This is a genomic window from Streptomyces sp. col6, from assembly GCF_008042035.1.
Lineage (GTDB): Bacteria > Actinomycetota > Actinomycetes > Streptomycetales > Streptomycetaceae > Streptomyces.
The window spans coordinates 99,245-142,213 of sequence record NZ_RDBL01000021.1; the positions used below are offsets into that span (position 1 = coordinate 99,245).

Annotated in this window: 34 protein-coding genes and 2 pseudogenes; 15 read left to right on the forward strand and 21 right to left on the reverse strand. The window is 69.5% G+C overall.

Annotation, left to right across the window (positions count from 1 at the left end):
• Window positions 1–102 precede the first annotated feature (102 nt).
• The 3 genes from EAO73_RS26160 (at window position 103) to EAO73_RS26175 (ending at window position 3,655) form a co-directional block, all read left to right on the forward strand.
• Complete coding sequence (locus EAO73_RS26160) at window positions 103–768, forward strand: nitroreductase (RefSeq protein ID WP_147974079.1); 666 nt, start codon at window positions 103–105, stop codon at window positions 766–768.
• Between the two features lie 1,235 nt (window positions 769–2,003).
• A complete protein-coding gene (locus EAO73_RS26170) occupies window positions 2,004–2,528 on the forward strand; it encodes a hypothetical protein (protein ID WP_224756455.1) in 525 nt (174 codons plus the stop codon).
• 392 nt (window positions 2,529–2,920) lie between these two features.
• A complete protein-coding gene (locus EAO73_RS26175; protein WP_147974040.1) occupies window positions 2,921–3,655 on the forward strand; it encodes a dienelactone hydrolase family protein in 735 nt (244 codons plus the stop codon).
• Window positions 3,656–3,827: 172 nt separating this feature from the next.
• Here the strand turns inward: EAO73_RS26175 and EAO73_RS26180 are convergent, their stop codons facing one another.
• On the reverse strand, window positions 3,828–4,418 hold the full coding sequence (locus EAO73_RS26180; protein ID WP_147974041.1) for a TetR/AcrR family transcriptional regulator: 591 nt from the start codon (window positions 4,416–4,418) through the stop codon (window positions 3,828–3,830).
• A 115-nt stretch (window positions 4,419–4,533) separates the two neighbouring features.
• On the opposite strand from EAO73_RS26180, the pseudogene EAO73_RS26185 reads away from it, so the two are divergent.
• Together EAO73_RS26185 and EAO73_RS26190 are read left to right on the forward strand one after the other, a co-directional pair.
• Window positions 4,534–5,312 (forward strand): annotated as a pseudogene (locus tag EAO73_RS26185) (FtsX-like permease family protein).
• Entirely contained in the window at window positions 5,309–5,992 is a 684-nt protein-coding gene (locus tag EAO73_RS26190; RefSeq protein ID WP_147974042.1) for an ABC transporter ATP-binding protein, read from the forward strand. The pseudogene EAO73_RS26185 and the gene EAO73_RS26190 overlap by 4 nt, the downstream one beginning before the upstream one ends.
• 195 nt (window positions 5,993–6,187) lie before the next feature.
• Here EAO73_RS26190 and EAO73_RS26195 read toward each other — a convergent pair whose 3' ends face one another.
• A complete protein-coding gene (locus EAO73_RS26195) occupies window positions 6,188–6,760 on the reverse strand; it encodes a hypothetical protein (RefSeq protein WP_147974043.1) in 573 nt (190 codons plus the stop codon).
• 111 nt (window positions 6,761–6,871) lie between these two features.
• Between EAO73_RS26195 and EAO73_RS26200 the strand changes: the two genes are divergently transcribed.
• Together EAO73_RS26200 and EAO73_RS26205 are read left to right on the forward strand one after the other, a co-directional pair.
• A complete protein-coding gene (locus EAO73_RS26200; protein ID WP_147974044.1) occupies window positions 6,872–7,471 on the forward strand; it encodes a TetR/AcrR family transcriptional regulator in 600 nt (199 codons plus the stop codon).
• Between the two features lie 542 nt (window positions 7,472–8,013).
• The gene (locus EAO73_RS26205) at window positions 8,014–8,628 is read left to right on the forward strand and encodes a hypothetical protein (protein WP_224756456.1); all 615 of its coding nucleotides are present in this window, start codon (window positions 8,014–8,016) and stop codon (window positions 8,626–8,628) included.
• A 50-nt stretch (window positions 8,629–8,678) separates the two neighbouring features.
• On the opposite strand, the gene EAO73_RS26210 is transcribed toward EAO73_RS26205, so the two are convergent.
• Both EAO73_RS26210 and EAO73_RS26215 read right to left on the reverse strand, forming a co-directional pair.
• Window positions 8,679–9,215 (reverse strand): hypothetical protein, encoded by a 537-nt coding sequence (locus tag EAO73_RS26210; RefSeq protein WP_147974046.1) that lies wholly within the window; start codon window positions 9,213–9,215, stop codon window positions 8,679–8,681.
• A gap of 76 nt (window positions 9,216–9,291) precedes the next feature.
• Window positions 9,292–10,404: a PP2C family protein-serine/threonine phosphatase gene (locus tag EAO73_RS26215; RefSeq protein ID WP_147974047.1), complete on the reverse strand. Its 1,113-nt coding sequence runs from the start codon at window positions 10,402–10,404 to the stop codon at window positions 9,292–9,294.
• A gap of 320 nt (window positions 10,405–10,724) precedes the next feature.
• Here EAO73_RS26215 and EAO73_RS26220 point away from each other — a divergent pair, with 320 nt between their 5' ends.
• The gene (locus EAO73_RS26220; RefSeq protein WP_147974048.1) at window positions 10,725–11,390 is read left to right on the forward strand and encodes an HAD family hydrolase; all 666 of its coding nucleotides are present in this window, start codon (window positions 10,725–10,727) and stop codon (window positions 11,388–11,390) included.
• A 36-nt stretch (window positions 11,391–11,426) separates the two neighbouring features.
• On the opposite strand, the gene EAO73_RS26225 is transcribed toward EAO73_RS26220, so the two are convergent.
• The gene (locus tag EAO73_RS26225; RefSeq protein ID WP_147974049.1) at window positions 11,427–12,914 is read right to left on the reverse strand and encodes an FG-GAP and VCBS repeat-containing protein; all 1,488 of its coding nucleotides are present in this window, start codon (window positions 12,912–12,914) and stop codon (window positions 11,427–11,429) included.
• A 587-nt stretch (window positions 12,915–13,501) separates the two neighbouring features.
• Here EAO73_RS26225 and EAO73_RS26235 point away from each other — a divergent pair.
• Window positions 13,502–14,482, forward strand: coding sequence for a CehA/McbA family metallohydrolase (locus tag EAO73_RS26235; RefSeq protein WP_191134228.1), 981 nt, complete (start codon window positions 13,502–13,504; stop codon window positions 14,480–14,482).
• A gap of 138 nt (window positions 14,483–14,620) precedes the next feature.
• Here EAO73_RS26235 and EAO73_RS26240 read toward each other — a convergent pair whose 3' ends face one another.
• Complete coding sequence (locus tag EAO73_RS26240; RefSeq protein WP_147974050.1) at window positions 14,621–15,067, reverse strand: DUF3500 domain-containing protein; 447 nt, start codon at window positions 15,065–15,067, stop codon at window positions 14,621–14,623.
• Between EAO73_RS26240 and EAO73_RS26245 the strand changes: the two genes are divergently transcribed.
• Window positions 14,992–15,486, forward strand: a complete 495-nt coding sequence (locus EAO73_RS26245; protein ID WP_147974051.1) for an HpcH/HpaI aldolase family protein — start codon at window positions 14,992–14,994, stop codon at window positions 15,484–15,486. The two genes, EAO73_RS26240 and EAO73_RS26245, sit on opposite strands and share 76 nt — an antisense overlap.
• Before the next feature lie 160 nt (window positions 15,487–15,646).
• Here the strand turns inward: EAO73_RS26245 and EAO73_RS26250 are convergent, their stop codons facing one another.
• The gene (locus EAO73_RS26250; protein ID WP_224756458.1) at window positions 15,647–17,314 is read right to left on the reverse strand and encodes a hypothetical protein; all 1,668 of its coding nucleotides are present in this window, start codon (window positions 17,312–17,314) and stop codon (window positions 15,647–15,649) included.
• Between the two features lie 116 nt (window positions 17,315–17,430).
• On the opposite strand from EAO73_RS26250, the gene EAO73_RS26255 reads away from it, so the two are divergent.
• Together EAO73_RS26255 and EAO73_RS26260 are read left to right on the forward strand one after the other, a co-directional pair.
• Complete coding sequence (locus EAO73_RS26255; RefSeq protein ID WP_147974052.1) at window positions 17,431–17,745, forward strand: hypothetical protein; 315 nt, start codon at window positions 17,431–17,433, stop codon at window positions 17,743–17,745.
• A gap of 324 nt (window positions 17,746–18,069) precedes the next feature.
• A complete protein-coding gene (locus tag EAO73_RS26260; protein WP_224756459.1) occupies window positions 18,070–19,380 on the forward strand; it encodes an MFS transporter in 1,311 nt (436 codons plus the stop codon).
• An 88-nt stretch (window positions 19,381–19,468) separates the two neighbouring features.
• Here the strand turns inward: EAO73_RS26260 and EAO73_RS26265 are convergent, their stop codons facing one another.
• Complete coding sequence (locus EAO73_RS26265) at window positions 19,469–20,380, reverse strand: helix-turn-helix transcriptional regulator (RefSeq protein ID WP_147974053.1); 912 nt, start codon at window positions 20,378–20,380, stop codon at window positions 19,469–19,471.
• A gap of 266 nt (window positions 20,381–20,646) precedes the next feature.
• Here EAO73_RS26265 and EAO73_RS26270 point away from each other — a divergent pair, with 266 nt between their 5' ends.
• The 3 genes from EAO73_RS26270 (at window position 20,647) to EAO73_RS26280 (ending at window position 23,164) form a co-directional block, all read left to right on the forward strand.
• Window positions 20,647–21,663, forward strand: a complete 1,017-nt coding sequence (locus EAO73_RS26270) for a zinc-dependent alcohol dehydrogenase family protein (RefSeq protein WP_147974054.1) — start codon at window positions 20,647–20,649, stop codon at window positions 21,661–21,663.
• Window positions 21,664–21,875: 212 nt separating this feature from the next.
• A complete protein-coding gene (locus EAO73_RS26275) occupies window positions 21,876–22,310 on the forward strand; it encodes a cupin domain-containing protein (RefSeq protein ID WP_147974055.1) in 435 nt (144 codons plus the stop codon).
• The gene (locus EAO73_RS26280) at window positions 22,307–23,164 is read left to right on the forward strand and encodes an aldo/keto reductase (protein WP_147974056.1); all 858 of its coding nucleotides are present in this window, start codon (window positions 22,307–22,309) and stop codon (window positions 23,162–23,164) included. The genes EAO73_RS26275 and EAO73_RS26280 overlap by 4 nt, the downstream gene beginning before the upstream one ends.
• A 104-nt stretch (window positions 23,165–23,268) precedes the next feature.
• Here EAO73_RS26280 and EAO73_RS26285 read toward each other — a convergent pair.
• The 13 genes and pseudogenes from EAO73_RS26285 to EAO73_RS26355 form a co-directional block, all read right to left on the reverse strand.
• Window positions 23,269–24,164 (reverse strand): annotated as a pseudogene (locus EAO73_RS26285) (helix-turn-helix transcriptional regulator).
• A gap of 298 nt (window positions 24,165–24,462) precedes the next feature.
• Window positions 24,463–27,393, reverse strand: coding sequence for an FG-GAP repeat domain-containing protein (locus EAO73_RS26290; RefSeq protein WP_147974057.1), 2,931 nt, complete (start codon window positions 27,391–27,393; stop codon window positions 24,463–24,465).
• The gene (locus EAO73_RS26295; RefSeq protein WP_191134229.1) at window positions 27,393–29,978 is read right to left on the reverse strand and encodes a S8 family serine peptidase; all 2,586 of its coding nucleotides are present in this window, start codon (window positions 29,976–29,978) and stop codon (window positions 27,393–27,395) included. The genes EAO73_RS26290 and EAO73_RS26295 overlap by 1 nt, the downstream gene beginning before the upstream one ends.
• 750 nt (window positions 29,979–30,728) lie before the next feature.
• Window positions 30,729–31,154, reverse strand: a complete 426-nt coding sequence (locus EAO73_RS26310; protein WP_147974060.1) for an ATP-binding protein — start codon at window positions 31,152–31,154, stop codon at window positions 30,729–30,731.
• A gap of 241 nt (window positions 31,155–31,395) precedes the next feature.
• Window positions 31,396–32,193 carry an anti-sigma factor domain-containing protein gene (locus tag EAO73_RS26315; RefSeq protein WP_147974061.1) on the reverse strand — a complete coding sequence of 266 codons (798 nt, stop codon included), beginning with the start codon at window positions 32,191–32,193 and terminating at the stop codon, window positions 31,396–31,398.
• 7 nt (window positions 32,194–32,200) lie between these two features.
• A complete protein-coding gene (sigK, locus tag EAO73_RS26320) occupies window positions 32,201–32,791 on the reverse strand; it encodes an ECF RNA polymerase sigma factor SigK (protein ID WP_147974062.1) in 591 nt (196 codons plus the stop codon).
• Between the two features lie 91 nt (window positions 32,792–32,882).
• Window positions 32,883–33,875 (reverse strand): 2,3-diaminopropionate biosynthesis protein SbnA, encoded by a 993-nt coding sequence (gene sbnA / locus EAO73_RS26325; RefSeq protein ID WP_147974063.1) that lies wholly within the window; start codon window positions 33,873–33,875, stop codon window positions 32,883–32,885.
• 77 nt (window positions 33,876–33,952) lie between these two features.
• Window positions 33,953–35,017 carry a 2,3-diaminopropionate biosynthesis protein SbnB gene (sbnB, locus tag EAO73_RS26330; protein ID WP_147974064.1) on the reverse strand — a complete coding sequence of 355 codons (1,065 nt, stop codon included), beginning with the start codon at window positions 35,015–35,017 and terminating at the stop codon, window positions 33,953–33,955.
• A 6-nt stretch (window positions 35,018–35,023) separates the two neighbouring features.
• Window positions 35,024–36,022 carry a TauD/TfdA family dioxygenase gene (locus EAO73_RS26335; RefSeq protein ID WP_224756460.1) on the reverse strand — a complete coding sequence of 333 codons (999 nt, stop codon included), beginning with the start codon at window positions 36,020–36,022 and terminating at the stop codon, window positions 35,024–35,026.
• A 2-nt stretch (window positions 36,023–36,024) separates the two neighbouring features.
• A complete protein-coding gene (locus tag EAO73_RS26340) occupies window positions 36,025–38,535 on the reverse strand; it encodes a non-ribosomal peptide synthetase (protein ID WP_147974065.1) in 2,511 nt (836 codons plus the stop codon).
• Window positions 38,532–40,952, reverse strand: a complete 2,421-nt coding sequence (locus tag EAO73_RS26345) for a Pls/PosA family non-ribosomal peptide synthetase (RefSeq protein ID WP_412075291.1) — start codon at window positions 40,950–40,952, stop codon at window positions 38,532–38,534. The genes EAO73_RS26340 and EAO73_RS26345 overlap by 4 nt, the downstream gene beginning before the upstream one ends.
• A gap of 370 nt (window positions 40,953–41,322) precedes the next feature.
• Window positions 41,323–42,342, reverse strand: coding sequence for a TolB family protein (locus tag EAO73_RS26350; protein ID WP_147974067.1), 1,020 nt, complete (start codon window positions 42,340–42,342; stop codon window positions 41,323–41,325).
• Window positions 42,339–42,969: MFS transporter (locus EAO73_RS26355; protein WP_147974068.1), on the reverse strand; the 631-nt coding region annotated here is incomplete at its 5' end. The genes EAO73_RS26350 and EAO73_RS26355, both read right to left, overlap by 4 nt.

Consider the following 42,969-nt stretch of genomic DNA (forward strand, 5'->3'; position numbering starts at 1 on the left):
TGGATCACGCTCGGCCGCGTGCCTCTGTCCCGCCGATGGCCTCCTCTTGTTGAACACGGTAGAGAGGCGGTGGCTGCCGTTGATCGAGAGGAGTCCGAGGACGTGGATGTGTATGAAGCGGTGGACAGCCGTCGGGCTGTCCGGGCGTTCAGCGATGAGCCGGTTCCCAAGGAAGTACTCGAACGAGTGCTGGCGACGGCGTCACGGGCTCCTTCGAGCGGCAACCTCCAGCCGTGGCGCGTCTATGTCGTGGCAGGCGAGCCCCTGGCCGAACTGAAGAAGCGTGCGACGGCCAGGGCGCTGGCGGGAGACCCCGGTGATGAACGGGAGTATCCGATGTATCCGGCCGAACTGACTTCACCGTATCTGGACCGATTCTCCGAGGCAGCCGCCCAGCGGTACGCAGCGCTGGGCATCGAGCGCGAGGACCCCGACAGACCCGCGAAGATCGCGGCCTTGAACTCGGGGGCGTTCGGGGCGCCGGTCGTGCTGTTCTGCTACCTGGACCGGCAGATGGGGCCCGGCCAGTGGGCGGACGCGGGGATGTACGTGCAGACGGTCATGCTGTTGCTGAGGGCGGAGGGTCTGCACAGCTGTCCCCAGGTGATGTGGACGATGTATCGCAAGACCGTCAGCCAGTCGGTCGGGGCCGGCGACGCACCGGTGCTGTTCTGCGGTGTCGCGGTGGGATTCGAGAAGAAGGGCGCTCCACGCCTGCGCACCGGACGGGCGGACATGACTGAAACAGTGAGCTTCGTCGGACTGTGACCGTCAGGGCGGGCCATCCGTAAAGCCCGTGGCGGCACAACTGCGGGTCCGGCATCATCCCCGTGTGATGGTGATGCAACCCGTTCCGGAAATCTCCGCTGACGACTTCGCGCTCCGGCGGGTTGGCGAACACGAGCCCTATGGCTACCTCGTGCGGTACAGGGGGCTGCCGGCACACGCGGCCGCCGTCACCGCTGCCCCGGCACAGGCACTGAACCCGGCGCCCGCACGATGACCAGCTTCCTGACCCACCGAGCGCACGTGCACGACGCCCGCCACCCTGTCCACCGGCGGCACAGCGCGCTGCGCACCTGCCTCACGATATTTGCTCCGTACGGGCTACGGGCGACATACCACCACCTCACACTCAGCGCCGAGATCCCCCGGCGGCTGGAGGCGGACCCGGAGGCGCTGGTGCGGGCGGTGGAGGAGCTGCACGAGGCGCGGGTGCTGTGGCTCGCACGAGCGGAGGCGTACGCCGTGCAACGGCGGGCGGAGAAGCGGGCCGGGCGGCGGGCTGTGGCGAGTCCGCGACCCTGGTGGCTGCGGAGTTGGTGGGAGAGCCCGAACCGCGGCTGGTACGAGGACCCATTCCGTCATCCGTCACTGCGGCTACCGGACTACGTCCGGCGGCAGAACGCGATTCTGGACGGCGCGGACCTCTCCGGGTGCCCCGCTTGCGGGGACGAGAGACCGCTGGTGTCGCACTCCACCGGGCACGGCTGGGTGGAGCTGTGCCCCGGGTGCGCGTGGGTGTCGGCGCCATGTCCGTGCGGCCGGCGGCACCGGGTCGTCCCGGAGACGCCGTCCCCCTGGAAGGGGATCTGGAGGCGGGCGCACATGGGCAACGACGGCAAGCCGAACCCGAATTGGCCTGCGGGCTGGGCGGTTGGACGCGGCGCGGGACCGGGATGTGACTGATCAGCTGAGTGGCGCGCTCCTCACATCATTGATCCCCCACGCAGGTGATCGTCGCCCGGCGTTTCGCGTAGCGAAGAGACACGCGCTGACGGCCTCGCCGTCCTCAACACCCGGCCGAGTCCGCGAAGGGGGTGACGCTACCCACCCTGGAGTGTGCGGCGTCCGCAAGTGCAGCGGAGAGGCGAACCTGTGTCCTGGGGCATGGGCGCCTCGTGTCACACTCCTTCCCCGATGGCGCGGGGGCGTTCGTCTCGCGTGTGATGAAGGGGATGCGTGTGAAGAGGGTGGGGTGGGCTGTCGTCTGCACGGCGGCAGTGACGATCGGAGCGGCCGGCTGCGGGGGCGACGGCATCGGTCGGGATGTGGACAGGACGTTCGCGGCTCGCTCCGCCCCCGTTGCGGTGAGACCGGAAGGCTCCGGTGCAATCACCAAGGCCAAGATGCGCCTGGTGCTCGACGGCATCACCAGGGATGTCGGGGCGCCGCCGAGCGATCCGGAATGGGGTTCGACGCTGAAGTCGTCCGACAACCCGATGGCTGCGTGCTTCGTCGTTTACAAGGGGTTCGGTACGGCCGCCTCCCCACTGGACGTGGACCGGACCGACGCCCTGGCGGCCGCGTTGACCGGCCGTGGGTGGGCAGAGGACAGGAAGCGCAAGACGCGAAAGGCGCCGGACGGCACCGTCGACGTGGTGGAAGCGGTGTTCAAGAAGCTCGGCTGGACCATAGTCATGGAGTACCGCATGCTCGCCGACGACCCCGTGCTCAGTCTGAACGCTTTCGACGATGCCTGCGTGAAGAAGGCCCAGGCGGCCAAGGACTCCACGCCCGCCAACTGACGTAACCGGCAGGACCTTTGGGGGAATCGACCCTGTCCGCAGAGGATCCTCGACCGGGAACCGGCCTTCAGCGGGCGGTTTCGTGCTTCGGAAGGCGGCGTTCCGTGCCGCCAGAGGTTGCGGACGCTTGAGAAGTATGGCCCCCTCCGAGCGACAGGGGAAGGTCCGGACCCGCTGGGCCGGCATCAGCCGCGTCCGGTGAACTATATTGTGCAGCGATGACTACCGGGACGGCATCGCGCCACACACGGATGGGTGACCCGGTGCTCCACTGAGCGCCGTACGGGCCGGTTTCGGCCCGCCGCTGAGTCGAGGAACCGGCGCTGCTGCGCGGGCTCCGCCTCCTGTCGTGTTGATCGCAGCTCCACACGACAACCACGACAGGAGAATTCATGCCCATCAAGATGCTGCAGATTCCCACCGCGGACGGCCAGGCCGATGCGTTCGCTGCCTTCCCCGACGACGGCGGGCGGCACCCCGGGGTGCTGATGTACGCGGACGGCTTCGGAATCCGGCCCGTGCTGCGGGAGTTGGCCGGCGAACTGGCCGGACACGGGTACTACGTGCTCGTGCCCAACCTCTTCTACCGGAACGGCCCGGCACCGGTGATCGAACTTCCCGAGTACATCGGAGAGGAGGCCCGGCCCGCGGTCGTCGCCCGGCTGATGCCCTTGATCGAGGCGCACACCACTCGGCGCGTCCTGAGTGACGCCGACGCGTATCTCACCTTCCTCACCGCTCAGCCCGAGGTCTGCGCCGGGCCGGTCGCGGTGACCGGCTACTGCATCGGCGGACTGCTGGCGACACGCACAGCCGCGGCCCATCCCGGCCAGGTAGCCGCCCTCGCCGCATTCCACGGCCCGGTGGGCGCCGACGGACCCGACAGCCTCGCCGGTCTCACCGCCGAGATCCATTTCGGTCACGCCGAGGGCGACTTGACGCCCGAAGCACTCAGCCGGCTCAACCGGGTCCTGGACGCGGCAGGTGTCGCCTACACCTCCGAGATCTACCCCGGCACCGTGCACGGCTTCACCATGTCCGACACCGACGCCTTCAACTCCGCTGCGCTACAGCTCCACTGGGACCGCCTGCTGCCCCTTCTCGGCCGCGCCCTGACCAAGAGCTGAGGCACTTTCCGGGAATCAGGTGGAAGACACCGTCTCCGGAGCCCCGGCGGTGCTCCGGAGACGGTGGAATGCCGGCATGAGCCGTCGGCGCGGCCCGTTCGGCGGCTCGCTCTCCGTGCGTGTCCCTTGATGCCGTCGCGAGTCGAGTCGTGCCCCACCCCGCCCCGGGCTCTCACTGCCCCGGGAGTGTCCCGGTGATTGCGGCGACGGCCATGCGTACCGCCCGGTCCGTCACAGCGGCCGCGTCGTCACCGTTCTCGATCGCCGTCGTGGCCGCGTTGACGATTCCCTGGAGGAGCAGCGCGGTGCGCCGCGGGTCCTCCTCGCCCAGTTCCGTCAGCGCCCCGGTCAGTGGGGTGAGCAGTTCCCGGTGGGCGCGCACCGCGCTCTCCCGCACCACCGCCGCGTCCCGCACCCCCGCCAGTGCCTGGGCGATCCGGTGCTCCCCTCCGCGCACCAGGTCGAGCTGCGACGACACGTAGGCGGCGATCTTCTCCTCGGGCGTATGGGCCGCCGACATGCCCGCCCGGATGGCGTTTGTCCAGCGCGGCATCGTGTCTTCGACGACCGCGGCGAGTAGTTCGGGACGGCCCGGAAAGTACTTGTACACGCTGTTGCGGGCGAGGCCCGTCGCCTTGGCGACCGCGGTGAAGGTCACGGCGCCGGCGTCGCCGCTCTCCAGCAATGCGCGTGCCGCCCGCACCAGGGCCAGTCGTTGCTGGGCATGGTGCTCGGCAACCGTGGCGGCTCTGATCCTGGGCACCACCCCAGTCTAGAAGCCCCGGATCCCCGGACCGGCCCACTTGGGGACGCTGCGTCGCTATCATCTATGTTGGCGACGCACCGTCCCTAACATCGATCCATCGAAAGGAACCGCTGTGTTCCTGGCCCTGCTGGAGCTGCGCGCAGCCCGAGGACGCTTCCTGCTCATGGGATCCGTCGTGGTGCTCGTCGCCGCACTTGTCGGCATCGTCTCCGGTTTCACCGCCGGCCTGGGAGACGACACCGTCTCCGCGCTGCGCCGCCTGCCCGCCGCTCAGCTCGTCTTCTCCTCGGACGCCCGGTCCGACCAGTTCGCCCGCAGCCTCCTCGACGAGAAGACCGCCACCGCGTGGAGCGCGGACGCGGACACGCAGACGACTCCGCTGGGGGTCTCCATCACCCGCGGCACGACGGACCGCGGCATCGAGGTCGACCTTGCCGCCTTCGGCGTCGAGCCAGGCTCCTTCCTCGCCCCCTCCGTCACCACGGGCCGGGGCCTCGGCGGCAAGGCACCGGACAGCGTGGTGATGTCCGCGAAGCTCGCCGACGAGGCCTGATCGCTCCCCTCGTGGTCGGGGCCTTCTTCGCCGTGTGGACAGTGCAGCGGCAGCCCGAGCTCGCTCTGCTGCGGGCCATGGGCGCCTCGCGCAGACGGCTGCTCGCCCACACCGTCCTCCAGGCGGCCCTGGTCGTCGTCATCGGCACCGCGGTGGGCGCCGCCCTCGCAGCAGGGGTCGGACTGCTGGTCGGCGAACAGGTGCCGTTCAGTCTGCCCGCGGCCTCCCTCGCCCTCACCATGTGCACCGTGGCGGCCGTGGGCCTCGCGGGCACCGCCCTGACCCTGCGCCGGGTCACCCGAGCCGACCCGCTGACCATGCTGGGAGCCAACCGATGAGCCTCGAACTGTCCGGCGTCACCGTCGCGTTCGGCCGCGCCGACGCCCGTACCGCCGTCCTTGACGCGCTCGACGTGACCTTCGAGCCCGGCCGGATGACCGCTCTGGTCGGCCCGTCCGGCTCCGGCAAGTCCACCATGCTTGCCGTCGCGGGTGCGCTGCTGCGGCCCACCTCGGGGCAGGTGCTCCTGGAGGGCGAGGACCTCGCCGGGTTCTCCGACTCCCAGCGCGCCAGGGTCCGCCGCGAACGGATCGGCTACATGTTCCAGAGCGGCAACCTGCTCTCGGGCCTCACCGCCACCGACCAGTTGCTCGCCGCCGTCCATATTCGCGGCGCCCGCCCGCGTGCGCACCGTTCCCGTGCCCAGGAGGCCCTGACCCGGGTGGGACTCGGGCATCGCCTGCGGCACCGCCCCGAACAGCTCTCCGGAGGCGAGCGCCAGCGTGTCGCCCTGGCACGGGCGCTCTTCCTCGCGCCGAAACTCCTGCTGATCGACGAACCGACAGCGGCCGTCGACCGCTTCCAGGCCGCTGACCTGGCCGCGCTCCTCGCCGCACGTACCCACGAGGACCAGTGCGTCACGGTCGTGGCGACGCACGACCCCGTGGTGGCGGAGGCCGCAGACCGGGTCGTGGACATGGCCGCACTGGCTGCCGACGAGAAGCCGATCGTCCACTGAGACGCCTTCGGCGCCGTTACTCCAGCCGGGCAGCCCCCGGTGCCGGGGGGCGTGCTGTGCGGGGGAAGGCTCGTTCGAGAGCCGTGGCCAGCGCGGTGGGAAGCGCTGACGCGCCCCGAGTCCTCGATCGGCGAACGCCTTGAAAGGTGCGACGGCCCCGACCCGGCGGGAAGGGACCGTCGCACGGGCGGGCGTTCAGTCCTTTCGGTTCGCGGCCCCGAGGCGCAGCGCGGAGACGAGGAAGAAGACGCCCCCGAGAAAGGCGTACCCGGCCAGATTCGCGAGCGTCGCGCCCTCCTTGCCGGCCTGAAGGAAGAAGCTTGTGCCGGCGAGGGTGGAGATGGCCCCGCTCACGATCATCGGCCACTGCCCGCCCATCCGTCGCCGCACCAGGGCCACGGCGAGCTGCGCGATGCCCGCGGTGACGGCCCAGACGCCCCAGACGCGCAGGACGGCCGGAACGCCGGAGGTGAGTGCGGCCCCCAGGGCGATGCCGGTGAGGGCGCTCAGGCCGACGTTCACCCATAGCCTCGCGGCGGCACCGCCGGCCGCCCGGGTCGACCGCAGATCGACCACCGCGCAGGCCGCGTCGAAGAGCGGGTAGAGCACGAGCAGCGTTCCGTTGAGCGGGCCCAGCGTGTCGGCCGTCGCGAACAGCAGGGCCGCCCAGACGGCGGCGAACGCGAACCGCAGGAGATACAAGGTGCGCAGAGGCGCCGAGAACGGGGCCGGTGCGGTGGGAGCGGGCCGGCTGACGACGGTGTCCATGGCGAAGCCGCCTTCCTGGATGAGGGAGAACGTTCGGTATCTTCATATCGTCAGGTGCTCGGGGCAACCTGTCAAGACCGAACGTTCTCCCTCGGCTGTAGAGTGGGAGCCATGAGCCGGAAGACAAAAGAAGGCAGCACATCCGAGGCCCGAGCGCGGCTGCTCGGGACGGCGGTAAGGATCTTCTACGCGGAGGGCATCCACTCCGTCGGCATCGACCGGATCATCGCCGAGGCACAGGTGACCCGGGCCACCCTGTACCGCCACTTCACCGGCAAGGAGGACCTCGTCCTCGCGTACCTCGAACAGGCGGACCACGGCATAAGAGCGCAGCTGTCGGCCGCCCAGGACAGCGCGGGAACTCCGGGCGACAAGGTGCGTGCGGTCGGCCGGGCCATCGCCGAAGGCATCCGGTCGGAAGGCTTCCGCGGCTGCGCCTTCCTCAATGCCGCGGCCGAGTACCCCGACCCCTCGCACCCGATCCACCAGGCCGTTCTCGCGCACCGGCAGTGGTTCCTCGACACCGTCACGTACCTGCTGGCACAGGTCGGGGACGTGCCGGCCGAGGCGGCGGGACGGCACTTCGTCATGCTGCGGGACGGGGCCATGGCCGCGGGATGCCTCGCCGATCCCGGACTGATCACCGAGACGTTCCTCGAGGGCGTCGAAGGCATTCTGCAGGCACGCTCCGCAGCGCACGTGGCCGACTGAGTGAGTCCGGCCGAGTGAGTCCGGCCGAGTGACCGGCGAGGGCGGCCGGCGAGACCGGCCTTCCGGTCACGGGTGGCGCCTCGCGCGGGTGATCCAGGTGGGAGCAAGGGATCCCGGACCCGGCCCTGAACGTGCCGAGTGGGGTGGGGCGTGCGTCGCCGGCCGCCTGCCTCTGCCGTTCGGCTCACGGATACCCGCGGCACCGCGTCCGATGCGAGGGGTACGCTCGCCACCGTTGCAGCCGCTCGACCGCACCCTGCACACCGCAGGAGGAGCGGGGCCGGCCCAGAGGCGGGCGGCGGCTTGCGGAGAACTGGGGGGTAGCCATGTCCTTGGCCATGTGTCCGCTGTGCAGTGACGACGAGGACATCGAGGTGCGCGCGACGCTCGGCGGTGGACGCCGGATGCTGCGGCACCGGTGCGGATACGAGTGGGAGCACAGGCAGCCGCCGTCCCCGCAGAGACATACGGCCCCGTCCTTCGAGGTTCTCCGGGCACGATTCCCGAAACCCGAGGACGTCGATCCCGAGCGGATGGAGCGCGTGGCCCGGCTGAAGGCGCAATATCTTGAGATCGAGCCGGACTTCGACGCGCGTGTGGCCGCCTACTGGTCCAAGTACCAAGAGGTATTCGCGCCGGACGGACTGCAGACGTGCAACCCACAGGTGCTCAAGGACTTCGCCAACTCCGAGATCGGTGCGCGTCCCGGGAACCAGGCCACGTTCAACTCGGCGTGGAACGGTATGGGCGATGCGGCGGCAGCCGAGGCGACCCGCTCGACGATCGGTTACCTCCTGTACGGCCCTGGCGAGGTGCCCCTGGAGGAGCGGCTCCAGCAACTGCTCGACGGAACGAAGCCTTTCGCCATGACCGGCTTCAAGGAAGCGCTCCTCACGAAGGTCCTGTGCGTGGTGTACCCCGAGCGGTTCCTGACGATCCTCACGTACATGACGGACGCGGGCGGCAAGCGCGAGATCGCACGCATGGTCTACGGCTTGGAGCTTCCGGCACCGGAGTCCGTGAGCTGGACCCGTGGGCGCCTCATTCTCTGGAGCAATGATCTCCTTCGTGGCCTCGTCGGCGACGGCTTCGCCAACCAGCAGCACTCGGCCGCGTTCCTGTGGTGGGCCAAGGATCGTGTCGAGCGGTGCGGGTGACGGAGAAGAAGGGGCGAACACCGGAGCCGACGGAGCGGGTCAGGAAGTAGCTAACGGCCGGGTGTCCTGCTGCTCGTGGAGCAGCGGAGCGAGGCCTCCCGGAAGACGCCCACCAGTTCTGTCTCGCCGGTCGTGGTGAGCAGCCGCTTGGGCACGATCAGCAGTCCGGGCTTCCAGCCGAAGCGGCCCGTGGCGGTGTAGGCCCGCTCCGTCTGGTAGTAGCGCTTCATGGTGCGCCACGGCACCCGCATGATCTCGTCGGAGCCGCGGGACAGGACGAAGCCGGCGTGGTCGATGACAGCCTGTTTTTCGCCCGTGGCCTGTTCGGCGCGGAACATGTGACCGGCAAGCATCGGAGGCAGGAACACGCAGAGCGCACCGTAGACGAGAGCGAGCATCAGCAGCCCCGCGTTGACCGAGTTGCCGTCGACGGCGGGCTTCAGGCCCAGCGCCGTCATCACCACCGCGGCCACGGCAATGAGCCGGCGCAGCCGCCTGAGCCATCCAGTTGCTGCGAAAGCCTCGTCGAATTCCTCCCGCGTCAGGGTTCCGCTGACGGTGATGGTGGTATGCCGTATGTCGTCCACGAGCGCGGAGCCTACAGGTCCGTGCCCGGCCCGCCGGTACGTGATCGGACCGGGTGCGCAGGACCGTATGGAGACGTCAGGCCCCAGGGGCGGCGTCGTACCCGATCGCGATCATGGCCGCGTCATCGTCGAGATTCCCGCCGACGTACTGCAGGAGATCGCAGCGGAACCGGTCGATGAAGGCGTCGGGATCGTCCTCGGCCCAGCCGGTGATGCGTTCGGCGAGCGGGTAGAAGGCGCGGGAGTCGTCGCGGGCCTCGGTGACCCCGTCGGTGTACAGCAGCAGAAGGTCGCCGGGGACGAACCGGAAGCTGTCGATGCGGTACCGGGGCCGGGAGAGCCCGCCCAGACCCAGCGGGGGAGCGGGCACGGCGGCGTCCATCCGTAGCGGCCGGCCGTCGCGCAGTACGACCGGCGGGGGATGGCCGCAGGAGACCATGTGTACGCGGTCGTGCCGGTCGGGGATGTCCAGCACGGTGGCGGTGATGAACGATTCCCCGGGGCCGCCCCCGTCCGACTCGGGCAGCCCCCAGGACACGCTCTCGTCGAGATAGGCGACCAGCTCGTCCAGGCTCGCCCGGTGGCGGGCCGCGGCGTGGAAGGCGCCGAGCAGCAGGGCCGCGTCGCTGATGGCGCTCACCCCCTTGCCCCTGACATCGCCGATGATCAGCCGCGTCCCCGTACCGGTGCGCGCCGCCGCGTACAGGTCCCCGCCGATCTGCGCCTCCGCCTCCGCCGCGAGGTAGAGGGAGGCTGCGCGCAGCGGCCCGAGGCGCCGGGGCAGCGGGGGCAGGACCACCCGCTGCACCGCCTCCGAGACGTACCGCACCTGCTCCAGTTCCCGTGCGCGGCGCTCCCGGAGAACGCAGAAGACGACGAGACAGATCCCCACGAGCGCCAGAGCGGCGATCTGCGCCTCGTGGTTGGCCGAGAGCAGTTCATCGGGATCGCGCACCAGCCCGACCACCGTTTGCGCGATCACCGCCAGTGCGGCCACGATCCCCACCGACCAGGGGCCACCGATCGACGCCGTGATCGCCGGAGCCGCCACGAGCAATGGGCCCAGATGGATGTCGGGCGGCGCGAGGACGTCGACCACGAAGACCGCGACGATCCAGCCGATGGGGACAGCGAGCAGTGCCCGGCCTGATCGCAGCGGCTGGCGGCGTCCTTCGGCGTGCTGCGGCATGACTCCTCTCTATACCGCGCCCGCCCGGCTCGCATCGGTCGACGCGGTCCCGGCCTGCCGTTTCACCAGGAAGGAGAGGGCCCGCGCGGACGACGTGCGTCCACGCGGGCGCGTGCTGGAGCGCTCAGTGCCCGGCGTGGCAGCCGGTCGCGCCCGAGCTGACGCGTCGCCGAGCTGTCGGAGCGGGCCGGTGAGCTTGGGGGTCATTTTCAACGGGCCCCGTCATGGGGCCGCCACCCCAGGGGTGAACTCCGCGGGCAGTGCGTGACAAAGAGCCCGGGATCCGGGCGTCGTGGGATGCTCTGACATGATCACCGGCTATGAGCGACCTCGCGTTCGATGCCCTGTTGTGCGATCTGGACAACGTCATCCGCTTCTATGACCTGGACGAGGTGACCCGCCAGGAGCGAGCCGCCGGGATCGCTCCCGGAACCACCATGGAGATCGCGTTCGCCCCCGAGCGGGATCTGCCGCTGCTGCTGGGCCGGATCAGCCGGGACCAGTGGGCCGCTTCCATCGCCGAGGCCCTGACCGCTCAGATCCCCGTCCGGCAGGCAGCGGATCTCGCCACGGCCTTCGCCCATGCTCCGTCCCATGTGGATCAGCACGTGGTCGGGTTGCTCCGCCAGGTCCGTCGCAGCATCCCGGTCGTGCTGGTCACCAACGCCACCGTCTGGCTCGACGACGACCTCGCCCGGCTCGGCCTCACCGACCTTGCCGACCACGTGGTCAACAGCTCCCGTGTCCACATCGCGAAGCCCGACGCCGAGATCTACAGGATCGCCGCCGAGCGAGCGGGCGTACCCGCTCACCGGTGTGCCTTCGTCGACGACAGCCGGACCAACATCGACGCCGCCCGCCGGGCCGGCATGACCGCCGTGCTCTACCGCGACATCCGCGACCTTCGCCGGCTCGTCGCGCCTGTCGTGGACGCGGCCGCGAAGCCGGCCGCCCGAGCCACGACACGGGGTGGTGCCGTTCCGTGAGCACGGAACGGCACCACCCCGCTTTCGTCGGGTACGTCAGCCGATGTTCGGGCCGTTGTCGTTCGACAGGTCGAGGCCGAAGCGGGACTTGAGCACCGGGGCGCCCAGGTCGACCGGGTTGAAGGCGAACGAGCCCGTCGCGGTCAGCCCCGAGGAAGCGCCCCGCAGCGACCACACGGCACCGCCGTCCGCGACCGCGTCGAGGTCCTCGTCTGGGGCACCGGCAGCCAGGTCCGCCTTGCCGTCCTTGTTGATGTCCAGCAGCCGGACCGATCCGCCGAAGTGGTCACCGGTCTCCGCCACGCCCGGCACCCCGGCCGAGTCCTGATGGAAGGACTGCGAACCGGTACCGTTCAGTCCGCCGGAGCCACCCTTCAGCAGCACCACGGCGCCCGCTCCCTTGGTGCTCTCGATGGCCTCGAAAGGCACACCCGCGGCCAGGTCGGCGTAGCCGTCGCCGTTGACGTCACCCGCGCTGAGCCGGGCGCCGAACTGGTCGCCCTTCTCGCTCACCCCGGGCACGCCCGCGGTGTCCTGGGTGATCGTCTTCGTCCGGGTGGCGCTCGGACCGGACGCGGAACCGTAGTAGATCTTGATGGATCCCGGGTCCGCGGGCAGATCCTCCGTGATGCCGTTCGGGATCACCCGGGTGGCGAGGTCGGCCTTGCCGTCCTTGTCGAAGTCACCGACCGCGGTGGCCGCGGCGCTCGGGAGCGCGGTCGACTTCGTGGACAGCCCCTTCGAGGTGCCCAGCCACAGCTTGCCGCCCTCGGCGTGGTTCTCGTACACGAAGAACGTGCACAGGTCGTCGATGCCGTCGCCGTTGAAGTCGCCGGCCGCCGTGTTCGACATGGTGTTGTCCGTGCTGAACATGAAGATCCGCTGCTCGCGGGCGGGCTCCCCGGCCCGGGTGAACGGCCCGTAGAGCACGCTGCGCTGCTCCCCGTCGTCTCCGCGCAGCATCATCAGGTCCGTCGTCCCGTCGCCGTCGAAGTCCCCGGCGGTGATGTTGTCCCCGATCTGGGTATCGGGCGAAGCCGGTATACGGACCGCGCCCTGGCCGGTGATGCCGCCGGTGCTGCCCCACAGCAGGATGACGGAGCCGTTGATGGCGTATCCCTCGCCCAGGAACCGTTCGTGGGTGACCAGAGCGAGGTCGGTCAGCCCGTCGTGGTCGAGGTCCTTGGCGACCATCCGGTAGCCGAAGCCGTGATCGTCACCCGGTGCCCCCGGCACGCCCGCGGTGTTCTGATCGATGACCGTGGTGCTCGCTGTCGTCAGACCCCCGGCCGAGCCGTAGCTGACGGTGATGTATCCGGCCCAGGTGTGTCCGGCCACCGTGGCGGCGGGGGCGGCGACGGCGAGGTCCTGATAGCCGTCCCCGTTGAAGTCCTCGCGCACGGTGGTAGCTGCTGTACTCCTGGCCGTACCTGCGGACGTGCTGCCGGGGGCGGCGACGGCCGTACCGGCCGACAATGCCGTTGCAGCACAGACGGCTATGGCCAGCGTGGTGCGAATGCCCACAAATTCTCCTTGGTCGCGTACGCGGAGCCACTGGCGTACGAGGTATGAGGGCTCGCATGGGAGACTCGTACGACGGCGAGAAGGTTGCACGGCGAACGGAAGGTGAACTCGGCTGCTGGACAAGGCAGTCGGGGCGAGCGAGGGCAGTTCGTGGCCGCCCCGCCCCGCGACCTGTTGCTGGACGGTGTCCCGCAATTGCCGGGGAGTATCCACGGTGACCTGCTCCCACGCTCTTGTAACCTCATCCGGATGACGATCGAAGCGGGAGTGATCGAACGGAATTGGCGGTCCCCGATCAAGCCGACAGGAGGCGAGCGACTCCATCGGGCTGGGGTGGAGGCCAGGGAGTTGGCTGGTGACCGTCTCGTCGCGACGCACAGGGCAAGTTCGGCTCGGGGAAGAACACACGTCGATTCCGCAGGATGCCGGGCCTGCTGCACCTGCGTTCCCGTCGATGAGCGTCGCTTCCGGCCGAACCTCCTCGTACGCACACCGGCGGGGGCTCGCCACGGTCGTGTCGCCAGGACAGGTGCGGGCCGGAGATTCCCTTGTTCCGCTCCAGGGTCCGCCGAAGGCGGGCCTCGAACGTGAGCTTCCCGCCGAGACGGGCGTTGGGACGTGGGCCGGCCTGGTACCGCGGGGACTGCCATGTCCACTCGGTTCACTCCGACGGGGAACTCGCACCTGAAGAGCTGGTCGTTCGTGCGCGCGCTGCCGGGCTGGACTTCATGGCGACGACGGAGCACAACTCGGCTGCGGAATACGGGGTTTGGGGTCACCTCGCCGATGATGACTTCCTGATCATCCTCGGTGAGGAAGTGACCACGAAGACCGGGCACTGGCTCGCGCTCGGCACCATGCCCGACCAGGTCGTCGACTGGAACCACCAGGTCGGGGACGGCTTGATCGATCAGTGCCTGGATCAGGTCCACCGAGTCGGAGGGCTGTGCGTCGCCGCCCACCCGCATGCGCCCTATCCGTCGGGCGACTTCATGTTTCCGCTACGGGGCTTCGACGTGGTGGAGGTCTGGAACGGGCTGTGGACTTTGGACCGACCGTGGAATGCTGACAACGAGGCCACCTTGGCCGAGTGGGGGCGGAGCCTGGCAGCGGACATGCGGACGGGATCGTGGCGGCCGGCGATGGGTAACAGCGACACTCATCTGGAGGGGCAGCTCGGCACCCCTCATACGGTGGTCTTTGCCGAGGAGTTGGCCACCGAGGCGATCCTTGCGGGAATCCGGGCCGGCCGCAGTTGGATCGCCGAGTCGGCGGACGTGGACGTGACGTTCACCGCCCATGCCGAGGGTCGTGTCGCCGGGGTGGGGGAAGAGCTCATCACGTCCGGTGGGCGGGTCGAAGTGCGGGCAGCAGTACGAGGTGTGCCGATGGGGGTGGTCGGTTTCCACACCGATGGAGGAAGCATTCACCAGGTGTCCCTCCCCGCTGAGGGGGCGGGGGTGGCGCGGTGGGCCACGACGGCGGTCGAGTCGATGTTCGTTCGCGTCGAGGTCCACCACCGCAGCGGGGACATCGCCGCTCTCACCAATCCGATCGTTCTCCTCTGACCACTCGCTTTTCCGTACGGTGCGCAGGCGACGGAGACAGATGGGGCGGCTGAACCACGGCGGCTTGCGCCTCAGGTGTCGACCGCCGAGCGGCCGGAAGCGGGCGGCCCGGCAGTCGATGGGTTTCACGGGGCGGGGTCAGTGTTTCGCGTACACCTCCGGGACGTACCACCCGTCTGTTTCGAGAGGGGCGTTCTCCGTCGGCCGGTTCGAGACGAGCCGGCGGCGCAGATGCCTGCCGTCCGGGCCGTGCTGCGCGTAGTGGTCGAGCAGCAGCCCCTGGCCGAGGTCGTTGTTGAGGTCACGCCAGACGGTGTGCGCGTGCTGTCCAGCGGCCACCGCGTTGTCGGCTTCGACGAGCAGGTCGCGCGTGGAGATCCGGTAGTAGTGCGCCTTGTCCGCCTCACGTCCTCCCGCCCAGGCAGGCGAAACGGAGACCGCGTGGGTCGGACGCCAGGACCTGTTCGCGGTACTGCCGGGACAGTTCCTCGGGGCCGGTCTCCACGTAGATCGACACCGCGGAACAGGCCGAGGCAGCCGTGCGGACCGTACGGTACCCGCCGCGCGGCGACCGAGGTATCGGATCGGCCCTCGCGAGGTCCGCCCGCTGGGGCCGGGCCGACGACTATCTGGCAGACGCCGACGAACACGTCTCGCTCTTCGTCCAGATCGAGTCGGCCACCGGCGTCCGGAACGCGGCCGAGATCGCCGCGGTCGACGGCGTCTTCGTCGGCCCTTCGGACCTCGCCGCGTCGATGGGCCTCATAGGCGGCCAGACCCACCCCGACGTGGTGGCCGCCGCCGTACGGGTCTTCGAGACGGTCCGCAGAGCCGGCAAGCCCGTCGGCATCAACGCCTTCGATCCCGCCCATGCGTCGGCCTACCTCGAGGCCGGAGCGGCGTTCGTCCTCGTAGGCGCTGACGTCGCCATGCTCGCCCGAGGCTCCGAGTCCCTGTCCGAGCACTTCATCCCCGGACCCGGCACGAGCCGGACCGTCGAGTGAGGGACTGCGTTCGACCCTTCCCCCGAACACCGAGCCGTCCGGGAGGCGGAGACTCCCGGTGGCCTCCCGCCTCCGGCGGCCTGGTGACCCCGGGGGCGTCGCGGCGGCGCTCGGTGCCGTTCAAGGTGTACGTCCCAACAGGCGACCAGGGCCTGGGCTGTTACTCGGTGAGAGCCCGTGTGATGAGCCGTTCCATTACCTGCTCGGGGAGTGCTGGGTTGGTCGCGGCCGCCTGGGCGAGGGCGCGGTCGGGGGAGTCGATGAGGCTTTCCAGAACAGGGAGGGGCAGGGTGGTGCGGACGGCGGCGCGGTGCCGGGTCCGGGGATCCTGGGAGGCCAGGCAGAGCTGCAACGTATCGGCCCGTGCCGCCGGGTGGTTCGCGATCTCTCGCATTGCGCGCTTGGTGACGGCCGGGTGGGCTGCCATCCGTTGCAGCAGGTCGGCGGGGCAGCCCGGGTGGCGGGCGACCGCGGCGAAGACCGGCGGCCCGTGCCGTTCGCTGAGTCCTGCGAGGCGTTCGGGGTCCAGTTCCGATCGGGCGGCGATCCGCTGGGCCACTGCGATGTCGGGGTCGGTGGCGAGCTGTTCGGTGAGATCACGTGGCAGGCGGGTCCGGTCGGCGACGAGGGCCCTGGCCTGCGCCCCCCCCCGACTCGCGGCCAACGTCCGGAGCTCGAGCTCGGTGGCAGACTCGACACGGGGTACCGGTTCGCCCGGCATCCGTTCGTTGGCCACGATACGGGTGAGCAGGTCCAGTGGGACGGCCGCGTTCTCAGCGACGGCTCGGCGGACCTCAGGGGCTCGATCGGCGGCAAGGGAACGCAGCAGAGCTTCGGGCACGGCGGAGTTGGCGGCGATGGCAGCCCGGACGTCGCAGGACGGGTGGTGGGCGAGCCGTTCCAGCACGTCGACCGACAGGTCGGTGCGGGCTGCGACCGCCTCAGTCGTCCGGTCGTCGGCGGCGGCCAGGAGAGCAGCGAGCCCTTCGGGCGGTACGGCCGGGTGCCTGGCGGCCGCCAGCCGGATGCACAGGATGCCGGGTGAGTGGTCCGCGCACGCCGTTTCGCGGTTCCAGCAGGCACCGCAGCGCGTGGGCGCCGGCCCTCCGCCATCGGCCAGGAGCGCGGCGAGCAGCGCGGGCGGCGTGTTCTCGTTCTCGGCGACAGCCTGCCGTATGACGGTGTTGGGATGGCGTGCGAGGCCGGGGAACAGCCCGGGTGGAAGGTTCGGGTTCTCGGCGGCGTTGGCCACGACCCACACGTCCGAGTCGCTGACGAGGAAGGCGATGACGTCGGCGGGGGCGCCGTCGGCGTACGCGACCTCACGCCGGGTTTCCGAGTCCGGATCGGCTGCGATCTCCCTCCAGACGTCAGCCGGCGCAACCCCGCCGCGGACCGCGTCGAGGAGCCGCCAGGGCTGCTCCTGCGGGATCTCGGGCCACGTCACCAGCCCGCAACGGATCAGGAACCCGGTCAACGACGGGTTTCCGACGGCGACAAGCTCTCTGGCCTGCGAAGGTGTCAGACGGTCGCGGTCAGCCAGTGTGAACAGGACGTCCTCGTCGCCGCTCGCCACGAGCCGGGAGAAGATCCCCGCGGGCAGGGCCGGGTTCTCGGCCAGCCCCAGCAGTACGTCACGCAATCGGTCCCTCTTCCCAATGACCGGGCCGATCAGCTGGTGGCCGGTGGCAGACCGATGTAACAGCACTGGCCTCCCGACCGTCCACCGCGTTTCACCGGCGACGATGCGCGCGAGCGGCCGCGTCCGACGGGGCAGTCGCCTTCCGACAGCGCACAGTGCGGCCGGCGAGGTGCTACCAAGCGCCATGACGATGATCTGCCCGCTCTCCGGCCACCGCGACGCCCGGAATCCGGGTCGTTCAGCTTGTGTTCCTCCACGTGGTCCGGGCCGCCCAGGTAGCGTCAGGGCCAGGGGGATGAGAGATGAACTTCTTCGACGAGAACGAACCGCAGTCCGTCCGAGAGGAACGCTTCGCTGCGGAACGGGCCCAACGCAGAAGAGCCCGCAACGCCGCGCGGCTCGACTCAAGGGGGGCCCACCTGGGCGCGGCAATCGTGACGATCGCCCTGATCCTGCTCAGTTGGTACGGCAAGCCGGTCGCTCTGGGCATCGTCAGCGGAATATTTCTGCTCTGGTTCTCCGCAGCCCTCGCCTGGGCCTATGCCGACGGAGACCATGGCCGCCACGCGCTCCAGCGGGCGTACAACATCACCTTCGGCTGGGGCGACGGGTTCTGAGTACCTCACACTCGTGCGCCTGGTACTCCAGGGCGGATCGTGATCATGAATGGTGGGGCTGCGGCCGGTAGACGGCCTGCGTTGCCAAGATCTGGGGCGAGCGGCAGCTGACAGGCGGCGGCTTTGAGCGCGTCAACGGATGTATCGTGCCGTGATCGCCCTCGCCGCGCACCGGGTGACGATCCCGCCGGCAGTTCAGCCGCCCGACGGCAGGGAGACTGCTGAGACACCCGACCCCGAGCAATTGCTTGCCGGATTCGTGGTACTCGGCGAGGTAGCGGCAGAGACGACGAACGGTCAAAGACGGCGGGAGAAGACATGAGGATGAGAGTTCCCGGCGCGATACGGATGCCCCGCGCCTTCGGGCTGTTCTACGCGTCCTTCGCCATCTCGATGATCGGCGATTCATTCCGTCTTCTGGCTGTCAACGTCTGGTTGTTCGAAACGACCTCCGGTTCGATCGGTACCCGGCTGCTCGTCGTACTGCTCGCCACACTGCCGGGCATGCTGCTCGGCGGGATCTCCGGTGTCATCGCCGACCGCTACGACAAGTACACCGTGCTCGTGGTGGCGGATCTCGTCCGCTTCGCCGTTGGCCTCGGTCTGGCCTGGTGCGCCGTCACGGAGAACGCCGCAGGGGCGCTCGTGCTGGTCGCGGTAGGCAACGGCATCGCGGTGTTCTTCTCCTCGTCCTCGTTCGCCCTCCTGCCCAGACTCGTGCCGGCAGACTGGCTGCCGCGCGCCAACGGGATGATGGAAACCGGCCAGTGGGTCATGCAGATCGTGGGGCCATCGCTGGCCGCGGTGACACTGGCCTTCGGCGGCGCCGGCCGCGCCTTCCTCTTCGACAGCGCCACTTTCGCCGTCTCCGCAGTCATCCTGTGGGTCCTGCGCCGAGAACTCACCGCAGCCCCGGCCGCGGCGGATTTGGGCACCGACGGGGACGACGTACGCGAGGCCACCGAATCAGTCGGCGCCGCGGACGCGAAGCCCTGGGCGGATTTCGTCGACGGCATCCGGATCATCCTGCAGAGCCGGCCCATCCGCTCCCTGCTGCTCGCCTCGTACGGGGTGGCCTTCCTGACCGCTTGCACCAACTACGGGCTGATCTTCCTGATCGCCCGGACTCTGGCGTTGGGCCCGTCGTCGCTCGGCTACATCTACTCCCTCAACGGCGCTTTCGCCGTGGTGGCGGCCGTAGCGGTGACCGCGCTGGCCAAATCCACTAATCTCGGCAGGATCATGGCCCTGTCCATGGTGGGGCTGTGTGTCGCCCAGGTGGTCATCGGTATCGCGCCGAACGTTTACGTGCTGGGCGTCGGCGTTGCGATCAGCGCCCTGTCCAACGCGCCGTACAACGTCGCAGTCAGCTCGCTCTACATGAGCAGGATCCCGACCGCGTACCTCGGGCGGGTCGAAGGCATCGACACGATGGTCGACAACTTTGCCCATGTACTCGGCTTCATCGCAGCCTCGTTGGCCGTCCTGTGGTGGAGTCCGCGCGGAATCTTCCTGGTATCGGCCCTGGCCGTGGCACCGTGCGTGCTTATCGCATTCCTCAGGGTTGCCCCAGCCGGCCGGGGCCCCGAAGCACTGCCACACGGAAACGTCGAGGATGTCGAGGCGAAGGCATAGCACATCCATCAGGAGATACGGACCGTAGAAACGGGGCCGGTGACCGCGCTCAGCGACCGGTCCTCCGAGTCCTGCGGCCCCGGAGCATTCACCTCTGCCCGGGGGAGGGGGGCATGGCGGGTGCCGTGGTGATCTGCTGAGGTTCCTGGGTGGCGGCCCAGGAGGCGAGCAGGCGTAGTCCTTCCTCGGACGGGGAGCCTGGCTCGGCGGTGTAGACGGTGAGGGTCAGGCCCGGTTCGGCGGTCAGTTCCAGGTCCTCGTAGGCAAGGGTGAGTTCTCCGACGGCTTGGTGGTGGAAGCGTTTGGTGCCGGCCCCGTGGTGGCGGACGTTGTGGGCGCCCCAGCGGATGCGGAATTCCTCGCTGCGGGTGGACAACTCGCCGACCAGGTCGTGCAGGTCCTTGTCGTACGGGTTGCGGCCCGCCTCGCTCCGCAGTATCGGCACGCACATATCGGCGAAGCGCTCCCAGTCGGGGTAGAAGCGCCGGGCAGCCGGATCGAGGAACTGGAACCGGGCCAGATTCAGCTGGTTACCAGGGGCGGCGTACAGGTCGGCGTAGAACGCGCGGGCGAGCGGGTTGACGGCCAGGACGTCCATACGGCCGTTACGGACGAGTGCGGGGCCCGCGGTGACGGCGTCCAGCATCCACTGGAGGCTGCGGTGCGGCGTCCACTGGGCCTTCGTACGTCGGCGCTTGGGACGGGTGAGTACGTCGGAGCCGTCAGCGGCCCGTGCCAGGTTCAGCAGATGGGCGCGCTCGGCGTCATCGAGCTGGAGCGCACGGGCGACGGCCTCCAGAACCGCCGGGGAGACACCGGCGAGCTGGCCGCGCTCCAGCTTCGAGTAGTACTCCACACTCACGTCGGCCAGGGCGGCGACCTCGCTGCGCCGCAGTCCCGGCACCCGGCGGCGGGAACTGGAGGGAAGGCCCGCCCGCTCGGGGGTGATCTTCGCGCGCCGCGAGGTCAGGAACTCGCGGACCTCTTCACGATTGTCCATGCCTTCGACGGTACGGCCCGCCCGGCGAGGGAGGGATGTACTGCTGGTACACCCCTTGTCAGTGACTCGCTGCCCGCGCGCAATGGCGGTTACCTGGATGACGTGGCGGCCGCCGATCACCCCGGCCCGGGGTGGACGCGGCGCCCGCCCCCGGAACGCGCGGCACATCTGCGCCGCCAAGGAACCGGGCCCGCAACCGTAGTCGAGCGGCCCGATGGCACACCGTTCGTGTGCCGGTCGCCACCGTACGTAAGGAACCTTTTCTCATGCGCGGAGCAGTGATCCACGCCCACCGCGACATCCGCTTCGAGACCGTGGACGACGCGAAGATCCTCAAGCCGACCGATGCCGTCATCCGGACGGCCGTGACCTGTGTGTGCGGCTCGGACTTGTGGCCCTACCGCGGGGCGGAGCCGACCGAGCAGGCCCACCCGATGGGCCACGAGTACGTGGGCTTCGTGGAGGAGGTCGGCTCCGAGGTCACCGCGGTCAGGCCTGGCCAGTTCGTCGTCGGCTCGTTCGCGACCTCGGACAACGTCTGTGCGAACTGCCGCAACGGTTTCCAGTCGAGTTGCCTGAACCGCGAGTTCATGTCGACCTGCCAGGCCGAGTACGTGCGTATCCCCAACGCGCAGGGCACCCTCGTCGCCACCGACGAGGTTCCCGACGAGGAACTGTGGCCCGGCCTGCTGGCCGTCTCCGACGTCATGGGCACCGGCTGGTGGGCAGCGGACGCCGCCGAGGTGAAGCCGGGCTCGACCGCGGTGGTTGTCGGCGACGGCGCGGTCGGCCTGTGCGCGGTGATCGCCGCGAAGGAGAGGGGTGCGGAGCGCATCATCGCCATGTCCCGGCACGAGTCCCGGCAGAAGCTGGCCCGGGAGTTCGGCGCGACCGGCATCGTCACCGAGCGCGGCGAGGAGGGCGTCGCCCGGATCAAGGAGCTGACCGGCGGGATCGGTGCCGACAGCGTCCTGGAGTGCGTGGGCACCGCCCAGGCCATGGCCCAGGCCCTGCACTCCACCCGGCCGGGCGGGAACGTCGGCTTCGTCGGCGTCCCGCACGAGGTCGCACTCGACGGGCAGGAGCTGTTCTTCTCCCACGTCGGCCTGCGCGGCGGCCCCGCCCCCGTACGCCGCTACCTGCCCGACCTCATCGACCGCGTCCTCGCGGGCCGGATCGACCCGGGCAGGGTCTTCGACCTCACCCTGCCCCTGGACCAGGTCGCCGAGGGCTACAAGGCGATGGACGAGCGCCGCGCCATCAAGACCCTCCTCAAGCCCTGACCCCATTCACCGCACAAGGACGACCATGCCGTCGTGCACTGGCCGGCCCCCGTCACCGACGAGGAGTACACCGCCGCCCCGTGCCTCCTCCCTCGTCCCGCTGTCGACCAGCGCGGTCGCCGCCCTCGTGCTGTCCGCCGTCACGGACGGGGCCCGGTCCGTCAAGGAGTGCTCAGATACCGCACATCATCATGATCCTGGAGGTAGCCGATATGACCGACAACGGATTCGAGCAGATCTTCCCGCTCGGCCACACGAACGACGCCTACGCCGAGAACTTCATCGGACAGAGCTATCTGGCTCCGTTGACCGGGGGGAGTGTCCCGGTCAGCAACGTGTCCTTCGAGCCGGGCTGCCGCAACAACTGGCACATCCACCACGGCACCGGTAGCGGCGGCGACCAGATCCTGCTGTGCACGGCCGGCAGCGGCTGGTACCAGGCCGAAGGCCAGGACCCGGTCGGCATGACCCCCGGCACTGTAATCCGTGTCCCGGCGGGCACGAAGCACTGGCACGGTGCGAAGGCCGACTCGTGGTTCTCCCACCTCGCCTTCATCACGCCGGGCGAGGACGTCACCAACGAATGGCTGGAGCCGGTCACCGACGCGGTGTACGACCGGCTGCCCAAGAGCGGAGAGAGCGCATGAGCACCCTGAACGAGACCTACACCCTTTCCAACGCCGTCGAGATCCCCAAGCTCGGACTGGGCACGTGGTTCATCGACGACGACAAAGCCGCCGACGCCGTACGCGCCGCAGTCGGGATCGGCTACCGCAACATCGACACCGCACAGGCGTACGGCAACGAACGCGGCGTCGGAGAAGGCATCCGCACCTCCGACGTGGCGCGCGAGGACCTGTTCGTGTCGACGAAGCTCGCCGCCGAGATCAAGGACCACGACACGGCTGCCGCAGCGATCGACGAGTCGCTGGCCAAGCTGGACGTCGGCTACATCGACCTGATGCTGATCCACGCCCCGCAGCCGTGGGACGACTTCCGCGGCGGCGACTACGCCGAGGGCAACCTCCAGGCGTGGCGCGCCCTGGAGGACGCCCACAAGGCAGGGAAGATCCGTGCCATCGGAGTGTCGAACTTCCTCCCGTCCGACCTGGAGAGCATCCTCGCCAACGGGACCGTGGCACCGCACGTGAACCAGGTGCTCCTGCACGCCGGGAACACCCCCGTCGAGCTGCTGGACTTCTGCGAGGAGCGGAACATCCTCGTGCAGGCGTACTCGCCGATCGCCCACGGCGCGCTCCTCGACAGCCGCCAGATCAAGACGATCGCCGAGAAGTACCAGGTGAGCGTTCCGCAGCTCTGTATCCGCTACACCCTGCAACTGGGCACGCAGCCGCTGCCGAAGACCGCGAACCCCGCGCACATGCGCTCCAATGCGGACGTCGACTTCGAGATCTCTGAGGACGACATGGCCACCCTGGGCACCCTCGACGAGCGCGACTACGGCGAGCACGCCGCCTTCCCTGTCTACAGCGGCAAGTAGGGACCGCACCCGGGCAGGTCGCCACGCACCGGACCGCGTCGGGCGTGGCCGGAAAGGGTCCGAAGGCTCTATCGGCCCCGTACAGCCGGCGGCGAGCTCAGAGATCAGGACGATGTACGCGGGACTTCCTGGTGGGGTGCGGCTGCGGGCGCGGTCATGTCGAGCAGGAGCACGGCGTCGTGGTCGGGGGTGCCGGGTTCGGCGGTGTAGACGCCGATGCGCTGGCCGGGAGTCCCCTCCAGGTGCATGGACTGCGAGGTGAGCGTGAGGGTGCCGACGCGGGGGTGGTGGAAGGTCTTCTGCGTGGGCTTGCGGCCGGTGACCTCGTAGCGTTCCCACAGCCGGGCGAAGTCGGGGCTCTTGAGGAGGAGTTCGCCGACGAGGTTGGTCAGGTCCGGAGCGTCGGGAGCGGTCCCGGCGACGGCGCGCAGGCGGGCGACGCAGGCGGTGATCTGACGGTCCCAGTCGGCGAAGAGGTCCCGCGAGGCCGGGTGGAGGAAGAGGTAGCGGGCGAGGTTACGGTGTGTGGCCGGCCAGTCCTCCAGCCCCGCGTACAGGGCGAGGCCGCCGGGGTTCCAGGCCAGCATGTCCATGCTGCGGCTGATGACGTAGGCGGGGTTCGGGCGCAGGGACTCCAGCAGCAGCTTCAGGTGGGGGCGCACGGTGCGGCTGGGGGCCGGGGCGGCTCGGAGGCGTAGCGGGCGGCCCGCGCGGCGAGCTCGCGCAGGTGCTGGTGTTCCTCGTCGTCCATGTGCAGGGCGCGGGCGAGGGAGTCGAGGACGGCGGGGCTGGGGCGGGTTTCCTTGCCACGTTCCAGTCGCACGTAGTAGTCGATGCTGATGCCGGCGAGGGTGGCCAGCTCCTCGCGGCGCAGGCCGGGTGTGTGGCGGACGCCGGCGCCGACGGTGAGGCCGACGTGTGCGGGGCTGGTCCGGGTGCGGCGGGCACGCAGGAAGCGGCCCAGCTCGGCGCCCTCGCTGTTCGCGCTCTGGGATGCCATGACTCCAGTCTCACCCGCCCGGCACCCGCCCTGCCGCCCGGGGCACCGTGATCCGCCCGTCCGCGACGTGCGTTGCCGCACTGCCCCGCCGCAGGGCCATCGCGCCGGAGAGGGCACCGACGACCAGGGCTGACCTCGCGGTCGCCGGCGTGCCCGGACTGATGGGAGTCGGAGCCGGTACGTGTGAGGTAGCGGTCCACGAGGCCGACCGCGAACTTCTTGCCGCGCGGGGTGTGAGGCGTGGCTGAGGGCCCCCGGGACGAGGCACGTCCCGGGGGCCCTCAGCAGGTGGGGCAGGTCAGGACAGCTTGAACGCCGTGACCTGGTGGATGCCGTTGTCGGTCAGGAAGTAGCCGCCGCCGGACAGGCCGGCGGTGCGGTCCATCCCGGTGTCGTCGCTGTTGAGCGACAGCACCTCGTCGACCCCGTCGCCGTCGAGGTCACCCGCGAAGTAGTTGCGTGCGCCATTGGTGGCAGGAATGGTCCCGACGGACGGAGCCCAGGTGTCCTCGGACTCCATGATGCTCGGGTCCCAGAGGTACAGGCTCGCCTCGGAGCCGGCGACCAGCAGCGAACGTCCGCCGGGGCCGGTCAGGAAGCCGCCGCCGTAGGACTGCGGCGACACTCCCTGCTTCTTGAACGCGCCGTCCGCACCGAAGCGGCGGAAGGAGGCCGTGCCGCCCTCGTACAGCGCCCCGTCCTTGGCGAAGAAGCTGAAGTGCGTCCAGAGACCACCCGAGACCTTGCTGAACAGCACCTCGCCGGTGCGGCCGTCCCGGATCTCGAAGAGGATCTGCGTCCCGGTGCCCTGGTTGCCGGCGGTGTCGAAATCGTACGGTGCGTCGACCGTCCAGGCGTAGACCACCGCGTGGCCCTTCGCGTACGGGATCTCCTTGGAGGCGAAGACGCCCTCGTTGGTGACCGCAGTGCGCATCGGGGTGACCGCGTTGGCCGGCGGCTTCGGCGCCTCGGTCCAACGGGCCTTGCCGTTCGCGGCGTTCAGCGCGACCGCGCTCACCGTCGGCTGAGCCAGGCTCAGCGCGTTGACGCTGGAGTACGAGACGTACACCCGTCCGTCGTTGACCGACGGGTCGGAGAAGAGGACATCGCCCGCGGCCTCGGGGGCGCTGTACGTCCAGATGGCGTGGCCGTCGCCGTAGTAGGCGCGCAGGGCGTCCGTGGCGACGAGGATGTCCAGCTCGCCGTCGCCGTTCAGGTCGGCGAGCCTGGCCGAACGGACGTACTGGCCGCCGCCGTCGATCGTGGCGAGCGTCTTGCCGTTCTTGCCGTTGAGGACGACCGTCGCGGTGTCGGCCGCGACGACGATCTCGGGCTTGCCGTCACCGTTGACGTCACCGACCTGGATGTCGTGGACGCTGCCCGGGACGGTGGCCTGCCACAGCTTCTCGGGCTTTGCGCCGTTGACCATCGACGGTCCGGAGTAGGCCCAGACCCCGTTGGACGTACCGCCCATGATCAGGTCCTTCTTGCCGTCCTTGTTCAGGTCGGCGCTCTGGGCGTAGGCGATGTCGCCCTGGAGCGGGGTGACGTTCTCCGCCTTGCCGTTGCCCAGCTTGAAGGTACGGATGTTCTGGCTCTGGTCGATCACCCGGACGTGGGAGCCCGCGGCGTCGCTGTACAGGTCCTGGAACATCGGGGAGGCCGCGACGCCCTTGGACTGCCACGCGACCGTGCCGTTGCCGGAGAAGACGGTCAGCGACGCGTAGCGCAGGCTGCCCCGGTTCTCGGGGTCGTTCATCTTCCGGTCGTTCTGGGCGGAGGCGACCAGCTTGCCGTCGATCACCCCGAGGCCCCAGGTGCTGGGCCCGTCGTGACCGTTCTCGGCATCCCGCTTGGTCGTGTTCGACCAGAGGATCTTGTCCGCGTTGTCACCGTTGACAACGCGGATGGTGCTGGCGTTGATGATGAGGTTCTCGTCGAACGAGGACTCCGAGACCGCATATTCGTCGCCGGCCTTGGCGGCCTTGAGTTCACCGACCGCCAGCGCGGTGGGCACCACGTTGTCGCGGCCGCTGAGGGTGGCGCGGTGACCGGTCTTCAGGTCGTACGCGGCGACCTCGTAGTGCACCGCGTCGTTGACGTCCGCCTGCTCGACGGCCACGAGGCGCTTGCGGCCGGCGTCGAGGCGCAGGATGCGGCTGTACAGCACGCTGTCGGTGCGCCAGGTGACCGAGCCGTCGGAGGTGTCGATCACGGCGGTGTGACCGCGCCCGTCGACGCCCTGGGCCTTGGCGAGGTTCCAGGAGACGGCGACCTTGCCCTTGCCGAGGTCCTGGATGTCGCCCCAGTTGGTGTACCGGGCTTCCTTGGTGTCGAACGTCCAGGTGTTGGCCGGGGTCAGCTTCCCGTCCGTGCCCGTCGAGAAGCGGATGCCGGTCAGGGTGGCGGTCGCGGCCGCCGGGACCTTGGCGTCGCCGCTCATCCGGGGCGCGTCGGCGATGAGCAGGGTGCCGTCGACGATCTTGACCATGGAGGCGTAGTTGTACAGCTTCGACCAGACCGTGGCGCCGGTCCTGCCGTCGAGGACGGTCACGAAGGTGCCGGTGCTCAGGTCGGAGCCCGGAGACGTGAACGGCCGCGGGTACGGGGTGCTGCCGACCCGCGCCGAGAACACGAGGTCCGGGACGCCGTCGCCGGTCAGGTCACCGGCGGAGTAGCCGGAGTCCGAGTTCGGCGAGAACGGCGAGACCGCGTTGTAGCCCATGAGGATCTGGGGCGGGTACGGCTCGACGCGCCAGACCTGGAGCGGCTTGACCTGCCAGTCCGTGTAGAACGAGCTGCTGGTGCGGGCCCAGGCCTCGCTGCCGTCGGCAGCGTGGAGCTGGACGCTGCCCATGGCGTTGACGCTGAAGTAGTCGCCCTTCTTGCCGACCGGCACCGTGGCACCCAGGCCGCGCACGCCTTCCAGCGTGGACTTCGCGGTCATGGTGACCGGCGTCTTCGGGTCGACGGCGGTGGCCGCGGCGTCCGCCTTCGCGGCGGGAGCGGCCGCGTCGTCCTTCTGCGTGCCGGTGGTGTCCTCGGCCTTGACGTACGGGTCAAGGGTGACGTTGGCGGCCAGCTTCTTCGCTTCGGCGCTGGTGAGCTTCATCGGCGCACCGCTGCCGCTGTCGGCGGCGAGGGCCTGCGGGGTGGCGGTCAGGCAGAGGCCCGCCGCGACGAGGCCGGCGGCGAGCTGGAGCGCTCGCCGGGAGTGCTGGGCTCTCATTACTTTGCTCCCTGCGTGAAGCTGACGGCGGTGCCGTCGGCGATCACGGACTGGTTGAAGGAGTACTGGAGGGCGTCGGTGCCGGACTGGTCGGCGATGCCGACGGTGGCGCCGGCGCCCTGGTCGGCGACGGACTGGTATTGGAGGGTCACGGCGCCGGTGGCCTCGTCGAAGACGGCCTCGAAGGTGGCCCGGCCCGAAGTGCCGTTGGCGTAGGCGGCGTTGTTCCACACGATGGCGAACTTGCGGCTGCCCTTGGTGCCGGTGGTGGCGGTCTGCACAGAGGACTTCTTGTCGAGCGTCAGGTCGTCCCACAGCGGAGCGACGATGCCCTTCACACTGTTCACGCCGGCCGTCGGTATGGCGGTGTTGTTGTAGTCACCGACACGCGTGGACAGGAAGTTGATCAGACCGTCGGTGGTGACCGAGGCGGTGGAGTACGAGACGCCGTAGTGCTTCACCGAGAAGGGAAGCGAGACCGTGGCCGAGTCCTCGTCACCGGTCAGGGCGACCTTCTTCGAGCCCGCGATCCAGGAGTAGTCGGCCGGGACGCAGACGTTGCCGGAGTTGTCGGCCCGGTTCGGGACCTGCACGTTCTTCGTCAGGTCGGCGGCGCCGACGGCGGCGGCACCGGTGTAGACGCCGTTGCAAAGGACCGGCGCGGCGGGCTTCACGGCGAGGCCGTAGGAGCCCTCGGCGACCTTCTTGAAGGTGTACTTGCCCTTGGCGTCGGTGGTGGCGGCGGGCAGCGGGGTGCCGTTCAGCTCGACCGTGGCGCCGGCCAGCGGCTTGCCGGTGACGTCGCGGACGGTGCCGGTGACCTGGTGCGAGGACACCGCGGTCAGTGCGATGTCCTGGGTGAACGTCTGGCTCTCGGCCAGGACGACGTCGGTGGCCGAGCCGCTCGCGTAGCCGTAGCCGCTGAACGCGAAGGTGTACGTGCCGGCGGCCAGCGGCAGACGGTAGGTGCCGTCCGGGCCGGTGGTGACTGAACGGACCGCACCGGCCGCGTCGGTGGACTTCACGGTGATGTTCGGGAGCGCCTTGCCGGTGGCCTTGTCGGTGGCCTTGCCGCTGACGACGGCCGCGGTGTGCGGGGCGGCGTTGACGGACGCGAGGATGTCGAGCTTGCCCTCACCCCACACGTTGTTCATGCCGGCGGTGCCGCCGCAGTGGGTGTCGTCGACGTCCCGGGCGCCCTCGTTGAGGAGCTTGCGGGTCTCGTCGATGTTGCCGATCAGCGAGGGGGCCGCCGACCACAGCAGCGCGACCGCACCGGCGACGTGCGGGGTCGCCATCGACGTACCGTTGATGGTGTTGTACGAGTTGCCCGGCCAGGTGGACGGAATCTGGACGCCCGGGGCCGCGATATTCGGCTTGGCGCCGCTGTCGATCGGCGAGGGGCCGAAGCCCGAGAAGTTCGCGATCTTGCCGGTCGAGTCGTAGGCACCGACGCCGTAGGACTCCACCTGCGAGCCCGGCGGGTGTGTCGTGGAGCAGGTCACGCCGTCACCGTCGTTGCCGGCGGCGAACGCCTCGAAGATGCCGGCGGAGTTCCAGGCGTTCAGGATGTCCGTGTAGAAGGTGCCGTCGTCACCGCCCCAGGAGTTGTTCACGATGTTCGGCGCCAGGTCCGGACGCGGGTTCTGACCGTTGTGGTCGGTCGGCGCGAGAATCCACTGGCCGGCGGCCAGCAGCTGGTCGTCGTAGCAGAGGTCGGTCGTGCAGCCCTTGGCGGCGATCCACTTGGCGTTCGGTGCGACGCCGAGGCCGTTCTTGGCGACCATGGTGCCCATCGTGTGGGTGCCGTGGCCGTTGTTGTCGCACGGCGCGGTCGTCGGGCACTGCCCGCTCGCGTCGTAGAAGTTGTAGTCGTGCGAGAAGGTGCCGTCGCCGTTGTTGCCGCGGTAGTTCGCGACGAGGTCGGGGTGGTCGTACTGCACGCCCGAGTCGACGTTGGCGATGACGATGCCCTCACCGCGGTCCTGGTACTCGTCCCAGACCTGGTCGGCCTTGATGTCGCCGACGCCCCACGCCGGGGCGTCGGTGCCGTCGGCCGACGAGTCGGTGTGCAGCGCGGCGGCGCGCGACGCGGTGACTTTCTGGTCGGAGGTCTCGACGTCGTCCAGCTTGAACGAGCGCTGCTTGACGACCGACGCCACGTCCGAGCGCTTCGCCAGCTCGGCGACGAGGTCCTGGTCGCCGGTGACCTCGACCGTGTTGGCGATCCAGTAGTCCCGGTGGCCGACCTTCCTCTTGTCGAGGAAGGCGTTGAGCGACTTCTGGCTGGACTCGGCGTGCGAACGGAGCTCGCTGTACGCGGCCTTGGCCTTCTTCGCGTGCGTCTTCTGCTTCTTCGCGCCGGACAGGTCGGCCTGGTCCTTCAGAACCACGAAGAAGGTGGTGTCCCCGCCGTCGCGCACCGCGTCCGCGAGTGCGGAGTCGATCTTCGCCGAGACGGTGGCAGCGGGGGGAGGGGAGTCTGCTGCCAGGGCCGGCAGCGGGGTGGTGAGCAGGGCGGCCGCGGCGAGCGAGGCCACCGTCCATACGGCGGATCTGCGCCTGGACGGTTCGAGCTGGGGCATCGGGCACTCCTCCGAGTGACAGCACATACGAGGTGCGCGAACCGTAGGAGTGGGCCGTTACTCGGCCATTACACGCGTGGTCAGCGGCAACATGCGGTCCCCGATGAGCTTGACGCCATGGTAGGCGGCCGGGGCACTGGGGAGAGGGTGCGGCGGACCGGACGTCCGGCAAGGAGACTTCGCCGGTCTCGCCGCGTCGTCCGGTGACCCGGATCGGGAGTAGCCCGTTCGGGTGTATATCCGGGGATAGCCAATCCGGCATCCGAACGGTGACGAATGCCAGGTGTGAGCGGCTGTCAGGAGGAGGCACCGCGCACAAGGAGGCTCCCCGGCGGCTGCGGGGAGCCTCCGCTCGCGCTCAGCGGAAAAGGATGCGGTCACCGGGGTCGAGTTCGGCCGGCTTGAAGAAGACCGCCGGTGCGCCGTTCCAGGTGATGTGTCCCGCGATCACCGAGGAGCCAAGGGTTCCGGGCGATGGGCTTGGGGTGACCAGCCGGCTGTGTCCGGATCGGGGGGCTCCATGGCCCTGTCCTACCCAGGGCCATGTCCTCCAGCCTGGAGGTCACCTTGATCGTGGGGATCGTGATGCTCAGCGGCCGGGAGGCGGACAGGACCGTGGTGCCCTGCTCACCTCCCGGCGAGCCGGACGCCTTCCCGTCGGGGACGGCTGTGGGTCCTGCGGCCCGACACGCGCCGGCGGCGTCCTCCGCTGCGGGAGGGGCGGGCTGCCGGCGGTCGATTCCCAGAACATCACGTTCTGTCGAGGGCCGCGTGTACGCACTTTCCGTCCGGGAGTGGTTCGGTGAAGATTCTGGCTCCCAGGTCATCGGCGATGTGCAGGCCCATGCCTCCGGTGCCGTCGGTGAGATCCGGGGCGCGTGGAGCGGGTGCTCTGCACGAGGTATCGGTCACCGCGATGTCCAGACTGTGCGTGGTGGTGGTCAGAGTGAGCGTGCGCGGTCCGGGGGTGTACCGGACCGCGTTGGTGACCAGTTCGGACACGATCAGCAGGACATCGTCAAAGCGGTCGGGGTCCAGTGAGGGGCATGTCCTGTGCAGGTACGTGGAGGCTGCCCGGCGGGCCCGGGACGGGGCCTCCGGTCCGGCCGTGAGGGGGATGCACTGGGAGCCGGGCCGGTCCGGAGCGGCACTGCGGCGTGTGACTGTTGTGGTCATGGCTGTGTCCCGAAGCGAGTTCAATGAACAGGGTTCGCCCGCGGCGCGTCCGAGCCGGCGCTCGGGGCGGGTCGGTCCGGCCGGAAGAGCTGGGCTCCCAGGCCGTGAGCGGCCTTACACAAGGGATTCGTTGGCGCAGCCGGGATTGTTTGGGGTGAAATCAAAGAAGAGTGACGCGCGCGAGGGGCCGTTCACTCGAAGGGCACACTGCAGAGCTGCGGCAGCGAAGTCGCCTCCCGGGTCAGGCGGAGAGGGCGACCGCGCCGAGGGGCTCGGTAGTGGGCTGCTGGGAGCCTCCGCTGGGTTCCACGGACAAGGCCACAGCCGTTGCATCGTCGACCGGCCCGTCGAGCAGGGTCAGGCCGGTCGCGGGGCTGTGCCCCAGCAGCCCGGCCGGCACGGGTGTGCCGTCCTCGATGAACCAGGCCTCGTAGGTCTTGTCCGCCGCGAGCGGCGGTAGGCCGGAAACGGCGAGCGTGGCCGCGTTCTCGCTGCGGGAGAACGCGACGGTGGCCGTGCCGCCGTCGCGCATCTTCTGATGTCCGAGTTCGACGTCGGGCGCCGTGAGCACGCGCGCGACATCGTCCTGCTGCTCGTGCACCTGTTCCGCCGTGGTTCTGGCGTCCTGGGCCTCCTCGTACTGCCACGTGGCGATGCCGAGGCAGGCGAGCACGGCCGCCACACACGCCGCCAGCACGACGCGGGGCGGCTGCCGCGAAGGGGCGTAGGCCCGGCTGCCCGTCGTCGACGTGACCGGTACGGGCTGCGCGGCGACGGACGGTCGCGGCGGCGGGGCCGCCTCCCGGACCTTGGCGGGCGCTTCCTGCGGCGTGAGGGACACCTTGCGGAAGACCTCCTCACGCAAGCCGGGCGGGGGAGTCATCGCCGTGGTCTGCCCCAGCAGCGCAGCAGTGGCCTGGAGCTCGGCGACCTCCGCGCGACAGGACGGGCAGCCCTTCAGATGCCGCTCGAAGGCCAGGCGCTCGTCCTCGGGCAGGGCGTGCAGGGCGTAGGCTCCGCTTGCCTCGTGTGGGTCCATGACACGTTCACGTCCTTCCGCCGAGGCAGGCGCGCAGCCGGAGCAGCCCGTCCCGCAGGCGGGTTTTGACCGTGCCCAGAGGTACGGACAGCGAGTGCGCCACTTCCTTGTACGTGAGTCCTCCGTAGTAGGCGAGGGCGACCGTCTCGCGCTGGAGGTCCGTGAGCCGGTGTATGCACTGGCGCACCCGATGCCAGTCCTGGTGGGTCTCCACCTGCTCGGCCACCGGGTCGAACGGCGTTCTGCATTCCAGGAGCGCCGCCCTGCGTTCGCGGTCCGCTTCGGCCTGCGAAGACCGCACGCGGTCCACCGCGCGGTGGTGTGCGAGCGTCATGATCCAGGTCATCGCGCTGCCGCGGTCCGGCCTGAAGTTCCCGGACGTGCGCCACACCTCCAGCAGCACGTCCTGGACGACCTCCTCCGACTGTGCCGGGTTTCTCAGGATCCGGTGGACCAGGCCCAGCACCGGTCCGGCGGTGCGGTCGTACACGCCGGTGAAAGCCTCGCGGTCCCCCGCAGCAGTTCGGAGCAGCAGCTGGTCCAGATCGGCATCGTCCGTTCGCTGCCGGGCATTCCCTTCGTCGTCGGCGGCTTGCACCTGGATTCCTCGCTGACCTGTCGACACCGGGTACGGGGACCGTTCCTGGGTGATACAAGCACCCTGAGGCGCCGACGGCGATTCACGTGTATCAAAGCGGTGAATGTGCATGATGCTGCGCCGGGTACGTGGGGTCGAGCGGATCCGGGCCGTACAGGTCCTGGACCCAGTTGTCCTGGTACACGGTGTCGAGATAGCGCTCGCCGAGGTCGGGGGCGATGGCCACCGACGTGAGGCTCTGCCTCTCGTGGCGTGCCAGCCAGCCGACCGCGCCGCTCACCACCGTTCCGGTGGAGCCGCCGAAGAGGAACCCGCTCCTGGCCAGGCGACGGCAGGCGCGGATCGTGTCCGCTTCCTCGACCCGCACCACCTCGTCCACGTACGAGTCGTCCAGGAGCGGCGGGCGCATGCTCATGCCCAGCCCGGGGATCATCCGCCGGCCGGGCGTTCCTCCGAACGCCATCGAGCCGACGGTGTCCACGGCTACGATCCGTACTGGGCGATGCCAGGTACGGAAGTACCGTGCGCAGCCCATCAGCGTTCCGGTGGTCCCCGCCCCCACGAACAGCACGTCCAGCCGGGGGAATGAACGGGCGATTTCCGGAGCCGTAGTCCGGTAGTGCGCCTTCCAGTTGGCCGGGTTGGAGTACTGGCTCAGCCATACGTACCGGTCGTCGGAGGCGCACAAGCGCCGGACATGGTCCAGCCGGGCGCCGAGGAAGCCGCCGTTGGCCTCCTGGCCGGCCATCAGATGAACCTCGGCGCCGAGGGCCTCCATCATCAGCCGGGTGGCCAGGTTGCACCGTGAGTCCGTCACGCAGACGAACCGGTAGCCCTTGCTTGCCGCGATCATGCTCAGCGCGACGCCGAGGTTTCCGGAGGAGGACTCGATGAGCACGGAATCGGCCGTCAGGGAGCCGTCACGCTCGGCCGAGGCCACCATCGCGGCGGCGGCCTTGAGCTTGATCGAGCCGGCGAAGTTGAAACCCTCGCATTTGAGGAGCAGTGGCTGTCCGAAGGTCCGCTCGATGTCCACGTAGAGCTCTTCTTCGTCGAAGGCTTGAGGAACAGTGATGACCGACACGGTGTACTCCTCTGGCGAAAGCTTCCTGCGTGCTGTGGCGTGGCGTGGCGCGGCGGGGCAGGGTGGGTCAGGTCCGTTCATCCGTAGCGGCTCCGTTCGTGGAAGAAGCCGTCGACGGTCCGTAGCTCTCCGGCGCGCGCGACCCATTCGTAGACGAAGCCGCCCACCGCGAGATCGAGCACCCCGAGACCGAACGGCGAAAAGATGGCCGGCCGGTTCCGCGGCACGGTCACCCGCCCGGCCGTCACGTCGTCCAGCGTGCCGTGCACGAAGTCCCGGCTGCCGGTGAGCTGCTCGGTCAGATGGGGGGAGGTGCCCGCCCTGAGGCAGTGCTCGACGTCGTCCACGATGTTGGTGGAGGCGAGCAGGATTTGGGGGGCGAGATCGCGCAGCGACACGTGCAGCACTACGGGGCTGTGGTCGAACCACGCCGGATCCGCGACATGGGGTTCGCCGGCGACGGTCGCGAAGACCACGAGATCACTGGTCCGGATGAGCTCCTCCGGCGAACGGTGCACGGTAATGGGCGCCGCGCCGCCGGACTGCTCCACGTACAGCCGGAAACCCGCCGCGCTCGGCGCCGAGACGTCGTACAGCCCGATGGCGTCGAACGACCATCCCGTGCCTTCGAGGAACGTGTGAATGTACCGGGCGATCAGGCCCGTCCCGAAGAACCCGACCCGCGTGGGCCGTGGCCGGTCCCGGCTGAGACCGCGGGCCGCCGAGACCGCCGACGCAGCCGTTCTGGTGGCACTGATGATCGAACTCTCCAGACAGGCGAACGGGTATCCCGTGCGCGGGTCGTTGAGGATCAGCACGGCCGAGGCGCGGGGGATCCCGGACCTCACGTTCGCGGGGAAGCTGGAGATCCACTTCAGGCCGTCCACCGGCGTCTCGCCGCCCAGGGAGGCGGGCAGCGCGATCATCCGGGAGGCCGTCCGGTCCGGGAAGCGGAGGAACGACGAGGGCGGGTTCACCGTCCGGCCGTCGGCGTGCAGCCGGTATGCGGCCTCGACCACCTCCACGATCTCCTTCTCACGTCCGTCGAGAGCGTCCCTGACCTGGCCGCCGGGGATCACCGCGAACGAGGGCACGGTGGCGTCCTCCGTGGTGGGTACGGAAGTGCTGCGGTACACGTTCATTGGTGGTTACACCTCGATCGTCGGTGAGCAGGTGTCCGGCCCGTTCGGTGCGGCCATGGCGACGACGACGTCGCGCGGCCCCTCGTAGGCCTCCCTGCTGTGTGCGGTGCGGATGTTGTCGATGACGAGCAGGTCACCGGCCCGCCACGGCAGGCTCACGGTGCGCTGCGCATACGCCGAGTTGATGGTGCGGACGACGTCCTCACCGATCGCCTCGCCGTCGCCGTAGCGCGTGTTGAACGGGAGGCCCCCGGACCCGTACTCGTCGACGAGGTACTCGCGCACCTCCGGAGCGAGCGTCCACTCGTTCAGGAAGGCGATCTGGTTGAACCAGCACCGCTGTCCGTCGGCGGGGTGGCGCACCACGACGCTACGCCGCTGCTCGGTGCGCAGTCCTCCATCGGGCTGCCAGGCGTACGCGATGGCGTGGGCGTCGCAGTAGCTTTCCACTTCGTCGCGGTCGTCGGTACCGAACGCCTCGGCCACCGTCGCTCCGATTTCTCCGTTGTAGCTGCGTGTCAGGAGCCAGCCTGTCCGTTCGAACCGGTCGGTGAGCGCGTGGGGCAGAGTGCGGAGCACGTCCGCCGAGTCGGCGAGTCCGATGGTCCCGCCCGTGGTGGGCTCCGAGAGGCAGGCGAAGAGCAGCACCTGGGGGAACCCGAGCGCGTAGCTCAGCTCGTGGTGCATGCACATGGGCTGGTTGGGTGGCCAGGCGGAGGACGAGTGGACACCGGGGGAGTGACGCTGTCGCGGGGCGAAGGCCTCCCTCTCGACGACCGGTTCGACGCCCAGTTGCCCGAGGACGGCGGCGACGTCGCCGGGGGTGCGCAGGTCCAGGCCGCGAACCAGGACAGCACCGTGTGTCATGAGCGCTGTGTGCAGTTCGCCCCGGGCTTCTGCCGCCCAGCGGGCGGGATCGTCGACCTCGGGAGCCTGCAACGTTGCGGGCATGCCCAGCCTCTGTTCCGGAGCAAGTGGTGAGGTGGTCCTGTCTATGTGAGTCATCGTCAGCTCCTTGGTGTGGTGATGGGTTCACGTGTGGAGCGTTCGTCGAGGAGTGCGGCCAGGTCGGTGAGGACGGGGTGACGAACGAGGTCCTTCAGCGAGACCTCCCGGTCCAGGGAGACCGCCACCCTGACCGCCGAGAGCGAGGTGCCTCCGCGGTCGAAGAAGTTGTCCCGCCGGCCCACACCCCCCACGGGGATGCCGAGCACCTCCGCCCAGAGCCTGGCCACACGCAGCTCGCTGGACGTCCGGGGGAGATCGTCCCGACCGCCTTCCGGAGTCGTGGCGTGCGCCGGCTCGTCCGCCGACGCCGCAAGTTTGCTGCGGTCGGTCTTTCCGTTGGCGGTCAGCGGCAGAGTCTCCAGCCGGTGGAGAGCCGACGGAAGCATGTACGCGGGCAGGGTGGCGGCGAGCCGGTCCCTCAGAGCAGCGGGGTGTGGCGAGCGTGCACCGCTGTAAAAGGCGGTGAGCTGTCGTTCCCGGCCGGCCCCTTCGGTGACCACCACGGCCGCGTCGCGCACGCCGCCTTCCCGAAGCAGAGCGTTCTCGATCTCACCGATCTCGACCCGGAACCCGCGGATCTTGACCTGTGAATCCCTGCGGCCGAGGAACTCCAGCTGCCCGTCGGGAAGCCAGCGGCCGTAGTCCCCTCCGAGATGGAGCCGCTCGCCCGGATGGAACGGATCGGACAGGAAGGCCGCTCGTGTCCGGTCCGGGTCGTTGATGTATCCCCGGCCGACACAGACTCCGGCGAAGGCGATAGCCCCCGGGGCGCCCAGCGGCACCGGGCAGAGGTGCTCGTCGAGGAGATAGACGCGTACGTTGCCGACCGGGCGGCCGATCGGCACGCTGTCCGTCTCCGGCACCCGGTCCAGGACCGCGTGGTTGGTGTCGTCGGAGGTCTCGGTGAGCCCGTAGGCGTTGACCAGCGCGATCCCGGGGAAGGCGCTGAACCAGCGCTGGACGAGCCCCTTCTTGAGGGCTTCGCCCGTGACCGACACACAGCGCAGGTGGTCGAGCGCGCGAGGGTGCCGTTCCAGGAAGGTCAGGACAGCGTCCAGGTAGGACGGAACCACCTGCAGAACTCCCGCCCGGCCCTTGTCCAGCGCGTCGACGAACCGCGGTATGTCCAGGACCGCTTCCTGGCCCACCAGCAGCGTGCAGCCACCGGTCAGCAGGGCCGCCAGAAGCTGCCACACAGAGATGTCGAAGCACTGGGGGGCGGTCTGGGCGACCACATCGCCTTCCCCGATGCCCAGGTCCTCGATCTTTGCGAACAGGTGGTTGAGCATCCCGGCGTGCTCCACCATCGCGCCCTTGGGCTCGCCGGTGGAGCCGGAGGTGAAGATGACGTACGCCAGATCGTCGGGGCCGACCCGCACACGGGGGTCGGACTCCTCATGGCTCTCTTCGCTGAGCGTGCCGATGAAGGACGTCCGTACCCCTCGCAGCGTGTCCACGGCACGGTCGAGGGTGGTGGTGCTGCCGGGTTCGGTGAGGACCAGGCCGCAGTCGGCACGCGTGAGCATCGCGGCGATGCGGGCGGCGGGGAAACTCGGCTCGATGGGCAGATATACGCCGCCGGCCTTCAGGACGGCGAGGACCGCGACCAGCCAGTCGGAGTTCCGTTCGGTCACCACAGCGACGACCTGCTGCCGGCCGAGCCCCGAGTCCAGCAGAGCGTGTGCCAGCCGGTTGGCGCTGCGGTCCAGCTCCCCGTAGGTCCACCGCCTGGTGCCGTGAATGGCCGCGACCGTGTCCGGGTGGGTGTGCGCCCGCTCGGCGAAGAGTTCGTGGAAGCGCAGGTCGGGGAGTGGGCGGACAGGTCCGGCGAGTCCGTCGATCTGGTGGCGGAGTTCCCCGGGCGACAGCAGGCTCTGCCGTCCGTGTGGTGCGTCGGGATCGGACGCGATCAGCCTGAGCGCGGTGAGGTGATAGTCGACGATTCTGCGGGCGCAGGCCTCGTCGAAGAGCTCTGTCGCGTACCGCAGCCGGAGCACGCCTCCGGTCTCGCGGCGGATGATCTCCAGCTGCAGGGCGGCGTCCCGTACCGGCTCGCCGCCGCCGGCCGGATCGAAGGCCACCGCGCTGTCGGGGGCGGGCGGACCCGGCTCGGAGCGGACGGCGTCGGCCGGGACGTTCCTGTGGGCCGGCAGCTCGGACTGCGTACGGTCGGCATGGCGAACCAGCGACCGCCACGAGGTGCAGCCGGTGTTCAGCCGACACGGGAGGGGGCCGTCGGCCGCGGCTGCCAGATGGCCGGTGGTGACAGTGGTTTCCCCGGTCAACGAGGCCAGCACCTTGGCGTGAGCGGCCAGAACCGGAGCGGTCGGGCTGACTCCCATGGACTTGGTCAGCCTGTCCAGCGCGGTGACGAGCGCTCCCGGCAGTGCTGCCTCGACCACCGAGGTCCCGGGCACCGGGTTGCGCGTCCAGGGTGTCGGTGAGGTGGTGCGTCCGGCGGCGAGCACATCCCGCCGGTGGGCCGAACCGGTGTGCGTTGCCGTGTTCATCGGGTCGCCTCCTCGCCCCGGGCCGTGTCCCGGGCGATCTGGTGAGCCGGGTTCCCGCCCCAGAGGGCGTTCGCCGGCACTGTTTCCCCCTTCATGAGGAAGGAGTCGGGCGCCAGTGCCGCTCCGTCGCCGAGCGTGACGCCGTAGTGGACGAAGGCTCCGACACCGAGCGTGCAGTCGGCACCGATGGTGGAGCGGTCGGACTTGAAGGCGCCGTCCTCCTGCGAGTGGCACTGCACGACACTGCCGGTATTGAGAGTGCAGCCGTCGCCGATGGTGACCATCGTGCGTTCCGTGAGATAGCAGCCGTCGTCGAAGACCCGGCGCCCTATGCGCACACCGAGCGACCGCCAGATCAGCCCCTTGAAGGGAGTGCCGTCGAAGGCCTTGAGGAACAGTTCCGAGGGAACCTTCCAGAAACGCTCACGGCGCCAGAAATGGAGGTCGTAGATCGAGCAGAAGAGCGGGGCCGGCGGGTGGAAGAACGTGACCGCACGTTCCACGAAGACGAAATAGGCAGTACTGACGAGCAGGACCAGAACGTTGCCCAGCGCCACGGCAACGGCTCCGGCCGACGTGTAGAGTTCGGCGGCGGCCGAGACGGCCAGGGTGACCAGAAACGCGTATCCCCACCTGACCAGCAGATACAGGCCCATAGTGCGGGCATTGTGCCGGTTCTTGGCGGCCAGGCCTGCGCGGAGTTCGTCACCGGTCGGCTTGAGGCCGGCGCCGCTGTCCCGCTGGACCGACCGAGGTATCTCGAAACTGGGCGAGCCCAGCAGGCCGACGTCTTCCCGGATCCTTCCGTTCACCGGAACCATGACCTTGGTCGCCAGGAGACAGTTGTCGCCCGTCCGCCCCCGCGAGGGGTAGGCGATCCTGTTGCCCAGAAAGTTCCGGGCTCCGATCACGGTGCGGGAGACGCGGAAGGACGTACTGGAGTACTCCGCGTTGTTGACCGAGAGCCCGTCGGCGACCATCGTCCCGGTTCCCACCGCACTCAGGTACGGCGTCTCGTGCTTCACCTCGGTTCCGAAGTTCGATCCCGTCTGCTGAACCCGGGAAAGGTCGTATCCGAGGAGGCGCAGATAGGGGACCACAGCCGAACTGTCGCCGAACAGCCGCGTCAGGAAGGGCCGGTTCGTCAACAGCATGACGGCCCGGTGCACCCCGTAGTGGAAGCCGTACAGGGGATAGATCCTGCCCGGGACGAGCATGCCCGCGAGCAGCCGTGGAAGCGTGGCGAGCACGACAAGACCGAGCGGCAGGACCACGAACAGCAGCACGAAGGAAATGACCAGGGCATCCCGGTAGAACACCCATGTTGTAAGGACAGAAGGCCCCGGTTCCAGCACCGCGGACAGCTGCGGGGCCTCGGCGAGCAGCAGCCCGACGCCTCCTACGGCCAGCGGCAAGTAGACCAGCAACGCGATCAGCAACTGCGTCACGCCGTGGAGCGACCTGCGAAGAGGCCCGCAGGACGCGGCTTCCACGACCGGGTATTCGCCGTCGGCGCGGCGGGCAGGTGAGCCGTGCCAGTGCTCCTCTGCCGGGATTGCCTGCCCGCTGTGGAGAGCGGAAGCATGCGCCAGCCGGGCGCCGTCGCCGAGTGACGTCCCGATGTCCAGCACCGAGGCCTCGGCTACGAGCGCGTTCCTCCCGAGCGTCACGGTTCCTGTCTCGATGACGCCGCCGCGGGCGCGGTAGCCGGTGAAGTAGCAGTCCTTGCGAACAACCGAGAAGTCACCGAGGGACAGCAGGTCGGTACAGAGCGGCACGTGGCGCGAGAAGATCACGACACCCGCTCCGATCCGGGCGCCCAGTGCCCTGAGGTAGAGCGTGTAGAGCGGGGACCCGACGAAGAGGACCAGCGGGTTCGAGCGGACGAGCGTCCTCACGACCCAGAGCCGGAAGTACGCGGCACTCCAGATACGGATCCGCCGAGGCTTCCAGCGCCCTATGAGCACCCACTTGACCAGCACGGGTACGGCGCACAGCCCCACGAACGCGATGCCACCGAAGGCAACCGAGCGGAGATACACATCCAGAACGCCGGAACCGGCGGAGATCCACTCGTATCCCCGGACACCGGCGAACGCGACGCCGCACGAGTAGAGGAGAAAGGCGAGCAGCTGCATCGCGCCGCACACGACATACCCCGTGCGACCCGACGGAGCAGCCGTTGCCGCGCTGGACGTCGCGAGAACCGCGTGAGGAGGCTCGGGCGCCGAAGGAGCGGCGGCCTTCACCGCGAGGGCCAGATCCTGGACCGTGCTGTGCGCGTACACGTCCCGTATCGAGACCTGCGGCAGGTCGGAGCGCTTCCTGACCCGCGCGCAGAAATGGGCCATCACGAGGGAATCGGCACCCAGGTCCCGAAAGAAGTCGCTGTCGACCGCAACCTGGTCCCGACGCATGACATCAGCCAGAACCGCGGCGAGTGCCGCTTCCGTATCGGCAGCCGACCCCGGGGAGAAGCTGCCTTGCGCAGAGGCGCGGTCAGGTGGTGAGGACGCGACGTCTGCCTGCATTCCAGTCATGGGTGGCTCCCTCAAAGGGGTGTGCGCACGCCGAACTCCACTCTGCACGAGTCGCACGTGGACGCTCTCTACCCAGCGTTCGTCGCAGACAGCGTCAGAGTTTGCCCCACAGGGAAAGAAACTCCGGCACCATCATGCGGCTCTGCGAGAAGCCGCAGTGTGCAAGCTGGAGCCGGCCGCCGCCCCGTAAACGACACCGCAGGGCCGACGATCACCGATCGTCGGCCCTGCGGTGTGACCGGTTCGCTCAGCCGGTGTACGCCGGAGACACCGCCGCCGTGCTGATGCGTCGGGGCGTGCCCGTGCCGTCGGACGGGATCGTGTAGAGGTCGGCTCCGTAGTCGCCCGGCAGGGCGTAGGTCAGGGTGTGGTTGTCGTGCCAGACCGCCTGGTCGTCGACGCTGCGGGGTTCCGACAGGGCCGTTTCGTGGCCGGTGCGGAGGTCGAGGACGTACAGGTGCCACGGGGCGTCCGCCGGGAGGCCCTTGACGCGCTTCTTGTAGGCGACGCGCGTGCCGTCGGGGGAGAGGGACGGGCACTCGACGTTGGTGTGCACGGTGGTGACGGTGCGGGCCCGCAGGTCGCCGCGGACCAGATAGGTCGAGCCGCGCGTGGCCATCGTGGCGTAGAAGGTGCGGTCGTCCGAAGCAAACGTCACGCCCCAGAAGTTGACGTCGGCAGCGTGATAGGTCCGGCCGTCCTTGATCACGCGGTACGCCTCCAGCGACGGCGTCAGCCGCCCCGTGCGGGTGTCGACGACGGCCGCTCGCGTCGAGAAGTTCGTGCCCGCGTAGGAGTCGCCGCCGACGAAGGCCGTCCAGGCCGCGTACCGCCCGCTGGGTGAGACCCGGGCACGGGACGGGATCCCCGGCACGTCGTAGCGGGCGTGCTCACGCAGCCAGGCGTCGAGGATCACCGCCTGGTAGGTCTCCTGGACGGCGCCGTGCTTCGCCTGGAGGCATACGCCGGTGCCCGAAGCGGCGTGGAAGCGGAGGCACTTGACGTTCGACGCGACCCGCGGGCTCGACGGATCCGACGCGGGGACGGACGTCAGCTCGTCGCGGTGCGGCCCCCACGCCATGTTGCGGAACACCAGCCGCCGGGATGCGGTCAGGGAAACCGGCCCGGCGGTGATCCGGGGGCCACCCGGCCGGGCCTGGTTCCTGCGGTCCGCGCGCGCCGAGGCGTGCAGCACGGAGGCCACCGCGACGCCCGCGAGGACGACCAGGGCACAGACCAGGACCAGGATGCGGTTGCGCAGAGTCATACGAGGCCTTCTGAGGGGGTCGTGGGGCGGATCGTGCGGAGGCACAGCGCGAACACGGTGCACAGGGCGAGCAGGACGGCCGACACCGCGAGCGCCCTCCGGTCGCCCCACGCCGTCCAGGCCGCGCCGAAGCCGAGCGAGCACGCGAAACGGGCCAGCGCCTGGCCCGTCTGGACGAGCGCGAGCCCGGACGAACGCAGCTCGCGCGGCACGCTGTCCGAGGCGGCCGCCATCAGCACGCCGTCGGTCGCCGCGTAGAAACCGCCGTGCAGGAGCAGCACGGCACAGGCCGCCGCCGTGCCCTGCCAGGAGCTGAGCAGCAGGGCGTACGCGAAAAGCAGGGCGCCGTGTCCGCCGAGGAACACCCGCCACCGGCCGGCCCGGTCCGCGAGCCGGCCGAGCGGGACGGCGAGGAGCAGGAAAGCGGCTGCGGTGCCGAGGGGCAGCAGCGCGAACCAGCGGTCCGGCACCCCGAGGCGCCGCTGGAGGAGCAGGAACACGAAGGAGTCACTGACCGTGGCGAGCCCGAGCAGCAGCGCGCAGACCGTGATGCGCCGCAGCTCCGGACGGTGGAGGAGAGCCAGGGCAGCGCGCAGGGTGGGGCGCGGTGCCCTGGCTCTCCTCCAC

Excerpts from the sequence above, each read along its gene's own strand:
- EAO73_RS26175 (WP_147974040.1), top strand. The coding sequence starts at position 2,921 with ATGCCCATCAAGATGCTGCAGATTCCCACCGCGGACGGCCAGGCCGAT.
- EAO73_RS26190 (WP_147974042.1), top strand. The coding sequence starts at position 5,309 with ATGAGCCTCGAACTGTCCGGCGTCACCGTCGCGTTCGGCCGCGCCGAC.
- EAO73_RS26195 (WP_147974043.1), bottom strand. The coding sequence starts at position 6,760 with ATGGACACCGTCGTCAGCCGGCCCGCTCCCACCGCACCGGCCCCGTTC.
- EAO73_RS26200 (WP_147974044.1), top strand. The coding sequence starts at position 6,872 with ATGAGCCGGAAGACAAAAGAAGGCAGCACATCCGAGGCCCGAGCGCGG.
- EAO73_RS26215 (WP_147974047.1), bottom strand. The coding sequence starts at position 10,404 with ATGCCGCAGCACGCCGAAGGACGCCGCCAGCCGCTGCGATCAGGCCGG.
- EAO73_RS26220 (WP_147974048.1), top strand. The coding sequence starts at position 10,725 with ATGAGCGACCTCGCGTTCGATGCCCTGTTGTGCGATCTGGACAACGTC.
- EAO73_RS26250 (WP_224756458.1), bottom strand. The coding sequence starts at position 17,314 with ATGGCGCTTGGTAGCACCTCGCCGGCCGCACTGTGCGCTGTCGGAAGG.
- EAO73_RS26255 (WP_147974052.1), top strand. The coding sequence starts at position 17,431 with ATGAACTTCTTCGACGAGAACGAACCGCAGTCCGTCCGAGAGGAACGC.
- EAO73_RS26260 (WP_224756459.1), top strand. The coding sequence starts at position 18,070 with ATGAGAGTTCCCGGCGCGATACGGATGCCCCGCGCCTTCGGGCTGTTC.
- EAO73_RS26265 (WP_147974053.1), bottom strand. The coding sequence starts at position 20,380 with ATGGACAATCGTGAAGAGGTCCGCGAGTTCCTGACCTCGCGGCGCGCG.
- EAO73_RS26270 (WP_147974054.1), top strand. The coding sequence starts at position 20,647 with ATGCGCGGAGCAGTGATCCACGCCCACCGCGACATCCGCTTCGAGACC.
- EAO73_RS26275 (WP_147974055.1), top strand. The coding sequence starts at position 21,876 with ATGACCGACAACGGATTCGAGCAGATCTTCCCGCTCGGCCACACGAAC.
- EAO73_RS26280 (WP_147974056.1), top strand. The coding sequence starts at position 22,307 with ATGAGCACCCTGAACGAGACCTACACCCTTTCCAACGCCGTCGAGATC.
- EAO73_RS26290 (WP_147974057.1), bottom strand. The coding sequence starts at position 27,393 with ATGAGAGCCCAGCACTCCCGGCGAGCGCTCCAGCTCGCCGCCGGCCTC.
- EAO73_RS26295 (WP_191134229.1), bottom strand. The coding sequence starts at position 29,978 with ATGCCCCAGCTCGAACCGTCCAGGCGCAGATCCGCCGTATGGACGGTG.
- EAO73_RS26310 (WP_147974060.1), bottom strand. The coding sequence starts at position 31,154 with ATGACCACAACAGTCACACGCCGCAGTGCCGCTCCGGACCGGCCCGGC.
- EAO73_RS26315 (WP_147974061.1), bottom strand. The coding sequence starts at position 32,193 with ATGGACCCACACGAGGCAAGCGGAGCCTACGCCCTGCACGCCCTGCCC.
- sbnB (WP_147974064.1), bottom strand. The coding sequence starts at position 35,017 with ATGAACGTGTACCGCAGCACTTCCGTACCCACCACGGAGGACGCCACC.
- EAO73_RS26335 (WP_224756460.1), bottom strand. The coding sequence starts at position 36,022 with ATGACTCACATAGACAGGACCACCTCACCACTTGCTCCGGAACAGAGG.
- EAO73_RS26340 (WP_147974065.1), bottom strand. The coding sequence starts at position 38,535 with ATGAACACGGCAACGCACACCGGTTCGGCCCACCGGCGGGATGTGCTC.
- EAO73_RS26345 (WP_412075291.1), bottom strand. The coding sequence starts at position 40,952 with ATGCGTCGGGACCAGGTTGCGGTCGACAGCGACTTCTTTCGGGACCTG.
- EAO73_RS26350 (WP_147974067.1), bottom strand. The coding sequence starts at position 42,342 with ATGACTCTGCGCAACCGCATCCTGGTCCTGGTCTGTGCCCTGGTCGTC.